The 49,801-nt window shown below is 63.1% G+C and carries 49 protein-coding genes and 1 pseudogene; 22 read left to right on the top strand and 28 right to left on the bottom strand.

All coding sequences use genetic code 11. From position 1 onward, the window contains the following. The 7 genes from NTCA1_RS22890 to NTCA1_RS22920 form a co-directional block, all read right to left on the bottom strand. On the bottom strand, nt 1–3,052 hold a 3,052-nt coding region (locus NTCA1_RS22890; RefSeq protein WP_159831974.1), incomplete at its 3' end, for an efflux RND transporter permease subunit. Further along, nucleotides 3,049–4,140 carry an efflux RND transporter periplasmic adaptor subunit gene (locus tag NTCA1_RS22895; RefSeq protein ID WP_159831975.1) on the bottom strand — a complete coding sequence of 364 codons (1,092 nt, stop codon included), beginning with the start codon at nt 4,138–4,140 and terminating at the stop codon, nt 3,049–3,051. The genes NTCA1_RS22890 and NTCA1_RS22895, both read right to left, overlap by 4 nt. A gap of 123 nt (nt 4,141–4,263) precedes the next feature. Beyond that, nucleotides 4,264–5,037, bottom strand: a complete 774-nt coding sequence (locus NTCA1_RS22900; RefSeq protein ID WP_159831976.1) for a hypothetical protein — start codon at nt 5,035–5,037, stop codon at nt 4,264–4,266. 122 nt (nt 5,038–5,159) lie between these two features. Beyond that, nucleotides 5,160–5,726: an RcnB family protein gene (locus NTCA1_RS22905; protein ID WP_159831977.1), complete on the bottom strand. Its 567-nt coding sequence runs from the start codon at nt 5,724–5,726 to the stop codon at nt 5,160–5,162. Between the two features lie 105 nt (nt 5,727–5,831). Next, on the bottom strand, nt 5,832–7,178 hold the full coding sequence (locus tag NTCA1_RS22910) for an ATP-binding protein (protein WP_159831978.1): 1,347 nt from the start codon (nt 7,176–7,178) through the stop codon (nt 5,832–5,834). A gap of 2 nt (nt 7,179–7,180) precedes the next feature. Then, nucleotides 7,181–7,903, bottom strand: a complete 723-nt coding sequence (locus tag NTCA1_RS22915; RefSeq protein WP_159831979.1) for a response regulator — start codon at nt 7,901–7,903, stop codon at nt 7,181–7,183. 119 nt (nt 7,904–8,022) lie between these two features. Next, entirely contained in the window at nt 8,023–8,280 is a 258-nt protein-coding gene (locus tag NTCA1_RS22920) for an EF-hand domain-containing protein (RefSeq protein ID WP_159831980.1), read from the bottom strand. Nucleotides 8,281–9,077: 797 nt separating this feature from the next. On the opposite strand from NTCA1_RS22920, the pseudogene NTCA1_RS22925 reads away from it, so the two are divergent. The 3 genes and pseudogenes from NTCA1_RS22925 to NTCA1_RS22935 form a co-directional block, all read left to right on the top strand. Continuing rightward, nucleotides 9,078–9,233: pseudogene (locus NTCA1_RS22925) on the top strand (Tn3 family transposase); the annotation flags it as partial. Nucleotides 9,234–9,540: 307 nt separating this feature from the next. Beyond that, nucleotides 9,541–9,750, top strand: a complete 210-nt coding sequence (locus tag NTCA1_RS22930; protein ID WP_159831981.1) for a hypothetical protein — start codon at nt 9,541–9,543, stop codon at nt 9,748–9,750. A 250-nt stretch (nt 9,751–10,000) separates the two neighbouring features. After that, nucleotides 10,001–11,125 carry a serine hydrolase gene (locus NTCA1_RS22935; protein ID WP_159831982.1) on the top strand — a complete coding sequence of 375 codons (1,125 nt, stop codon included), beginning with the start codon at nt 10,001–10,003 and terminating at the stop codon, nt 11,123–11,125. A 93-nt stretch (nt 11,126–11,218) separates the two neighbouring features. Here the strand turns inward: NTCA1_RS22935 and NTCA1_RS22940 are convergent, their stop codons facing one another. From NTCA1_RS22940 to NTCA1_RS22960, 5 genes are all read right to left on the bottom strand, one after another. Further along, nucleotides 11,219–11,578, bottom strand: a complete 360-nt coding sequence (locus tag NTCA1_RS22940; RefSeq protein ID WP_133085136.1) for a response regulator — start codon at nt 11,576–11,578, stop codon at nt 11,219–11,221. A 35-nt stretch (nt 11,579–11,613) separates the two neighbouring features. After that, on the bottom strand, nt 11,614–13,047 hold the full coding sequence (locus tag NTCA1_RS22945) for an ATPase domain-containing protein (protein ID WP_133085137.1): 1,434 nt from the start codon (nt 13,045–13,047) through the stop codon (nt 11,614–11,616). A 193-nt stretch (nt 13,048–13,240) separates the two neighbouring features. Then, on the bottom strand, nt 13,241–13,525 hold the full coding sequence (locus NTCA1_RS22950) for a hypothetical protein (RefSeq protein ID WP_133085138.1): 285 nt from the start codon (nt 13,523–13,525) through the stop codon (nt 13,241–13,243). Nucleotides 13,526–14,085: 560 nt separating this feature from the next. After that, the gene (locus NTCA1_RS22955; RefSeq protein ID WP_159831984.1) at nt 14,086–15,840 is read right to left on the bottom strand and encodes a chloride channel protein; all 1,755 of its coding nucleotides are present in this window, start codon (nt 15,838–15,840) and stop codon (nt 14,086–14,088) included. Between the two features lie 154 nt (nt 15,841–15,994). Then, entirely contained in the window at nt 15,995–16,885 is an 891-nt protein-coding gene (locus NTCA1_RS22960) for a hypothetical protein (RefSeq protein ID WP_133085139.1), read from the bottom strand. Nucleotides 16,886–16,993: 108 nt separating this feature from the next. On the opposite strand from NTCA1_RS22960, the gene NTCA1_RS22965 reads away from it, so the two are divergent. From NTCA1_RS22965 to NTCA1_RS22975, 3 genes are all read left to right on the top strand, one after another. Continuing rightward, complete coding sequence (locus tag NTCA1_RS22965; protein WP_133085140.1) at nt 16,994–18,307, top strand: SLC13 family permease; 1,314 nt, start codon at nt 16,994–16,996, stop codon at nt 18,305–18,307. A 95-nt stretch (nt 18,308–18,402) separates the two neighbouring features. Continuing rightward, nucleotides 18,403–18,576: a DUF1328 domain-containing protein gene (locus NTCA1_RS22970; protein WP_133085176.1), complete on the top strand. Its 174-nt coding sequence runs from the start codon at nt 18,403–18,405 to the stop codon at nt 18,574–18,576. Between the two features lie 11 nt (nt 18,577–18,587). After that, complete coding sequence (locus NTCA1_RS22975; protein ID WP_133085141.1) at nt 18,588–19,658, top strand: AI-2E family transporter; 1,071 nt, start codon at nt 18,588–18,590, stop codon at nt 19,656–19,658. 17 nt (nt 19,659–19,675) lie between these two features. On the opposite strand, the gene NTCA1_RS22980 is transcribed toward NTCA1_RS22975, so the two are convergent. Continuing rightward, a complete protein-coding gene (locus NTCA1_RS22980; protein ID WP_133085142.1) occupies nt 19,676–19,942 on the bottom strand; it encodes a hypothetical protein in 267 nt (88 codons plus the stop codon). A 224-nt stretch (nt 19,943–20,166) separates the two neighbouring features. Here NTCA1_RS22980 and NTCA1_RS22985 point away from each other — a divergent pair, with 224 nt between their 5' ends. The 3 genes from NTCA1_RS22985 to NTCA1_RS22995 all read left to right on the top strand — a co-directional run bounded on the left by NTCA1_RS22985 (nt 20,167) and on the right by NTCA1_RS22995 (nt 22,728). Further along, nucleotides 20,167–21,564, top strand: coding sequence for a voltage-gated chloride channel family protein (locus NTCA1_RS22985; RefSeq protein ID WP_133085143.1), 1,398 nt, complete (start codon nt 20,167–20,169; stop codon nt 21,562–21,564). Continuing rightward, complete coding sequence (locus tag NTCA1_RS22990) at nt 21,564–21,947, top strand: DUF190 domain-containing protein (RefSeq protein ID WP_133085144.1); 384 nt, start codon at nt 21,564–21,566, stop codon at nt 21,945–21,947. The genes NTCA1_RS22985 and NTCA1_RS22990 overlap by 1 nt, the downstream gene beginning before the upstream one ends. Before the next feature lie 220 nt (nt 21,948–22,167). Continuing rightward, nucleotides 22,168–22,728 carry a DUF2141 domain-containing protein gene (locus tag NTCA1_RS22995; RefSeq protein WP_133085145.1) on the top strand — a complete coding sequence of 187 codons (561 nt, stop codon included), beginning with the start codon at nt 22,168–22,170 and terminating at the stop codon, nt 22,726–22,728. A 35-nt stretch (nt 22,729–22,763) separates the two neighbouring features. Here the strand turns inward: NTCA1_RS22995 and NTCA1_RS29175 are convergent, their stop codons facing one another. From NTCA1_RS29175 to NTCA1_RS23035, 8 genes are all read right to left on the bottom strand, one after another. Beyond that, nucleotides 22,764–22,868: a DUF2474 family protein gene (locus NTCA1_RS29175; protein ID WP_133085146.1), complete on the bottom strand. Its 105-nt coding sequence runs from the start codon at nt 22,866–22,868 to the stop codon at nt 22,764–22,766. After that, nucleotides 22,868–23,866 carry a cytochrome d ubiquinol oxidase subunit II gene (cydB, locus tag NTCA1_RS23005; protein ID WP_133085147.1) on the bottom strand — a complete coding sequence of 333 codons (999 nt, stop codon included), beginning with the start codon at nt 23,864–23,866 and terminating at the stop codon, nt 22,868–22,870. Before cydB ends, NTCA1_RS29175 begins: the two co-directional genes overlap by 1 nt. A gap of 2 nt (nt 23,867–23,868) precedes the next feature. Further along, nucleotides 23,869–25,269 carry a cytochrome ubiquinol oxidase subunit I gene (locus tag NTCA1_RS23010; RefSeq protein ID WP_133085148.1) on the bottom strand — a complete coding sequence of 467 codons (1,401 nt, stop codon included), beginning with the start codon at nt 25,267–25,269 and terminating at the stop codon, nt 23,869–23,871. Between the two features lie 61 nt (nt 25,270–25,330). Continuing rightward, a complete protein-coding gene (locus tag NTCA1_RS23015; RefSeq protein WP_133085149.1) occupies nt 25,331–26,116 on the bottom strand; it encodes a sulfite exporter TauE/SafE family protein in 786 nt (261 codons plus the stop codon). Further along, on the bottom strand, nt 26,116–27,696 hold the full coding sequence (locus tag NTCA1_RS23020) for a bifunctional protein tyrosine phosphatase family protein/NAD(P)/FAD-dependent oxidoreductase (RefSeq protein ID WP_133085150.1): 1,581 nt from the start codon (nt 27,694–27,696) through the stop codon (nt 26,116–26,118). The genes NTCA1_RS23015 and NTCA1_RS23020 overlap by 1 nt, the downstream gene beginning before the upstream one ends. A gap of 28 nt (nt 27,697–27,724) precedes the next feature. Further along, on the bottom strand, nt 27,725–28,132 hold the full coding sequence (locus NTCA1_RS23025) for a DUF6691 family protein (RefSeq protein ID WP_201282576.1): 408 nt from the start codon (nt 28,130–28,132) through the stop codon (nt 27,725–27,727). Beyond that, on the bottom strand, nt 28,132–28,569 hold the full coding sequence (locus NTCA1_RS23030; protein WP_374705214.1) for a YeeE/YedE family protein: 438 nt from the start codon (nt 28,567–28,569) through the stop codon (nt 28,132–28,134). The genes NTCA1_RS23025 and NTCA1_RS23030 overlap by 1 nt, the downstream gene beginning before the upstream one ends. Continuing rightward, nucleotides 28,569–29,486, bottom strand: coding sequence for an MBL fold metallo-hydrolase (locus NTCA1_RS23035; protein WP_133085153.1), 918 nt, complete (start codon nt 29,484–29,486; stop codon nt 28,569–28,571). The genes NTCA1_RS23030 and NTCA1_RS23035 overlap by 1 nt, the downstream gene beginning before the upstream one ends. A gap of 100 nt (nt 29,487–29,586) precedes the next feature. On the opposite strand from NTCA1_RS23035, the gene NTCA1_RS23040 reads away from it, so the two are divergent. From NTCA1_RS23040 to NTCA1_RS23050, 3 genes are all read left to right on the top strand, one after another. After that, the gene (locus NTCA1_RS23040) at nt 29,587–30,210 is read left to right on the top strand and encodes a peroxiredoxin (RefSeq protein WP_133085154.1); all 624 of its coding nucleotides are present in this window, start codon (nt 29,587–29,589) and stop codon (nt 30,208–30,210) included. Beyond that, nucleotides 30,207–30,590 carry a helix-turn-helix transcriptional regulator gene (locus NTCA1_RS23045; RefSeq protein WP_133085155.1) on the top strand — a complete coding sequence of 128 codons (384 nt, stop codon included), beginning with the start codon at nt 30,207–30,209 and terminating at the stop codon, nt 30,588–30,590. The genes NTCA1_RS23040 and NTCA1_RS23045 overlap by 4 nt, the downstream gene beginning before the upstream one ends. A 339-nt stretch (nt 30,591–30,929) precedes the next feature. Then, nucleotides 30,930–31,967: a tyrosine-type recombinase/integrase gene (locus NTCA1_RS23050; RefSeq protein ID WP_133085156.1), complete on the top strand. Its 1,038-nt coding sequence runs from the start codon at nt 30,930–30,932 to the stop codon at nt 31,965–31,967. Nucleotides 31,968–32,204: 237 nt separating this feature from the next. Here the strand turns inward: NTCA1_RS23050 and NTCA1_RS23055 are convergent, their stop codons facing one another. Then, nucleotides 32,205–33,227 carry a zinc-dependent alcohol dehydrogenase family protein gene (locus NTCA1_RS23055; protein WP_133085157.1) on the bottom strand — a complete coding sequence of 341 codons (1,023 nt, stop codon included), beginning with the start codon at nt 33,225–33,227 and terminating at the stop codon, nt 32,205–32,207. 171 nt (nt 33,228–33,398) lie between these two features. Continuing rightward, a complete protein-coding gene (locus NTCA1_RS23060; RefSeq protein ID WP_159831983.1) occupies nt 33,399–33,992 on the bottom strand; it encodes a TetR/AcrR family transcriptional regulator in 594 nt (197 codons plus the stop codon). Nucleotides 33,993–34,104: 112 nt separating this feature from the next. On the opposite strand from NTCA1_RS23060, the gene NTCA1_RS23065 reads away from it, so the two are divergent. From NTCA1_RS23065 to NTCA1_RS23085, 5 genes are all read left to right on the top strand, one after another. Then, nucleotides 34,105–34,845 carry an SDR family NAD(P)-dependent oxidoreductase gene (locus NTCA1_RS23065; protein WP_133085159.1) on the top strand — a complete coding sequence of 247 codons (741 nt, stop codon included), beginning with the start codon at nt 34,105–34,107 and terminating at the stop codon, nt 34,843–34,845. Between the two features lie 14 nt (nt 34,846–34,859). Further along, on the top strand, nt 34,860–35,252 hold the full coding sequence (locus NTCA1_RS23070) for a VOC family protein (protein ID WP_133085160.1): 393 nt from the start codon (nt 34,860–34,862) through the stop codon (nt 35,250–35,252). A gap of 102 nt (nt 35,253–35,354) precedes the next feature. Beyond that, on the top strand, nt 35,355–36,095 hold the full coding sequence (locus NTCA1_RS23075; RefSeq protein ID WP_133085161.1) for an SDR family NAD(P)-dependent oxidoreductase: 741 nt from the start codon (nt 35,355–35,357) through the stop codon (nt 36,093–36,095). A gap of 162 nt (nt 36,096–36,257) precedes the next feature. Continuing rightward, a complete protein-coding gene (locus NTCA1_RS23080; RefSeq protein ID WP_133085162.1) occupies nt 36,258–36,740 on the top strand; it encodes a nuclear transport factor 2 family protein in 483 nt (160 codons plus the stop codon). A gap of 7 nt (nt 36,741–36,747) precedes the next feature. Beyond that, nucleotides 36,748–37,476: an SDR family oxidoreductase gene (locus NTCA1_RS23085; protein ID WP_133085163.1), complete on the top strand. Its 729-nt coding sequence runs from the start codon at nt 36,748–36,750 to the stop codon at nt 37,474–37,476. 215 nt (nt 37,477–37,691) lie between these two features. Here the strand turns inward: NTCA1_RS23085 and NTCA1_RS23090 are convergent, their stop codons facing one another. From NTCA1_RS23090 to NTCA1_RS23105, 4 genes are read right to left on the bottom strand one after another with little or no spacing between them, the layout of a single operon-like run. Continuing rightward, the gene (locus tag NTCA1_RS23090) at nt 37,692–38,681 is read right to left on the bottom strand and encodes a trans-acting enoyl reductase family protein (protein ID WP_133085164.1); all 990 of its coding nucleotides are present in this window, start codon (nt 38,679–38,681) and stop codon (nt 37,692–37,694) included. A gap of 23 nt (nt 38,682–38,704) precedes the next feature. Continuing rightward, nucleotides 38,705–39,061, bottom strand: coding sequence for a nuclear transport factor 2 family protein (locus NTCA1_RS23095; RefSeq protein ID WP_201282577.1), 357 nt, complete (start codon nt 39,059–39,061; stop codon nt 38,705–38,707). Further along, a complete protein-coding gene (locus NTCA1_RS23100) occupies nt 39,051–39,452 on the bottom strand; it encodes a VOC family protein (protein ID WP_133085165.1) in 402 nt (133 codons plus the stop codon). The genes NTCA1_RS23095 and NTCA1_RS23100 overlap by 11 nt, the downstream gene beginning before the upstream one ends. Nucleotides 39,453–39,462: 10 nt before the next feature. Then, nucleotides 39,463–40,206 (bottom strand): SDR family NAD(P)-dependent oxidoreductase, encoded by a 744-nt coding sequence (locus NTCA1_RS23105; RefSeq protein ID WP_133085166.1) that lies wholly within the window; start codon nt 40,204–40,206, stop codon nt 39,463–39,465. A 132-nt stretch (nt 40,207–40,338) separates the two neighbouring features. Between NTCA1_RS23105 and NTCA1_RS23110 the strand changes: the two genes are divergently transcribed. Together NTCA1_RS23110 and NTCA1_RS23115 are read left to right on the top strand one after the other, a co-directional pair. Continuing rightward, nucleotides 40,339–41,247, top strand: a complete 909-nt coding sequence (locus NTCA1_RS23110) for an AraC family transcriptional regulator (RefSeq protein ID WP_133085167.1) — start codon at nt 40,339–40,341, stop codon at nt 41,245–41,247. Further along, nucleotides 41,228–41,647, top strand: a complete 420-nt coding sequence (locus tag NTCA1_RS23115; RefSeq protein ID WP_255490579.1) for a GNAT family N-acetyltransferase — start codon at nt 41,228–41,230, stop codon at nt 41,645–41,647. The genes NTCA1_RS23110 and NTCA1_RS23115 overlap by 20 nt, the downstream gene beginning before the upstream one ends. A gap of 224 nt (nt 41,648–41,871) precedes the next feature. On the opposite strand, the gene NTCA1_RS23120 is transcribed toward NTCA1_RS23115, so the two are convergent. Then, the gene (locus tag NTCA1_RS23120) at nt 41,872–42,234 is read right to left on the bottom strand and encodes a MerR family transcriptional regulator (RefSeq protein ID WP_236549533.1); all 363 of its coding nucleotides are present in this window, start codon (nt 42,232–42,234) and stop codon (nt 41,872–41,874) included. A 295-nt stretch (nt 42,235–42,529) separates the two neighbouring features. Between NTCA1_RS23120 and NTCA1_RS23125 the strand changes: the two genes are divergently transcribed. Genes NTCA1_RS23125 through NTCA1_RS23135 form a run of 3 tightly spaced genes read left to right on the top strand, consistent with a single transcriptional unit; the run spans nt 42,530 to nt 49,778 of the window. Beyond that, nucleotides 42,530–44,365: a hypothetical protein gene (locus tag NTCA1_RS23125; RefSeq protein ID WP_236549534.1), complete on the top strand. Its 1,836-nt coding sequence runs from the start codon at nt 42,530–42,532 to the stop codon at nt 44,363–44,365. A 2-nt stretch (nt 44,366–44,367) separates the two neighbouring features. After that, nucleotides 44,368–45,909 carry a hypothetical protein gene (locus NTCA1_RS23130; protein ID WP_133085170.1) on the top strand — a complete coding sequence of 514 codons (1,542 nt, stop codon included), beginning with the start codon at nt 44,368–44,370 and terminating at the stop codon, nt 45,907–45,909. Next, nucleotides 45,906–49,778 (top strand): DNA translocase FtsK, encoded by a 3,873-nt coding sequence (locus NTCA1_RS23135; RefSeq protein ID WP_201282578.1) that lies wholly within the window; start codon nt 45,906–45,908, stop codon nt 49,776–49,778. The genes NTCA1_RS23130 and NTCA1_RS23135 overlap by 4 nt, the downstream gene beginning before the upstream one ends. Nucleotides 49,779–49,801 lie beyond the last annotated feature (23 nt).

Raw genomic sequence — 49,801 nt, forward strand, 5'->3', positions numbered from 1 at the left:
TGCCCGCGCGGTCGAACACGAGTTCGTAGAGCGCCGGGAGGAACACGAGGGTAAGGATCGTAGCGACCATCAGCCCGCCCATGATCGCCCAGGCCATAGGCCCCCAGAACGTCGAGCGGGTCAGCGGTATCATCGCGAGGATGGCGGCGAGCGCGGTGAGCATGATCGGGCGCAGGCGATGCACCGCCGCTTCGCGCACCGCCTCGCGCATGGAGAGGCCGTGGCCCGACAGCGCGTCGATCTGCGCGATCAGGATCACCGAATTGCGCAGCACCATGCCGAACAGCGCCAGCGAGCCCAGCATGGCGACGAAGCCGAACGGGATGCGGAACAGCGCCATGATCAGCGCCACGCCGATCAGCGCGAGCGGCCCGGTCGCCAGCACCACGAGCATGCGCTTGACGTTCTGGAGCTGCAGCATCAGCAGGACCACGATCACCATCATCGCGGCAGGCACTGCGGCCATCGTGGCGCGCTGGTTGATGCTGCTCTGCTCCTGCGAGCCGCCGTTTACCAGCGACGCGCCTGCGGGAAGGTCCTGGCGCAGGGCCTCGACCTGGGGTTCGAGGCGCTTGGTGAGGTCGGTGGCCTGCTCGCCCTCGACGTCGGCGGCGATGGTGATCGTCGCCTGCCGGTTGCGCCGGTAGAGCAACGCCGGCTCGCTGCTCGCGGTGACCCGGCCCAGCTGCGACAGCGCCACGGGACCGCTCTGCGTGGCGATCGGCAGGTTGGCGATCCGGCCGAGGTCGGTGCGCTCTGCGGTGTCGAGGCGCATGACGACATCGAGCGCCAGATCGCGGTCGCGGTAGGTGGTGACGCCGGCCCCGGCGATCGCTGCCTGCAGGGTCTTCTGCACCGCCTCGGTGGAAAGGCCGAGGGCACGCACCTTGTCCTGGTCGAGATCGACGCGGACCGCCTTGAGCGGCTCGCCGAGATCGCTGTTCACGTCGCGCGAATGGCTGTCCGCGCGGACAACCGCTTCCAGCTTCTCGGCGAAAGGTGTCAGCGCATCGAGATCCGGGCCGGCTAGGCGATACTGCACCGGCTGGCCGACGGAAGGTCCGTTCTCCAGCCTGCTGACGCGCCCGCGCGCCTCGGGGAATTGTGCCGCGAACAGGTCCTGCACGTGCGCGATGACGTCCTCACGGGCTTCCTCGTCCTTCGTCTGGAGGACCAGTTCGGCGAGCGTGATGTCGGGCGTCTGCACATTCAGCGGCAGGTAGAAGCGCGGCGATCCGCCGCCCACGTAGCTCGTGACCGAGATCACGCGCTCATCCTTCGCCAGCAGCTTTTCCATGCGCGCTGCGACGGCCTGGGTCTGGGCGAAGCTGGCGTTCTGGGAAAGCTGCAGGTCGACCACCAACTCGGGCCGGTCGGATGCCGGGAAGAACTGGCGCGGCACGCCGAACTGGAACAGGAACACGGAGCCCACGAACAGTGCGGCGGCCGCAGCGACGACGGTCTTGCGGCGATCGAGGCAGCGGTCGAGCGCGCGGCGGAACCAGCGGTAGAAACGGCCTTCGTACTGCTCCTCGGGCTCGCCCGCGTCGTCTCGCGCGTCGGCGCGCTGGGGCAGCAGGTGATAGGCGAGGAACGGCGTGAAGATCACCGCGACGAACCACGACAGCACCAGCGACAGTGCGATGACCTGGAACAGCGAGATAACGTACTCGCTCGCCGTCGCCTTCGACATCGCGATCGGCAGGAAGCCCGCGACGGTGATGAGCGTGCCGACCAGCATCGGGATCGCGGTGGTGGTGTAGGCGCTGATCGCGGCGCGGGTGCGGGTCCACCCGGCCTCGAGATGGGTGCTTACCGCCTCGACCACGATGATCGCATCGTCGACCAGCAGGCCCAGCGCGATGATGAGTGCACCCAGCGAAATGCGCTGCAGGTCGATGCCCATGTAGCTCATGCCCGCGAAAGTCATCGCCAGCACCAGCGGGATGCACAGTGCGACGACGATGCCGGGCCGCCAGCCGAGCGACAGGAAGTTGACGACGAGCACGATCACCACCGCCTCGAGCAGCGAGCGGGTGAACTCTCCGACGGACTCGTCCACCACTTTGGTCTGGTCCGACACGGTCTGGATTTCGACGCCGACCGGCAGTTCGTCCTGATACGAAGCCACTGTCTGCTTCAGGTTCTTGCCCAGCCGGGCGACGTTGCCGTCGTCGCGCAGGCTGATGCCCACGCCCACCGCGTCCTCGCCGCCGAACCGCATCCTGAAGGTGGCGGGGTCCTTGGTCGTGCGTTCGACTTTGGCGATGGCGTCGAGGCGCACGCTCTTGCCGTTGGCGAAGATCGGCGTCGCCGCAATCGCCTCGAGCGAGCCGTAGGCGCCGGCAACTTGCAGCCGCACGCGTTCGGCGCCAGCATCGACGGTGCCCGAGGCGGAGACGGCGTTGGTGCCGTCCAGCGCGTCGGCGATCGCCTGCGAAGAAATGCCCAGCATCGCCAGCCGCGCACTGTCGTAGGTCACGTAGACGGCCTCGTCCTGCGCACCGATCACTTCGGTCTTGGCGACGTCGGGCAGCGCCTGGATGCGGTCGCGCAGCGTTTCGGCGTAGCGCTTGAGGGTGGGATAGGCGAAGCCGGGGCCGGTGACCGCGTAGATGTTGCCGTAAGTGGTCCCGAACTCGTCGTTGAATGCAGGACCGACGACGTCGTCGGGCAGGTCGGCGCGGTGGTCCGTCACGGTCTTGCGCACGGTGTACCAGATGTCCGGCACCGCGCTGCCCTTGACCGTGGAGATCAGCGTGACGTTGAGCGTCGCCTGGCCGGGGCGGGCCTTGCTCTTGACGTAGTCGATGTCGGGGATGTTCTCGGTCAGCACCGTCTCGATCGGCTTGATGACCTGCTCGGCCATCTGGTCGGCGGTCGCGCCGGGCCAGCCGACGGTGATCATCATGGTCTTGACGGTGAACTCGGGGTCTTCCTTGCGCCCGAGCGAAAGGTACGACAGCAGCCCCGCCACCGACGCGATGGCGAGCAGGAACCCGACGAGCTGCTGGTGGCCGAGCGCCCAGCGCGAAAGGTTGAAGCCGCTCACGAGGCAGGCACCTCGGCGATGCGGACCTTTTCGCCAGGGCGCAGCAGGTGGATGCCGGCGGTGACGATCGTCTCGCCGGGACGCAGGCCGGACAGGACCGTAAGGTTGCCGCCGCTCGCTTGCCCCACCTTCACCGCCCGTGGCCGGACGGTCATCGTGCGCCGGTCGACGACCCAGGCCTGCGCCTTGTCGTGGCCTTGAGCGTCTTGGCCTTGCGCGATCGCGGTGAGGGGCACGAGGATGCCGCTTGCCGCGCTCTCGTCCTCGATGCGCAGTTCGGCGGTCTCGCCCATCCTCAGCGTCTTGCCGGGGGCGATGATGGAGAAGCGGGCAGCGAACGTGCGGGTCGCGGGATCGGCGGCGCCGGCGATGCTGCGCAGCTTCACCGCGTACTTGCGCGAGGGATCGCTCCACAGCGTGACGCTGAGCCGCTTCGCGCGCTGCACGGGGCCGAGCCCGCCCTCGGACAGCGAGACGGCGACTTCGGGTCGGGAGGGATCGGCGAAGGTCAGAACCGCCTGTCCCGCGCCCACGACCTGTCCCACCTCGCCCTCGACTTGCGTGACCACGCCCGCACGCGGTGCGGTCAGGACGGTGCGGCCGACTTGCGCGGCGGCGGTGCCGCGCTGCGCCCCTGCGGCGCGCAGCTGCGCCTGAGCCTGATCGGTGGCGGCCTTCTGCTGGTCGAACTCGGCCTGCGAAATGAACCCTTGCGCGAGCAGGTCGCGCGAGCGTGCGAGATCGGCGGCTTGCGTCGCTGCCGCCGACCGGGCCGCGCCGGTCTGCGCGGCGGCGCTGTCGAGCGCGCGGGCATAGTCGCTGCCATCGAGGCGGAACAGCACCTGACCGGCGCGCACGCTGTCGCCGGCGTTGACCGCCCGCTCGACGATCCGACCGGCCACCTGGAAGCCCAATTGGCTCTCGAAGGCGGAGCGGACTTCACCGGCATAGGTGATCGCGCTTCGGCCGGAGTTCGCGGTGAGCTGCACGACGGAGACCGCCCGCCGTTCGTCCTTGGCCGGGGGTGCCTCGTGACATGCGGAGAGAAGAAGCGCCGCCAGCGGCACAACCAGGGCAAGACGCGCCATTGTGATCCCTTGCTTGAAGCCCTGTAAAGACAGGGAAATTGCCGTAGGAGGCGGGGCAAATGGCGGGGGCGGGCAACAACGCGATGAGCGCCTGGTAACAGCTTGTAACCGCCTTGGACGCCGCTACCTTCCGGCGTGCTCGAACGGCGGCGGGACCTCGCCGGGGGCAAGCAGCCGGAACGCGAAGGGATAGTCTCGGCCGTTCCAGCGCACCGTGACGCGCACGTCCTGCCCCCCGCCGGAGCGCGGCAGGGCGGCGGTCACGATCCGGCCGCCGAAGCTGGCCTCGGGATCGACCGTCGTGGTCTGCAGGATCTGTCCGTCGATCTGCTGCATCGTGTAGTCGAGCCGCTGCTGGATCGAGCCTATCGCCATTGCGCCGCCCGCGACCGCCAGGGCCGCGCCAGCTTGACCGGCGCGGTTGTCCTCCCACACGATGGTGCGCGAGACCACGCCGTGCGGGGTCGCGACATGGCCGTGGTAGGCGTAGCGCTCGCCGCTCGACGAGGCGGAGACCGCGGCCAGCGTGCCCGCGACGAGCGCGGTGCCGATCCGGGCGCGACGGGCCTTGCTTTCGGCAGCCTCTGCCAGCCCATCGTGGCTTTGCACGGCGAGAGGCTGGTATCCGAGCGAGACGCTGACGTTCTCGACGCCGATATTGGCGGGACCGTTGCCCCGGTTGTAGACCGCCACATCGAAGACGAGCGCGCCGTTCTCGATCGGGCGCGGGGTGATCTGCACCGCGCCATCGGGGGCCTGCAGGTCGACCGTTGGCACGCCGCGCGTGAAGCGGGCGGTCTCGTGGCCTATGCTCACCGGATAGAGGCTCGGCGGCGACGCGGCGAGGGCGGGGTTTGCGGCCAGCGCGAGGATGGCCGCGGCAACGACATGCTTCATGAGATGACACCATTGTGAAGGGGGGGGTGTGCGGCGCGGCATGCCCTGGGGAAGGATGCCACGCCGCACCGGCGCGCCCGAGGCGGGGGCGGGGGGTAGAAGGCGCGCCGAAACCGAAAGATCTACCAGACGCGCGGAACGGTCCGCACGATCACGCCGGTGGTGCGCGATGCCAGCACGATGCTGCCGTTGGCGTAGATCCAGGCGTGTCCCGCAGGTGCTACGGCCAGTCCGTAGTAGCCCGGGTTGACGACGTAATAGCGCCGCAGTTCCACCGGCAGGACAGCGCCCACCACCCAGACCCGGCCATAATAGGCGCTTGCGACGGGGTAGTAGCCATAGCCGGGCGCGAAATAGTATCCGCGCCGGACACCGACATAGCCGACGAAGTCGGGATGCCCGTGCCACCAGCCGGGATTGCCCGGATACCAGCGGACCGGCGGTGCGGGTCGCACTACGGTCACCGGCGGGCGGACATATACAGGCGGCGGCGCATGGACTGGCGGATGACCGTGCCCCGGCGGCGGGGCATGGCCGTGCGGAGGCGGCGGGTTATGGCCATGCGGCGGCGGGCGATGGTCATCGGCGGTGGCGGGCGAGAGGGCAAGCATCGACACCGCTAGGACGGCGAGGCTGCCGGCCCGCAGCGCCCTGCGCTTCATGACTGTGGACCAGGACGATCTTGGCATCGGGACTTCTCCGGTTGGCTACCCGAAGAAGATTGCCGCCTTTGCGCAACAACGTGATCTGCACATGGTAACACCGTGTAACGCCCACCGCTCCCGCGGCGCCGGTCAGGCGGCGGGCAAGTCCACCGAGGCGCTGAAGCCTCCCCCGTCGCGATTGCCGAGCGTCAGCGTCCCGCCATGTTGCTGGGCCAGGGCATCGACGATCGCGAGCCCGAGCCCGGCTCCGCCGGTGTGGCGCGCACGCGAATGGTCGAGCCGGTGGAACGGGCGCGTCAGGTCCTTGAGGTCCGCTTCGGGCACGCCCGGTCCGTCGTCGTCGACACGGATCTCGATGCGGCCCTGGTGTTCGTGGACGGACAGGCGGGCCCGTTCGCCATACCGCACGGCATTGTCGACGAGGTTCGCCATGATACGCTGCATCGCCAGCGGATCGATCCGCACGACAGGGCCGGTCGGCGGCAGCGACGTCACCGTGACGTCTTCGCCCTGGGCTGCGCGCGCTTCCAGTACAGCGCTCACCATGGCGCCGATGTCGGTCGTCTCGTGGACGGGGCGCGGCGGCGTCGCGGAATCGCGCGCGAAAGTCAGGGTGTCGTCGAGCAGCGCGCTCATCTCGCCAAGGTCCGCCATCGCCAGCGCACGCTGGCGAGGGTCGCCGATGTAGTCGGCGCGAAGCTCCAACCGGGTGAGGTAGGTGCGGTAATCATGCGCGACTGCCGCGAGGAACCCCGTCCGCTCCTCCACCAGGTCGCGCAGGCGGCGGCGCATGTTGTTGAAGGCGATCGAGAGTTGCTGGATCTCGTGGGCACCGGTCACGGGAAGATCGGGGGCGGACAGGCTGGCACCGTCTTTCTCGAGCGCACGGGCAAGGCGGGAGAGCGGACGCGTGGTCAGGCCCGCGATCAGGACGACGACAAGCACGCTCGCCGCCGAGACGCCGATCAGGATGGCGTTCAGGCTCATCACGAACCCGGCGATCGCCGGGGGCGTGGTGCGCTCGATGATCAGTACGGTGCCATCGTTCAGACGCACCCGCACGCGGATCGGGCTTTCGGAGTACTGGCGACCTCGGCCCAGGTTGGTCAGTCGTGCATCGGGTGGAAAGTCGACGTGGAACGGCCGCCCCTGCAGGGCGGCGCGATAGGCGGCGCTGGGTGCCCGCAGGTCGACGTGGGCGTTGTCGTCGCGAGGCACGCTGTCACCCAGCATGACCAGCGTGGTGTTGATGCTGAGGCCGCGCAGCACTGCTTCGCGGGCAAAAGGCGGGGTCGCTTCGACGGCGATGGCGATCGCCCGTGCCTCTTCGGCCGGTACCAGCCGGAACAGCTCGGCGTCGGGCTGGTTCTGCTTGCTGGAAATCAGGGCGATGGTCAGGCCGACCACGACAAGGTGGACAACTACGATCAGGCCTACCCGCACCCGCAGGCCATCGACCGGGCGCAGCCAGCGCATCGTCAGATCTTCAGTACGCTGGGCGCGAACAGATAGCCATCGCCGCGCACGGTGCGGATCATCACGGGTTCGCGCGGATCGTCCCCCAGCTTGCGGCGCAGGCGGCTGAGCTGCACATCGATGGCCCGGTCGTAAGGCGTTGCCATGCGCCCGCGCGTCATGTCGAGCAGCAGGTCGCGGCTCAGCACGCGGCGTGGGTGCATCACGAGTGCATGGAGCAGGTCGAACTCACCCGTGCTCAGGGTGACTGGGCGGCCGTCGGGGTCGATCAGGTCGCGGGAATCGACGGCGAGCGTCCAGCCCGCGAAGCGGTAGAGTTCCGCCCCGGGGCTCTCGATCGCCTGCCCGGGCGCCTTGGTCCGGCGCAGGATCGCGCGCAGGCGCGCCAGCAGCTCGCGCGAGTTGAAGGGCTTGGGCAGATAATCGTCGGCGCCGCACTCGAGGCCGATGATCCGGTCGATGTCGTCGCCCTTGGCAGTGACGATCAGGATCGGCAACTGCGGAACCTTGACGCGCAGGGTCTGGCAGATGGAAAGCCCGCTCTCGCCCGGCAGCATAAGGTCAAGGATCAGGCAGTCGAGCGAAGGCACGTCGGCCTGACGGAAGAACGCGGCGGAATCGCCATAACCTTCCACCACGAAGCCGTTGGCCCTGAGGACTTCGGCGACCAGGTCGCGAATGGCGACGTCGTCCTCGATGATGGCGATCGTTCCTTCGGAATCCATGGGGTCCTGACCTTGTGGAATTCAGCCGTGCCGGCCTCCTATGTCCTTCATGCTAGAGCATGATCCGGTCGGTTCAACCGCATCATGCTCTGCATTTCGGTGGCTGGTTGCACGCTGGCTTATTTGCCATACTTGGCCATGGCGGCGCGCAGTTCCGCGGGGGTGACCTTGCCGTCCTTATCGGCGTCGATCATCGTGAAGCCCCGCTCGCGCCGACCGGCGGCCTTCCATTCCGCGAGGTCGAGAGCGCCGTCCGAGTTCGTGTCGACCTTCATGAAGGCGTCGCGGGCCTTGTCGGCTGCGGAGGGATCCTGGGCGTGGGCGGCGGAAAACGGCAGGCTGGCTGCCAGTATCAGCAATGTCAGTTTCAGTTTCATCGTGTCACTCCAGATGAGCCCGGAATCGAGCTGAGGATCCAATAGCGGCGCGGTTCCGTGCGCATTGGGCACGATTGTTCCTGCTTGTAACAGTTTGTGCAGCAGGGCGTCGAAAGCACGTCTCGCGATCTTTGCGAAAAATTTCGCACCAGACCGACGGAAGTTCGCTCAAGCTGTATTCAAGGAAGGCGGCCCATTGATCTGCCACCCGCTGAGTGAGGTGGTCCCGGTTTTCTGGGCAGGGTGTTATGCTACTCCCGACCTGAAGGATTGGTACGTGAATGACCACGACGAGGAAGCGCTACAGCGCGGATTTCAAGGCGAAGGTGGCGGTCGAGGCGATCCGTGGCGACCTGACGCTGGCGGAACTGGCACCAAGCATGTCGGGATGATCGACGTGCTGGTGCTGCCCGCGCTCGGTATCACTCCTTGACCCCATCCTCGAGAAGGCCACGCGAGATCGCTACCATTAAACGTTGATCCCCAGCATCGTCAATGTAGCCGGTAGCAAACCCGAGATCGCAGGATTGCAGCGTTCGCCGAGCTATCAAGGAACGAGCTGGAATCTGAACATGAGGTCACGCAAATGACCGGCAGCTTTCGGCATCATCGGCCTTTCTGGGCCCGCGAACGACTAACGTTGGTCGGTAGGCGACCTGCGTTGTAAAGATGTAGCCGGCTTGACCGGTGTCTTCTTCAGGCGTCTGCACGACGTGATAGGGGCGATTGGCGAAGTAGCGCTCACCTTCGAATGAGTCGGATCAATCCAGCAGCGACGAACTCTGCAGTCAGGCGGTTACTGGAACACCTTGCACCTTGGCGATGCCGTCGACGTCCGACGCCGGAAAGGACTCGATACGCCCGCCCACCTTCTCGCTCACATTTCGCCGCTCGGATGGGCACACACCCTGCTCACCGGCGAGTACCTTTGGCCCAAGGACGCCAGTGCTTAGGGTGTCAGTCCGCCCTCAGCCGGAACCGACCCCATGTCGGGGGCGGGGCGATGACTGCATAGAAGTCAGTCGATCGTCTTGTCGGCGACGACGCGCGCGCGTTGATCCGGGAACAGATCAGCCAGCACAGCGCCGGGTTGCACGCGGCGCTGGCGAAATCCGATCAGCAATCGGCCTTCTCGAGATGGTACGAGACGATCCGCGCAATCGAGGAATTCATCAACCTGCCGCGCCTCGGCCTGATGTCGGCTGACACCATGCGGCGGATCGCCGTCTGGCGCTTGGTAAGCGCGATCAGTGAAGGGTATTGTTTCGCAGGGGCGGGGTCGATCGCCGCTGCGAGCGTGCCAAGGAAATCGCCGATGCCCTCTGGGGTGAGACCGATGAAAACGGGGCGCTCCTGCGTATTACCTTCACCATCGGCACTACGCCCTGCACGCGCCAGGGTGTGACCGGGATCTACCGGCGGATCGCACTTACGGCCGCGCGTCCCGGGCTAGGGATTGCCGCGTTATAGAGGGTGAATTTGGCCGCCGTCCTTGTAAATATCGGCGGGCCGGTGCGCTGTGCATAGCGCCTCCACACAAAATTCATAATCGGTACTGCCAATAGGGATGCTGCGTAGAGGGGCCGCGGCAGCTTTATCGCAAACGGCTTCAACGTGTCCCGGATGGCGTCCCGTCTGTCGATTTTTTCCAAGGAATTACATGACGTTTTCGCGCCCTTCAGACAGGCCACTCAAGACACCGATTTCAGAGGGGGAATGCTTGAAGAACGGAAACCTGCCCGCTATGCGGACTGGAAAGCAGGCTCTCCTGTTGGTAGTGGGAGCCAGTTTGGTGGTGGCCCAGACGGCCTGCTCCCGGGGCGCCGCGAAAGTCGATAGGACATACGCGCAGCCGCCGCTTCTCAGTTCCGATGCATCGGCTGCGCTGGGACAACAGATCACCGCTCTGGGACAAGGCTTTGACGGTGACATCGGCATTGCGGTCGAGGACGTGCAGACGGGCGCAGTCGCCGAATTTGACGGTCGCACCTTCTTTCCGCAGCAGAGCGTGAGCAAGTTTTGGGTAGCGCTTGCTGCACTCGACGCAGCTGACCGTGGCAGAATAAAGCTGGACACGCCCGTTGTGCTGACACCATCAGACCTGACCCTCTTTCATCAGCCTATAGCGAATGAGATCCGCACCGCCGGGCGATACCGCACCACTCTTGGTGCCCTTATGAGCCGTGCACTGCAGCAGAGCGACAACACCTGTAATGACTTCATATTGCGGGCAATCGGCGGGCCCGGGTCGGTGCGAGCGTTCATTGATGCCAACAACATAGCCGGTGTTCGGTTCGGCCCGGGCGAGCGACTGATGCAGAGCCGCATCGCCGGCCTGACCTGGCACCAGGAATACTCTCTCGGCGACGCATTCTTTCGCGCCCGAGCTCAGGTTCCGCTCGCGCGGCGCCGTGCGGCGTTCGACGCCTATGTCGCCGATCCCGTCGACGGCGCGCAGCCGGTTGCCGTCGTGAACGCTCTGGCTCGCTTACAACGAGGGGAACTCATTTCAGCGTCGTCGACAGCGCGGCTACTGGGCACCATGTCCCATACAAGGACCGGACCGCAGCGACTGAAGGGAGGTCTCGCACCTGGTTGGTCGCTCGCGCACAAAACAGGTACAGGACAGGAAATCGGCGCGACGCAAACGGGCTATAATGATATCGGCATACTCACCTCTCCAGGGGGCCGGTCATACGCGGTCGCCGTCATGATCCGTCGAACTGCGGCGCCGATCTGGTCGAGGATGGTCGTCATGCAAAACGTTGTCCGGGCCGTGATCGCCTACGATGCGGCGCTACCAATGCGCCCGTCACGCGGCGTAACCGCTGCATTGAAACGTTGAGGATGAGCGCGCAGTACGCGGATTTTATGAAACGACATCAATAACCTGTTAGAATGGCCCAAGGCATGCTGGCAGCGCATGCACCGGCAAAGCCTATCCGGGAAGCAGCCGTTCAACGGCTGCAATCAGGTCGGCGTGCCGGTAGGGCTTGTCCAGAACTTCAGCGAACAGGTCTCCATGCTGCCTAGCGATGTCGCCTTGCGCTCCGCTGACCAGAATGATGGGGATGTCCGAAATCTCCTGGTCGGCCTTGATCGCCTGCGCGAGCTCAAGGCCGGTCATGATAGGCATCATGAAATCCGTAATCAGTAAAGCCGGACGGCGCGTGCGGATTCGTTCCAAAGCCTCGTGGCCGTGGGACGCCAAAGTCGTCTCGTGCCCTTCATCCTCAAGGATGTCGGCGAGCATGGCCGCCAACAGAAATTCATCATCCGCAACGACTATCAGTGCCATGATTGTGTGCCTCTGCCCAGCGCTATCATGGCGGCCTAACTGGCGGCTGTGGCGGAAGCGGCGGATCCCTTAGCGTTCACCCTCTGCCCCTCGTCAATCTTAAATCCGTCCTGGGCGAAGGCGTATTGCCGCGGCGCGAAATCGAACACGCTTTCGCGCATTTTCTGGATCGAGATGGAGCGCCGTAATTCATGGTTCTCTTCAAATTGTCGCAGGAGAACAAGGTTATCGAGCACTGCAGACACTTGCCCGAACGGGGCATGCACTTCTGGCGCGAGAATCTCCCGGGTTTCCCATGTCGCCATTGTCGTAACCCCTAGCGAACGAAGTTTGTTCGTGAGGGTTGCAAAAAATTCGAGCAATCTGTCGCGATGGACCGCAGCCCGCTCAAACCCCCCGAGGCCGTCGATGAAGAGCCGCTTCACTTGCCGCTCCTGGACCTCGTCGATCAACTCGTGCGCAAGGCGGTCGATCAATTGTTCCCCGAGTGCCCGGTTGCGTATGGTCAGACTGGAGCTGTCGGGCTCCGGCAGCGCAATACCCAGACTGGCTGCCTTGGTTCGGAGCCGCTTTTCATTTTCGAAGAAACCGAAATGAAGAGCAGGTTCATCAGCCGTCCCGCGAGCGAGGAAATGCAGACCCAGCGTCGTCTTGCCACTACCTGTCGGGCCCGCAACCAGCGTGATCGACCCCGCAGGAAGCCCTCCTTCCATCAGATCGTCGAGAAGCAGCAGGCCGGTGCTCATTCGTGCGGAGGGCAACTCACAGGCTTCCGGCGCCTCGGCAAACACCGTCTCGATCCTGGGGTAGACAGTGATTCCGCGTCGATCGATTTCAAACTTGTGCAGGCCCCCCAGGGCCTTGCTGCCGCGGGACTTGCGCACCTGCAGCTGGCGGACTGTCCTGACGCCCGCCAGCATATCGCCCATCTCGATGACGCCATCGACCATCGTGTGCTCGGGGCTGGTTTCCTCCAGACTGGCACTCGTCAGGAACAGCACCGTGCAGCCCACGAATGCGGCCTGTCCCTGCACTTCGGCCACGAACGTCTTGACGTCGAAATCGGTGTCGGCGCGGTCGCGCGCGTTCAAGAGGCCGTCGAAAACCAGCAACGTGGCTTTACGACGCTTGGTTTCCCGGCGAAGCAGCTGGACCACCGCATCGAGGCCTTCCTCGCGCATGGTCTGGAACACGCTCACGTACGATATGTCATTCCCGAGCCGCTGCGCGTTGAAGAAGTCCAGCGTCCCCAATGCCTGAAACAGCCGATCATGGCTTTCCGACAGAAGCGTGACGAACAGCACGCTGCCGCCGCCCGCCGCATGATGGAACGCGATCTGGTTAGACAGGATGGTCTTGCCGGCACCGGGACGGCCCTGGACAATGTACGACGCACCTTTGATGAGCCCCCCATCGAGGATCTGGTCAAGACCCTTGATCCCGCTCGCAATCCGCGAGAACTCCTCCACTGCCAACACTCCTGCCTGAACGCTTTAATCTGATCCGCGCACGTCATATCGCGGCGCGTACGATGGGGAAGCCCAAAAACACGGCATTCGCATCAGATTACGCAGCCGAGCTGGATGGAGGGCCCACCTTTGCAATACGCATCGCGAGGCGCATGGGCTTCCTCCCGCCTCCCGCGGTTGTTTGGCCGGGACCCTATGGGCTTTCTTCACCAGAAGCAAAACGCAGCCCCTGAGCGTCACCTACCTTCGCTTCGCCGTCGAACAATCGGTCCAGACGTGCATGGACGTCGTGACGGTACTGCTGGACGGTCATCGACCTCGGCGCATTGACCTCGAGCTCATCAGCGATAGAGGCCTTGATGCGGCCAATGGCGTCGTCTGTGAGCAGGCCAGCACCGTGCAGTTCGCGACAAAGCTGGACGACGCCGACCGCAGTGGCCTGCGCGCGCAGGCCCACGTTGGTGAGGTCATCGTGCATCTTCTCTTTTCCCGATCTTGCCTTCACGGTTAGTTCTCCCAGCTGCCGGCGGCAAACAAGCGCCCTTTATGAGGCTTGGCTACGCCTTTATCGACCAAGGTTTGACGGTTCATCCAAGCGCCTTCAGCGTCGGCCGAGGACCGACGGCCTCTCATCGATCTCTACTTCGAAGCTGGCGCGGTGCGCCAGTATGAAGCTCTGATACCTGCCATTCACACCGTCGAGCCGCATACTCAGGATATCGCGGGTCCCTAACGGAACCCGGGTTTTCGGGTTGAGATCGCTGGTTTTTAAGGGTAGGCGCTCCGCCCTGGTGTTCAAATAGCCGGCGCTCGTGCTGGCGCGGGAACTTCCAGGCACCCGCTACGCGAGCGTAGGCGGAGGTGCGAACAAAGGTCCAATCGAGCCGCGGAAGGGTGACCATGTTTCGACAAATATTCAGATACCTCCGCAAGGCATTGGCCACGCCCTGGTTCTGTAACGCCAGAAACGCGGACTGCTCATTTCATCGACGGTGCCCCGACTGCCGCCGCGAGCAAGACTCGTAATCTACCGGCCCGTCAGCTCTCTCCAAACAGAGCGCGCTGTGAGGCTTCGATCTCCTCGAAATAGCGCCGGCGTGCGTGCCGTTCCGTCACTACCCCGACGACCCGCCCGACACCGTCCACGACCGCCAGCTCGTCCGCCGCAGCAAGGTCGAACGCCTTGAGGGTCGCACGGATGTACGTTGTCGGTGTCAGCACGTTCGTGGTCAAGACTGCTAACGCGGCCACCGGGGTGTCGGGATCAAGCTGAGGGTCGTAAGCCTTTGCGGTCGCGACCACACCGGCGTAATGTCCCTGGCTATCGACCAGCACGGCTTTGGCCGTCGAACCCAGAGGAATGCTGTTTCGAAACTCCTGAACGGAAGCGTCGGCAGACACGCTCGTCCAGTCCTTGCGCATCAGACGTCCCGCCGTCAGGCTGAGCATCCATCCAATATCTCGCGGGCTACGGATTATCGAACCGCGGACGTGCAGGCGCCAGGTGGAGAAGGAATAACCGAACGTCTCGCGCGTAAAGGTGCCGGAGACAAGTGACGCGGCCAGGACGACGCCCATCAGCGCGAAATCGTGCGTCGTCTCCAGCATCAGCATCGCCAAGGTCATCGGTCCGCCAACTACCGTCACGGCAAGCGCACTCATTCCGACCAAAGCCGCATCGTTCAGATCGAGCGCAACACCAAACGGCAGCATCGCCAATCCGGTCGCATATATAAGCCCCACCAGCGATCCGAGAAAAAGCGATGCGAAGAACAGTCCGCCGCGGAATCCGAAGCTGATCGAAATCGCCGACGCCGCTATCTTCAAAACGAGGACGATGAGCAGCACATGCAAGGCAGGGGGCAGCGCGAGGTTGAGGTGCATCGCGCCGTGCCCGGACGATAGCGTCTGCGGTGAGATCATCGCCAATGGCATCAAAAGCAAACCGCCGACCACCGGCTTCCACCGCACCAATCGTTTCATGCGCTGCGCCTGCCCTTCCGCGAAGGTGACCAGGCGCATCAGTCCGATGCCGACGAGGGCGCAGATAAGGCCGAGGACGATGTAAAGAGCATAGTCGCCGACGCCTAGAACCCGGTCGGCGCTCGACGCAATCAGATAGGGCTCGATACCCAGCAATCGGGTGACGAATGCCGCACCCAGCGCCGCAGCCACGACGGGGGCGACCGATGCCGGCGTGTAGGCGCCGATGACAATCTCGAATGCGTAGAATGCGCCGGCCAATGGGGCGCCGAACGCCGCTCCCACGGCTGCGCCGGCCCCCGCACCGACCAGCGTGCGCATGTCGGCGCGGCGCAATTTGAACCATTTGCCCAGTTGAGACGCGATCCCGCCCCCCATTTGCGCATAAGCCGCTTCCAGACCCACCGACGCTCCCGCACCGTTGGATATCAACGTCTGCGCGCTGATCACAAGGTTGTCGAGAAAGGGGATACGTCCGCTATGCAGCGCATTCGCCTCGACGACGTCGATCGGTGCGCGCTGACGTTTGCGCAACAATCGGTTGAACATCACCAGGCCTAGCCCTCCCAGGGGAAGTGCGAGGAGCCGCCAGGGATGGTGAATTTCGCCAAGGGCACTCAGGCGATTGGAACTCAGCCCGTAGAAAAGGCGCTGCATCGCGTGGGCGGCGTAGCCCAGAAGATTGGTGACCGACCCGGCTGCCAAACCCGCCGCTAACGCCAGCAGGATGAAAGCGATCTCGCTTTCCCGGAGCCGCTGGCGCTGCCGGATAACGAAGGATCGCAGCGTCTGGGTCCCTAAGCGTCGCACGTCCCCGCATGCGAGGCGCCGGCCGCTACTGTCAAGAGCGAGGTGGCGGCCGGTACGCAGATACTGCAAAGTCGCCTGTTCTCACGGGGTGGTGAAGCCGGATCTGGGAGCGATGATGCAGGAAAAGACTTAGTGAGGCCCGCGAACCATCAGGTCACCTCCACTCGACCAACGGCTTGTCCCTTCCGGGCTGCTCGAACGCGACTTTATCGAACGTCACCGAAATAATGCAGCGAGGCGGAATATCCGGACTCCTCTGGAGGCAACGGACCGGCTGGCCATCGTCCAACGCGGCCAGGCGGCCGCTCAGCACCAGCGTATACCCTCTTGTCGAAGGTGCCTCATCACCCTCGAGCTTGATCGTCGAGGTATAAGGCCGGCCCCCTCGTTGGCGAGTCCGGGATGCGCCGGGTGCATAGAACATCGCGATCGCCAACTGCCGGCTAGGGACCAACCGGTCTCCGGACGCTTTTCCTTGCCCCTGTGGGCCCATGCCTGTGCCCTGCGGCGGTTCCTTGCCGATCTGCGTGCCGCAGCTCTCTGAGCTGGTCCATGGTCTGTCGATCCAGAATCCCTCTACCGCGTCATACGCCGTCGCTGCCGCCCTGTCCTGCGCCCAGTCGCCCGCTTCAAGCATTGCCGGACGAGCGGTCAGACGCAGGGCCCGGGTCTTCTCGTTGTACGTCCAACCGGCCCAGCTGTCCGTGCCATCGGTTTCAGGCCCGGCACAACCGAACGGCATCCGGATAGTGAACGAGCGGCCCACCAGGTCTCGATTGGCTAGGGGTAGCGGATTTCCGCCCGCCGCGGTGTCGGCCGCTTTCGCCGCAGTCGCCAACAGTTCTGCTCGATTTAAAGGGGGCGGCGCGATCTGCACCAACGGCGCCGGCTCGACCTCGGGAACAGGCGCGGGGGAAGGAGTAGAAGCCGGCACCGCCGCGCGCTTGTTATTTGCAGCGGTTTGAACAACCGCGGTTACCCCGGCCCCGAGGCCCAGTGCAACCACGTGGGAAAGGATGAGAAGTTTGACGCGTGGGCCGTCCATGCGTCCGGCCTAGCAGATTGTCGCTGGAAATTGACCCCCTTTTGCCACGCTTCACAGCCGGAGGCCAATTCGCCTGCGCCTGACAGCGCATTGTGCTACGCCAGGGGCATGACGCTCGATCAACTTGTCACTCTCGTCGTGCTCGTCGGCGTGATCGTCGCTCTGATCTGGGACAAGCTGCGGGCCGATGTGGTGGCGTTGACGGGGGCGGCCATCCTGTTGCTGACCGGTGCGGTCCGCCCTAGCGAAGTGCAATCCGCGTTCGGCAGTCCCGCGATCATCACGCTGGCTTGCCTGTTCGTCATCGCGCATGCGATGGAGCTCTCGGGGTTACTCGATCTTTTGATCCGCAAGGCCGTGGCGTTATGCCGCCGCATTGGCGTGGCGGGGTTATGGCTCCTGATCGCTCTTAGCGGCGGCGCATCCGGCTTCCTCAATAACACCCCGATCGTCGTTCTGACCGCGCCGGTGGTGCGCGACGTCGCCACTTCGCTCAACCTCGACCCCAAACGCTTCCTCCTGCCACTCTCCTACGTCGCAGTCCTGGGCGGCTGCTGTACGCTGATCGGGACGTCAACCAACCTCCTGGTGGATGACATGGCGCGCTCGTCAGGTCAGCCGCCGTTCTCAATTTTCGAGATCACACCTGTCGGACTGACCGTCGCGTTGGCTGGCGGCCTGTATCTCTTCCTGTTCTCGGGAAGGCTGCTTGCCCGTTCCACGAACGCACCGGCTATTGAGGCGGCATTGCCGCGCCATCTCAGCCACGTCGACATTGCGGGCGAGACGGTCGGAGATGCGCAGGATTTCGCAGTGGAGCGGCCCCTGCAGACCGGCAAGGCCATAACCGCCTCCGCCATCTTCGTCGGGGTCATCGCCTTGGCTGCGCTGAACCTCGCGCCGATCGCCGCATCGTCATTCGCTGGTGCCGTACTCCTGATCCTGCTGCGGGTCATTCGACCCGAGGAGGCATACGGCGGACTACGTCCGGATATCCTTCTTCTCGTTGTCGGTATGGTGGTTATCGGTATCGCCATGGAGCAGACCGGGCTCGCGGCATCCGCCACGGACGCGCTGATCGGCCGGATCGGCCTGTTTGGTCCTCTAGGGGCACTGATCGTCCTCTATGGAGCCACCTTGGTCCTGACGGAATTGCTGTCCAATGCCACCGTGGCGGTGCTGGTGACGCCCGTGGCGGTCGCGCTCGCGGAAAGTATGGCGGTCAGCCCGCGTCCATTCCTGGTTGCGATCATGATGGCTGGCAGCGCCGCCTTTGCGACGCCGTTTGGATACCAGACGAATGTCCTGGTCTATCAAATGGGCGGATACGCCTATCTCGACTTCACCAAGGTAGGCTTGCCGCTGAACATCATAACCTGGGCGGTGGGGGTTGCCGCAATCCACTGGTTCTTCCCGTTCTGAACCTGTCCGGGCCTGCCTGTGGAGCCAATCCGTTCCCGATGAGTTGGTTGTCAAAGGCGGCTGCGCCTTACCATCAAACCAAAAAGGACAACCTTATGCTCAAAGGCGCGGCCTTTTTCGCTGTCATAGCCCTGATCCTCGCCATTCTCGGATTTGGCGGCGTGGCAGGTTTCGCATGGGACCTGGCAAAGATCCTGTTCTGGCTGGCACTGATTATCGCGGCTGCGCTCGCGGTGCTCGGGTTTACCATTTATAAAAAAGTCAGCTGATCTGCACCCTGATGGTCGATACAAACAACGATACCGCCGCGCGTGGATCGGATGCACTTTTGCCGGCAGCGTCGCGCGTCGCGGTGATGACCGTCACAGTCATCGCAGTCCTTGCCGTGGCATGGCTATTGGTCGAGCTGTCGGGACTGCTGATGCTCGTCTTCGCATCACTCGCCCTTGCCACCGTTTTCGATGCCATGACGCGCCGCATCTGCCGATTGCTCGGCGCGCCGCGGGGATTGGCACTGGCGCTTTCAGTGCTGGCGTTCCTCGGCGTGTTCGCCGCAGCGTTTTTCCTGTTCGGCGCGCAACTGGCCCGCGAGTTCGATACCATCCGCAGCGCTCTACCTTCCGCTTTCGAGAAAATCCTCGCCTTTGTCGAACGCCTGGGGCTCGGCGAGCCGGTTCGAAAGTTGCTGGATCAGGGCGGGGGGGATGTTTCGCAGGTCGTATCGCGGGCCGGAGGCTACGTGTTAACGGCCGGAAATGTGTTGACCAACGCTGTGCTCGTCCTGGTCGGTGCCATCTTCATTGCAGGCGATCCAAGTATCTACAGACGCGGACTGCTGTTACTTATGCCGCGCCGTGCGGAGGCGCCACTGGCTGCCGCGTTGGACGACGCCGGTCGAGGCCTGCGCGGATGGATGTTTGGCCAGTTGATCTCATCGATGGTCGTGGCTGCCCTGACCTGGGGCGGCTTGGCCGCTCTGGGCGTTCCTGCCGCTGGCGGGCTTGGGGTGATCGCAGGATTGCTGGATGTCATCCCGATGGTCGGCCCCATCATTTCGGGAGTGCCCGCCGTGTTGCTCGCGTTCACGGTTTCCCCGGCTTCGGCTCTCTGGACCATAGGACTATTCCTGGCGGTGCAGCAGCTTCAGGGGAATTTCCTCCAGCCCATGATCCAGAAGCAGGCTGTCGACGTGCCTCCAGCGCTCCTCCTTTTCGCCGTAGTGGCCGCCGGCACGTTGTTCGGCTTCCTGGGCGTCCTACTGGCAGCGCCACTGACCGTGGTCTCTTTTGTGTTCGTGCAGCGAATCTACGTGCGGACCCTGCTGGGCAAGAAAATCGACGTCGCGGGCTAAAGCGCAGGAAGAAAATACTATTGCAACAATCCCTTAATCAGCTTTGCAATGAGAAATACAATACACACCATTGCGCCAAAGCATAGAATCGACGTGGCCGCATCCCCAGACTTTACCGCAATTGTGATAGCCACCAGGCCTGCCGTTACGCCAGCGGCAAGAGCGGCGAATACCATAATTTCCTTTGGAATGATCTTTCGTCCCTTCGTTTCCGGGAAGGATGTTGGCTGTCGCTCGTGGAGCTTCCTTCCGCGGTAGCAGGCGGAGCCGAATGTTGTCGTCATCGCCGGCCATCTCGCATCGACCGAGCGCGCCTTACCTAAGTCTGGTGCGAAAATCCATGCAGGCTTGCTTCTACCCGAACGGGCTATTAGGCGCGTCTTGACCCGGACCATCGCTTTCGCATAGTGCAGGCGCAGGCAATGGATTCCTGCCTGGCCTCTCGCCGAACCGCCCTCACAAGGGACGATGATTCCTACTTGGCGCCGCAAGGCAGCAAGGAGGAATAGTGCGCGCTAATTTTCGCAATCTCTATCGAACTTTGAATGTCGCAGCATTCATCCGTGACCGCCATGATCATGCGATGTCGGTGCTGCGATGGACCCTTATTCTCGTGCCTATGGCGGCGGCGGTGGGCACCTTGTGCGCGGCTTTCCTCTGGAGCTTGGACGCCGCCACGCAGGCGCGGTTCGACCATCCATGGCTGTTGTTCCTGCTCCCGGTGGGCGGTGCGGCGATCGCGCTTCTCTATCACCTTGTCGGCCGCCCGGTCGAAGCCGGCAACAACCTGATCGTCGAACAGATACATGAGCCGGGCGGGGGCGTGCCACTGCGCATGGCGCCCCTCGTATTTATCGGCACGATCGCCACACACCTGTTTGGCGGCTCGGCCGGCCGGGAGGGAACTGCGGTGCAACTCGGCGGTAGCCTTGCCAGCGCGGTTGCCGGCTTGTTCCGTCTCGATGCCTCCGGCGTTAGCATTCTGCTCATGGCAGGCGTCGCGGCGGGGTTTGGTGCCGTGTTCGGTACCCCCATCGCTGGTGCCGTGTTTGCGCTCGAGGTGCTGGCGGTTGGTAGGGTCGAATATTCCGGCCTCGTGCCCTGCCTGCTCGCCGCGGTCGTCGGGGACTGGGTTTGCCACGCCTGGGGCATCCATCACGCCGCGTACAACATTGCCAATTTGACATCGACCTCAGGGGCGCTGTTGGTCGAACCAATGCTGCTCGCAAAGGCGGCGCTCGCAGGCATCGCCTTCGGCTTGGCGGGCTTGGTCTTCGCCGAAGCCAATCACGCCTTGGGCGGCCTGCTAAAGCGGTTAATTCCTTATGGACCGCTCCGGGCAGCCGTCGGCGGAGTGGTCGTCATCGCGCTCGCCTACAGCGTTGGCACGCGCGCCTATCTGGGACTGGGCGTCTGGTCGGCGGTCCCCGGCGATCCCACGATAGCCGGCTTCTTCACCACGCCGGCGAGTCCATGGAGTTGGGCGCTCAAGCTTCTTTTCACGGTCCTCACGTTGAGTGCGGGTTACAAGGGCGGCGAGGTGACGCCGCTGTTCTTCATCGGCGCGGCGCTTGGCAACGCCCTTGCCGGCCCGCTCGATGCGCCGATCGACCTGTTCGCCGGCATTGGCTTTGTCGCGGTGTTCGCAGGCGCAGCCAATGTGCCGCTGGCCTGTACCATCATGGGCATCGAACTGTTCGGGTCAGCGTATGCCGTACCGATCGCGGTGGCGTGTTTCGTTGCCTACATCTGTTCGGGCCATAACGGCATCTACCTCTCGCAGCGAATCGCTGTGCCCAAGCGTGGCGGCGCGGGACGCCCGGGCGTCATAACGCTTCGCCATGCGCGGGCCGTCCGCCGGACTACAGACGCCCCATCCTCGATCAACACGAAGGAGCGCGATTGATGTCGGAATTGCGAAAGATCACAACAACAGAGGTCGGCATGATCCGCATCTATCTCAAGCCATCGGATAAGGTCGGCAAGCGCCCGCGTGCCTTCTGGTCCGGCAAGCCGCTTTATCGAGAGCTCGTCAGCCAAGCGAAGCGCGATCGTCTTATGAATGCCGTCGCCCACCATACCTTCTATGGCTTTAGCAACCATGGTCCCGTCATGGAGAATGGCGCAGAGCTATCCAATCCGCATCTGACAATGTGTGTCGAACTGATCGGTCGACGACGCCAACTCGAGCGTTTCTGCGAACGACATTGCGAACTGCTCGCCAACAAGGTCATAGTCTACAAGCATCTGGAGCATTGGAGCATTGGATCCCTCCCGGCTAACGCGTGAAAACTAGCGCCTGCTGATCGGGAACGAACAGCGCAACGAGGTCGCGCTCTTTCTCTAATCGGCGCGGTTCGGCAGTACCTCGGCGAGAACGCTCCTTGAGGCGATAATCTAGGAGATCGATCTGACGCTGGTGAAAGCCAATCCTGCCCCCCTTAAGCGAAAGTTCAGCCCGCTATCGGCATGATCCGACAGAGTATCGTTGACGTAGGCCTATTCGAAGATGCCAGCGCGCATTGTGGCTGAGACAGCTCTCAAGCCCGTCAGTATAACAACAAAGGAAAAGACTTTGCAGAAATGGCGTCATAGCCGGGCGACTGCTGGTGCCGTTGGTGCCGTATTTTTGGTTATCTCCGCTCAGCCAATTGAAGCTAGAGCAGGAGAAAGGATCGGTAATCACCTCGACCAATGTGATGGCCGGAAAAACGCGATTTTAGCAGTCGTTAGCGGCATCAAAGCAAGCCAGGGAACTATGCGCATCCAAAGCTATCGGGCGACAAAATCAGATTGGTTGCGAAAAGGTCAGTGGCTCAAGCGTATTGAAGTTTCAGCTCACGCACCTTCGATGAGAATTTGTATCCCGGTAGACGGGCCAGGCGATTACGCGATAGCGGTTAGGCACGATATCAATGGGAACGGCAAGACCGACATCACCAAGGATGGCGGCGGAATGTCGAAAAATCCGCCAATCACCATTTGGAACTTGGGAAAGCCAAGCTATAGAAAAGTAAGCGTCGCGGTGAGCGGATTGCGTGAAATACATATAAATATGAGGTACATGTGATGATGAGCATTACGCTGGGAGAGGTGGGGTCAGGCTTATGACAACCATCGGCGCAGGATAAGGGATAGCAACCCCAGCGCTGCAACGCTGGCCGCCCAGATCCCGAAGAACCAGCCTAATTTGGCAAGGCTCGCGCGCATCAGTGATACCCCTCACCGCTGACCTTGCCCCTGAATACCCAATAGGCCCACGCTGTATAAGCGAGGATCACTGGCACCAGCACGCCCCCGCCGACCAGCATGAACAGCTGGCTGCGATAGGGTGCCGCCGCTTCCCAGATCGTGACTCGCGCGGGGATGACATCGGGCCAGATCGAGATGCCCAGGCCGACAATGCACAGCCCGAACAGGGCCAGCGCCCAGAAGAAGGGCTGCGCATCCTTGCGGCGCGACAGGCTCCGGTAGAAAAGGGCAGTGACGATCAGTGTCGCCAGCGGCACCTGCGCCGTCGCAAGCACGCCGGGGAACGACAGCCAGCGACTTTGATAGCTGTTTTCCAGCGTCAGCGTGGCGAGGCTGACGGCGACGATCACGACCAGAAGGGCAATGCCCAGTCGCCCGGCATAAGTCACGACCTGCCGCTGCAAGCCCCCTTCGGTCTTCCAGTTCAGCCAGCACGCGCCAAGCAGTGCGTAGCCAATCATCAGGCCAAAGCCGGTGAGCAGGGAAAAAGGCGAGAGCCATTCCCACCATCCCCCGGAATAGGCCCGTCCCGAAACGCTGATGCCCTGAAGCAGCGCGCCCAGTGCAATCCCCTGCGCGAACGTCGCCACAGCCGAGCCGCCGGTGAAGGCGATGTCCCAAACGGCTCGATGTGCTGGATCGCGCCAGCGAAACTCGAACGCCACGCCGCGCAGCACCAGGCCCAGCAGCATCGCGATGAGCGGCGCATAAAGGGCCGGCAGGATGATGGCATAGGCAAGTGGGAAGGCGGCGAGCAGACCGCCGCCTCCCAGCACCAACCAGGTTTCGTTTCCGTCCCAGACCGGAGCGATGCTGTTCATCGCGGTGTCGCGATCCTTGCCCACCTTGAACAGCGGAAAGAGGATACCGATGCCAAGGTCGAACCCGTCCATTACGACATAGGCGATGATGGCGAAGCCGATGATGGCGGCCCAAACGACGGTAAGGTCGAGCATCGTCATTCTCCTCCTTCGATGGCGGGCGCAGGGGTTATGCCGGCAGTACGGATAGGCGCGCCGTCGAGCGCGCTTTCATGCGCTTGCGGCGGCTTCTTCATCAGATGCAGAAGATACCAGATGCCCATGCCAAAGACGCTGAAATAGACGATGACGAAGGCCAGCAGCGAACTGGCTACGGCGGGGGCGTCCAGCGGCGATGCACTGTGGCTGGTGCGGAGCAGGCCATAAACGGTAAAAGGCTGCCTACCCACTTCCGTCACGATCCATCCTGCCAGCACCGCCACGAAGCCGGACGGCCCCATCAGGAGCGCCGCGCGGTGCAGCCACCTCCAGTCGTGCAACCGGCCGCGCACCCGCGCCAACAGGCTCCACGCGCCAAGGCCCAGCATGGCAAAGCCCAGCCCCACCATCACGCGAAAGGCCCAGAAGACGATGCCTACAGGCGGCTCGTCCGCGTCAGGAACGCTGTCCAGACCCCGGAGCGGCGCGTTGAGTTCATGTTTGAGGATGAGAGAGGATGCCTTGGGGATGGCGATGGCACGGTCGATCCGCTTCTCCTTGCTGTTCGGGATGCCGAACAGGATCAGCGGTGCGCCGTCGGGATGACTGTCATAATGCCCTTCCATCGCCATGACCTTGGCCGGCTGATGCTCCAGCGTGTTCAGGCCGTGCATGTCGCCGGCGAATATCTGGATTGGCGCAACAATCGCGGCCATCCACATCGCCATCGAGAACATCGTGCGCGCGCCGGGATTGACGCGATCCTTCAACAGGTGCCACGCGCCGACACCGCCCACGGCGAAGGCCGTGGTGAGATAGGCGGCCAGGACGGTATGGACCAGGCGATAGGGGAAGCTTGGGTTGAAAATGATCGCTGCCCAGCTCGGCCCAGGTAGGAACTGGCCGTTCGCGCCGATCTCATAACCCGTGGGCGTCTGCATCCAGCTGTTGACCGACAGGATCCAGAAGGCGGAGATGAAAGTGCCGATCGCCACGGCGCAAGTAGCAGTAAAGTGCAGCTTGCGCCCGACCTTGTTGATGCCGAACAGCATGACGCCCAGAAACCCGGCCTCCAGGAAGAAGGCTGTCAGAACCTCATAGGCCATCAACGGGCCGATGACAGGACCGGCCATGTCCGAAAAGACCGACCAGTTGGTGCCGAACTGATAGGACATGACGATACCGGAGACGACGCCCATGGCGAACACTACGGCGAAAATCTTGAGCCAGTAGCGAAAGAGGTTGGCGTACACGCCCTTGCCTGTTTTCAGCCACAGCCCCTCCAGCACCATGAGGTAGCTGGCAAGGCCGATCGTAAAGGCCGGGAACAGGAAGTGGAAACTGACAGTAAAGGCGAATTGTGCGCGGGCCAGAAGCAAGGCGTCAACGGAAGCGAACATGGTCATGTCCTTTCACCCGCCTTTTATCAGACGGGCGTGGCAGGCGGGATAGGTCAGATGGTCATATCGGCAGGAACGCTGCGGCGCTGCGCCACAGCATGTAGAGCGCGACAACGAAGATCAGGGCGGCAAATACCAGGGTGAGGCGGCCCGTCTCGCCGCCGAGGCGTTCGGCGAGCCTCGTTCCGCCAACGCTGCCCGCGACACCGCCAGCTACGAAGACCATCGCAAGCGGCCAGTCGACGAGACCGGAAAAGGCATAGTTCGCAGCGGTCGTCAGGCCAAAAGCAGTCACGGCGACCAATGAAGTGCCGACTGCCATCAGCATGGGCATCCCCGTCGATGCGACCAGTCCCGGCACGATCAGAAACCCACCGCCGATGCCGAAAAAGCCGGAAAATGCGCCCGAACCCAGACCGTACGCAACGACCTTGGGCGCCTTCTCCCGGTTGCATTCGGCGCCGGGATTGCCGAGGTTACCCCGTCCGCGCAGCATCAGCACGCCAACCAGCAGCATGACCAGCGCGAACAGGAACAGCAGCTTGTCACCATCGACCATCTTGCCGAAGGTTGATCCTGCGAGCGCCCCGACTATCCCGGCGGCAGCGTAGATGCCGCCGCAGCGCCATTTGACGTGATGCGCGCGGGCATGGCTGACAAGTCCGGCCGCTGCGTTGGCTGCGACCGCCAGCGCGCTGGTGCCGATCGCGACATGGGCATTGGGAACACCCACCAGATAGACCATCAACGGCACGGCCAGGATCGAACCGCCACCGCCAACCAGCCCCAGCACGAAGCCGACAAGGCTCCCGGACACTGCGCCCAACGCGTAGTGCAGCGGGTCCATTATGCCTGCTCGCTCCGACCGATCGGTTCCGGCTTCACCATCCATTCACGCCCCTTGAGCATGCCGTGCCAGTAGACAGGCGGCAGGATCGTGTCCTTGAGCAGCCAGGACAAACGAGATGGACGGGTGCCGTCGATCAGCCAGTTGGGAAAGCTGGGAAGCAGCTTCCCCCCATAGCCGAACTCGGCGAGCACGATCTTGCCGGCTTCGACCGTCAGCGGACAACTGCCATAGCCGTCATAGCCCGCGACCGGCGCTTCGCCGTCAAGGGCGGCCAGCGCGTTGACAGCGACAACAGGCGCCTGCTTGCGCGCGGCGGCGGCGGTCTTGGCATTGGAGGCGGCGCAGGCATCGCCCAGCGCAAAGATATTCGGGTAGCGTGGGTGCCGAAGCGTCGTTTCATCCACCTCAACGAAGCCGGAAGCCGCCGCGAGCGGACTGGTGCGAATGAAATCAGGCGCGACCTGCGGCGGCACGACATGAATCATGTCGAACCGCTCGGCCACCCGCTTGACGCCGTCGCCGGTAGATTGCTCGAAGATGGCGGTGCGCGCCGGCCCGTCGATCTCGACCAGCTTCGACCCGAAGTTGAGATGGATGCCGTAGCGCTCGACATAGTCCATCAGGGCTGGAACATAAGCGGGTACGCCGAACAGAACGGCCCCGGCAGTATGGAACTGCACATCGCTTCGCGGCAACACCCCCGATTTCTCCCAGCGATAGCACGACAGGTACATCGCCTTTTGCGGTGCGCCCGCGCATTTGATCGGCATGACCGGTTGGGTGAAGAGCGCCCGCCCGCCTGCGAACTGCTTGACGAGGCGATTGGTATATGGGGCCAGGTCGTAGCGATAGTTCGAGGTTACGCCGTAGTGGCCAACGGCTTCCGCGACACCGGGAATAGCTTTCCAGTCAAGTTTGATACCTGGGCAGACGACGAGCACGGCATAGCCAATTCTGCGGCCATCGCTCAGCGTGACCTGCTTGTCTTCCGGGTGGAAATGCTCTGCGGCTGCCCTGATCCAGTGCGCGCCTTTGGGCATCACGGCAGCCTCATTGCGACGGGTGAAGGCGCTGTCGAAAATACCTGCGCCAACCATCGTCCAGCCAGGCTGGTAATAATGCGCCTCGGCAGGCTCGACGATGGCAAGGCGGATGTTTCGCCGTCGCCGCAGTATACTCGCCGCTGTGGCTAAACCAGCACTGCCACCCCCGATGATGAGGATGTCGAAATTGTCGGCGGCACCATCCAGAGCCCCCGCCATCCGGGCCAGTTGTTCGGCCCGAGCGCCAGACCGGCAATAGGCCAGCACTGGCCCCGGTAGCGCCCCCAGCGCCGCGCGCATGGCGTCCGCGTTCGCATCGGTGAGCGCTCCCGCGACCGCAGGCACATAGGCGAAGCCCAAGCCCGCAGAAGCGGCCGCCGCCTGAATTTCAGCGGCGTCCGGCTGATCGCCACCTTCGCCATCGGGCCGGTTGCATATGATGGCGCGAAAACCAGCAGCCGCAACTGCCGCGATATCCTGAGGCTCGAGTTGGGGCGAAACGGAAAGCCGGCATGTCAGTAGCTTGAAGTTCATGAAGCGGCTCCTTGTCGGCAGCGCCGGATTATCGGGTGAAGAGACGATGCAGGCCCATGCCCGCGAACATGGCGAGCACGAACGGAGCGACCGCCGCCGGTGACAGGCTGAGGCTGGCGATGGCCGGCCCCGGACACAGGCCGCCCAGGCCCCACCCTATGCCGAACAACACCGCGCCTACCGCCAGTCGTGCATCAATGCCGCGTGTTTCCGGGAGGCTGAATGCCGTGTCTGCCAACGGTCGCTCAAGCCGCCGCTGGATAGCCCAGGCGATTGCCATCGGCACGATCGCGCCTCCCATGACGAAGGCAAGTGTAGGATCCCACCGGCCAAACAGGTCGAGGAAGGCGCGGACGCGCGCGGGATCGGCCATTCCGGATATGGCCAGCCCGGCGCCGAACAGCGTTCCGGCCAGCAATCCCAGAATGACGCGCATCACAGCGCTCCCGCAAGGCGCATCACAGCCACAGTCGCAAAGCCGCTGCTCATAAACAGACCCGTAGCAACCATGGAGCGCCGGGAGAGGCGCGACAGACCGCAGACGCCATGCCCGCTGGTGCACCCCGATCCCAGCCGTGTTCCGAAGCCCACGATCAGCCCCGCCGCTACCAGCATCAGCGGTGCAGGATACGTGGCAGGCTTCCAGTCCATGACGCCGGCAACGATGCTCGCCCCTAGCGGCAGGCCCAGAATGAAAGCGATGGCAATGCCATGCGGCGCGCCGCTACCGGCAATGCCGGTAGCGCGCGCCGCCAGCCCGCTGACGCCGGCAATGCGACCAAGACCCAGCAGCATGATCGCGGCGGCCAGGCCGATCATAACCCCGCCGATCAGCCCCGCACCCGGTTGCGCATGGGGGAACAGGTCAGCGATCACAGCTGGTTCACCGGAATCTTGAGATAGACGACGCCATTGTCCTCGGGAGGAGGCAGGTGGCCCGCCCGCATGTTGACCTGAACGGACGGCAGAATGAGGCGCGGCATCGCCAGCGTGCGGTCTCGCCCCTCACGCATGACGACGAAATCGTCCTCGGTTACTCCGTCGTGGGCATGCACGTTGGCGCGACGCTGCTCGGCGACGGTCGTTTCCCATACATAATGGTCGCGTCCCTCCGGCAGATAATCGTGACACATGAATAGCCGCGTCTCTGGCGGCAATTCAAGGATGCGACGCAAGGACCGGAACAGCGTTCGCGCGTCTCCGCCTGGAAAATCCGCGCGGGCAGTGCCGTAGTCGGGCATGAACATGGTGTCGCCGACGAAGACCGCGTCGCCGATGACATAGGCAACACATGCCGGCGTGTGGCCCGGAACATGCAGCACGGTAACGGCGAGGTTGCCAATGGCAAACGTATCTCCATCAGCCCATAGATGGTCGAAATCGGACCCGTCACGGGCGAATTCGGCGCCTGCGTTGAAGAGCGCGCCAAATGTCTGCTGCACCTCGCAGATATGCGCGCCGATCGCGATCTTCCCACCCAGCTTCTGCTGAAGATAGGGCGCTGCCGACAGATGATCGGCATGGGCGTGGGTTTCCAGATGCCAGTCCACGGTCAGCCCGGCCTTTTCGACATAGGCGAGGACAGGATCGGCCGCTTCGAAGGCAGTCCGGCCGGATGCCGGATCGTACGTGAGGACACTGTCCAGAATGGCAGCGCGACGGGTCTCCGGGTCGTGGACCACATAGGTCACGGTGAAGGTCGGCGCATCGAAGAACGCCTTGATGACCGGCACGCCCTGCTGCGCGGAAGCGACTTGCGCGAAAGCGTGGGCAAGGGCGGGATCGGACATGCGAATCTCCATAACTTCATATTTACACACATCATGTATTTATATATTTTGCAATCGTCAAGCGCTTGCCATGTAGGCGTGCCGATTGCAGGGATGTCTGATGGAAAATGAGATGAGCAGCACAGGCAGGTCGTTGCGGATCGGCGATCTGGCGCCCGATTTTCGGGCGCGATCCACGACCGGCGATTTCCGCCTTTCAGATTTGCGGGGGCAATGGGTGATCTTCTTCTCCCATCCGGCAGACTTCACGCCGGTGTGCAGCACCGAATTTGCGGAGCTGGCCCGGCGCCAGCCAGCGTTCGACGCATTGGGATGCCGGCTCGTTGGCCTGTCGGTGGACAGTCTCTATTCCCACCTCGCCTGGGTGCGAGCACTAAGGGAACTGTTCGGGGTCGAGATCGGATTTCCTGTCATCGAGGATCCCAGCATGGTTATCGGCCGGGCATACGACATGATCGACGAGGCCGCCGCGGACAGCATGACGATGCGCACGACTTTCTTCATCGATCCGGATGGCATCGTCCGCGCGACGACCAGTTACCCGCATAATGTCGGTCGGTCCGTTGATGAAATGCTACGCCTGCTTCGCGCGCTTCAGCGCGTCGATGGCGCAGATATGCTAACACCCGAGGGGTGGGACGAGGGCAAGCCCTTGCTGTTGCCGGCGGCCGTTGGCGCCGATGACGCGCCGGACTGGTTCTGTCGCTTGGAGAGCCAGCTATGAAATCTCTGTTCGAGGATCGCGATGCGGCAGTTGCCGCTGCCGAGAAGATCAAAGTCTTCGCTCAACCGCAGCGGCTGATGATCCTCTCTTGCCTGCTACGCGGAGAACGCAACGTTGGCGAAATCGGCGAGATTACCGGCCTTTTACAGCCGGGACTCAGCCAGCAGTTGGGGGAACTCCGTCGCGCCGAACTGGTCCAGACCCGCAAAGAAGCAAAGCAGGTCTGGTACAAGCTCACGGATGAGAAAGTCGATTTGTGTGTACGCCACATCGAAGCGATCTTCGGTGGGGTCGACACCACGCTGCCATTGGTCAAGAGGGCGCCTGCAAGCCAATCGGAACGCACAAGCGCCGTTGCCCGGTTCGCGCGCATTCTTTAAGCATTGTCGCCGTCATCACGAATAGGTCAATGGGTTGCTACGGAATCGAGATCCTTACTACCCAAGTCGAAGGGACGGTTTTCGGGGTTTACCGTTCTTGGTGCCGTCGAGTGGCACTTGCGCTTCGAAAACCGATTGAACTTAATGGATGCCGTTGACCGAACCCTTCCTTTTCGGTCGGTTTCGTTCCACCCGCTTTGACGTCGATCCCTTGCTGGTCGATTTTCAAGGAAATGATCTGGCATTTAAACTACGAAAATCCGCCATTCCGTCGGCCGGTCTTTTAGGAAAACCGACAAGGAGTTTTCCGTGTCAAAGCACGAATAGAGGACAGGTAGGATGCGGGTGGACCAGAAGAGCGGGAACGGGGCAGGGCGGCCGGGAATTTCGGGCCCGACGAGCGCGCTGGTCATCCCCGGCCACCTGTCTCCGGTTTCCGCCCCCGAACTCGTCGAAGAAGTCGAGGCCGCCCGGGCCTATCGCCTGCGGTCGCGCAGCGCCAATACGCTGCGCGCCTACGCCAGCGACTGGCGCCAGTTCCAGGACTGGTGCTGGGGCAGGGGGCTCGAGCCGCTGCCCGCGCTTCCGGAAGTTGTCGCCACGTACCTGGCCTCGCTCGCCCGCGCCGGCCGCGCGGACAGCACCATTACACGCCACGTCGCCGCGATCGTCTGGCAGCATCGCCATGAGGGCCTGCCGCCGCCGACCGCACGCGACACCCACCAACTGATCGCCGATACACTGTCCGGGATCCGCCGCGAACAGCGGCTGCGGCCAACACGCAAGAAAGCGGCGATCGGCGCGAAGGATCTGGCGGGCATGATCGGCAAGTCGGACGGGTTGACCACGCGTGCCGTGCGCGATCGGGCGATCCTGGCGCTCGGGCTCGCCGCGGCGCTACGCCGCTCCGAACTGGTGGCGCTGCAGCTGGCCGACGTCCAACTGGTCGACGCCGGAGTGACGGTGCGCGTGGGCTATTCCAAGACCGATCAGGAAGGCGAGGGGGCTACCATCGCGGTGCCGACAGGAAAGACCCTGAGACCCGTCGCCCATCTCAACGCCTGGCTGGCCATTCGGGGCGGCGAGCCGGGACCGCTGTTCACGCGTATTGGGACGAAGGGGGAATACACGGCGGAGGCGATGTCCGATCGCTCGGTAGCACGCCTGGTCAAGCGCTATGCCAGACTCCAGGGGCTCGATCCTGAGGTGATAGCGGGGCATTCGTTGCGGGCAGGGTTTCTGACCGAGGCGGCGCGGAACCGGGCCTCGCTCGCCAAGATGCAGGAGGTTTCGCGGCACAAGTCGCTCAAGGTGTTGCTTGGCTATGTGCGGTCGGCGGAACGTTTCGACGATCATGCCGGCGCTGGGTTTCTTTGATTGCCGGACCTACCGGTGACAGGAACCAAAAGTTCGCGGCCGAACATCGGATTAAGCGTCGTAAGCGAAAGCCGCGTTGTGGGACAGAGCCGTCGTCCGCTAATCCCTCGCGAACGACGGCTTTCGACAGAAATTGTCATCCAACGCGCCAACATTCAGACAAGAGCCGGATCAGCGAGGCTGATCCGAGACCGTGATGGTCAGCCGAATATTGTGCGTCGGCCGCCGCTCTCCACCTTACTCGATCGTGATGACGACCTTACCGCTTAAGCGGCCATCCTCCATTCGGCGATGGGCCTCCTGTACGTTCTCAAGCTGAAAAGTGCTGTCAATTCGCGGCTTGAAGGCACCTGAAGCAACGGTAGCGCGGATGTATTCCTGCGCAGCAGCGAACCGCTCCGGAACGTCGGTCAGTTCGAAGAGGTCCACGAAGGAAAGTGAACGTCGGTCTAGTGCCACAAGGGGTACATCAACGCGAGCGGCAGTGATGTCCGGCGACGTCTGTGCCCCGTAGCTGAAGAGGCTTCCCCCCTCTGCAAGGCATGCGACGCACTGCGCCAGCAGGGAGCCGCCCACGGTATCCAGGACTACTTTCACGCCCTTGCCGTTGGTTGCGGCCATGACGATGTCGGCCAGCGCCTCCTCACCCGTGGCGATGACATGGTGCGCGCCAAGATCGAGCAGCTCCTGCTTGCGCGCATTTGTCCGCGTCGTGGCAAGAACGGTCGCCCCCATGTCACGTGCGAACTGGATGAGCGCACCGCCGACCGGCGAAGTTCCGGCGGTCACCAAGACGAAATCACCTGTGCCGACCGGAACCTTGGTGATGAGGTTATAGGCCTGAAGACCCGCCATCCAAACTGCGGATTCTTCGATCGCCGTCGTTCCAGGGATTGACTTTACTAACGCCGATGCCGGCACGTTGGCGTGCGTGGCGTAGATACCGGATCCAACGAACGGTGTCTGCACAGGGAGAATGGCGACACGGTCGCCGATGTTGTGGCCCACGACCTCAGAGCCCACCTCCATGACGGTGCCGACGCCCTCGACACCCATGACCGAAGGCAGACTGGGGGGAACGACGTAGAAGTTGCGCCGGTACAGTGCCTCGAACCGATTGACCCCGATCGCCTCGATGCTGACCCGAACCTCATCGGGTCCGGTCGGCGGCAGATCGAAGGACTCAACCGTTAGGACTTCGGGTCCGCCGATCTCGGAAAATATAACGTGCTGCATGGAATCCTCGCTGTAGCGACGCATGGTTCATTTCGAGCGGAGCCTACGCGCACGGGTGCACGTGGGCGACCTCTCCGATGACGGAAGCGCCTGTGTGTCACCTCACCGTAAGGCGAGATAGTAGCGATCGCTATAAAGACGATTACTCCACGCCACAAGATAATAGTGAACACTACAATCTTCCAATGAAAGCGGTCACACCATGGATGCAGACAGGCCAGCCTTGAACATGAAGGCGGCCTGCTCGGCAGCAGCACGCAGCCGACCGGCCTCCATGCCTGTGTAGGCTGCGGCCGAGAGCCCGCGCACCATGGTCACCACCGCGTCGGCGATGGCATCTCCGTCACGGGGCACGCGCTTCCCGATCTCCTCTCCGATCGCGGAAACCATCACGGCGCTAATCTCGGTAGCGATCGCCCGTGCTTCGGGATCGGCCGCACGCGTACCTTCTGTGACCAGGCACCCTCGCGCCGCGGCATCGCTGGAATACTGCTCAGCGGCTGAGATGAAGATCATTGTCACAGCTTCGCCGAGGTCGCGGTCCTCGAAGATTTCTGCAACCGGTAACGCATTCTCGGCTGCGTAGCGACGCAGCGCATGCTCGAAGAGCCCCGCCTTGCTGCCATAGGCCGCATAAAGGCTGGGCGGATTGATCTCGAGCGCCTGCGTCAGGTCGGCAACGCTAACGCCATCGTAGCCCTTTTGATGAAACAGGCGCTGTGCCTTCTCGACGCCGCGTTGCCGATCGAACGGTCTCCTCGGCCGCCTCTTGCGGACATTTTCGCTCACCGGGACCTCCTGAAAACTAGGGAGATAATAGTGTTCGCTATAAAAAGTTGCAATGCCCCCTTGTGCCCAGCTAATAGCGATCACTATTATCGTTGATCAGCGGGAGTTAGCGATGCCAACGGAAATGAAAATTGCCCTTGTGACGGGCGGTAGCAGCGGGATCGGCTTCGCCATCGCGCAGAATATGGCCGCTTCGGGAATGCGGGTGATCATCGCCGGCCGCCGGCAGGATGCATTGGATCGCGCGGTGGGCAAGCTGGGCGCGAACGCATCCTGTATGATCGCAGATGTCTCCAATCCCGCCAGTCTGGCGACACTCTTCTCGCAGATCCGCTCCGACTTCGGCCGTATCGACACCTTGGTCGCCAACGCTGGTGGAGGTGTCCACGCGCCCTTGGGTGAGATCACCGAAGCGGCTTACGACCAGCAGTTCGACACGAACGTGAAGGGCATCGTCTTCACCGTCCAGGGAGCTTTGCCGCTGCTGGAGCAGGGCTCGTCCATCGTAATCGTCGGCTCTACCTCCTCGATCGATCCGGGGCCGTCGATGAGCATCTACGGAGCCACCAAGGCGGCCGTGCGCAACCTGGTAAGGAGCTGGGTCAGCGATCTGAAGGGCTCCGGTATCCGCATCAACATCGTCAGCCCAGGCCCGACAAACACACAGTCGCTGCGGGACGGTTTCGGCGACCACGCAGAAGAGGGGCTCGCATTCCTGCGGGAGAAGAGCCCGATGGGCCGCATCGGCGAGCCCGAGGAGATCGCGGAGGTCGCGGCATTCCTGGCCAGCGACGCCGCCAGCTACATCAACGGTGTCGAGCTTTTCGCTGACGGCGGAGCGTCCCAGGCATGAAGGAAGATCGGGCCATGAGCGTCATCGACCACATCGAACTTCCTGTTGCCGACGCCGAGGCATCCCGGCGCTTCTACGAAGCGGCGCTTGCACCGCTCGGGCTGTCGCTGGTCGTCAGCATCGACCCGGCGCGCACCGCCCATGGGGGCGCGCGACATGGGTTCGGGCGGGATGGATATCCGAGCCTGTGGTTCCACGCGGAGACCGGCCGCCGCCTTCCCGTCCATGTCGCCTTCACCGCTCGCGACAGGAAGGCCGTCGATGCATTCCACGGGATGGCGCTCTCCCATGGCGGAAGCGACAACGGCGCGCCCGGCGTCCGCGAACGATATCACCCGAACTACTACGCCGCCTATGTGCTCGACCCCGATGGCAACAACATCGAGGCCGTCTGCCAAACCGAGTAAATCGGGTCCGCACCGCCAGGGACAAGCGAAGAGCCTCCGCACGATCTCAGGGGAAGCCCCCGGCAGAGTCGGCGCGGCTATCCATCAATTAAGGAACTCATCATGTCATTCGCCGATAAGGTTGTCGTTGTGACAGGCGGCACGTCCGGTATCGGGCTTGCTATCGCGCAGGAACTCGCGTCGCAAAAAGCCCGGGTCATCATCACCGGACGCAACCGTGAAAAGCTCGACGAGGCAATTGCGATGCTCGGAAGCGGAGCCGAAGGCGTGCAGGCCGAGGTGTCGAACCTCGCCGACCTCGACGCGCTTTATGCCCATGTGAAGCAGAGGCACGGTCGCCTCCACCTGCTTGTCGCCAATGCCGGCGCTGGCGAAATCGTGCCGCTCGATGCAGTCACCGAAGATCATTTCGACCGCGCATTCGATAGCAACGTGAAAGGCGTGACCTTCTCCGTCCAGAAGGCGCTGCCGCTTATGGGCGCAGGCGGCGCGATCGTCATCGTAGGATCGACGTCCTCGATCCAGCCAGGTCCGGGCCTCAGCGTTTACGGCGGCACCAAGGCGGCGCTGCGCGCGATGGTGCGTGGCTGGGTGACGGAGATCAAGGGATCGGGCGTTCGAATCAACATCGTAAGCCCCGGCCCGGTGGACACCGCCTCGCTGCGTTCCTTCCTTGGCGAGCAGGCCGACGAGGCGCTGGCCTACCTGGCCGATCGCAGCACGATCGGCCGTATCGGTCGCCCGGAAGAGATCGCACGCGCGGTCGCCTTCCTGGGCAGTGAGGCCGCCAGCTACATTAACGGCACCGAACTGTTCGCCGATGGGGGCGCTTCGCAAGTCTGATCGACCACCCTTGTCCTGTCCCGATCAACCGAGCTGCCGTGATCGCGCTAGCCCCCCCCGCGATCATAGCCTGCGTGCCGTCGGCCCGTCCCCCTAGGCCGGCGGCACGGATGGCATCTCACGACCATGACGCCACCTCGAAACCATCATGAAGGAAAGAGCGTGTCCACCAACGCCACACTCCCTAGCGCGATCGAAAAACTCGTGATCGAGAGTGAAATTCGCCGCCTGCTCGCAGCATATGTCCACAACCTCGACTACGGGAAGGTCGATGCAAATGCCGAGCTGCTGGCGGCTGCCAAGTTCAACATTGCCGGTACGATCGTGGAGGGACGCGACAACATCGCGCGGTTCCTGCGGAACAACCTCCAGTACCATGTCGACGACACGCCCCGGACCTGGCACTCGGTCTCGAACGTCCTCATCGACGTCACCTCCGCGACGACCGCCAGTTCAATCTGCTACTTCACCGTCCACCAGGAGTTGCCTGGCCTGTCGCTGCAGCCGATCGTGACCGGCCGCTACATCGATACCTTCGAGCATCACGACGGGGAATGGCGTTTCGCATCGCGCGAGATCGAGCCCCGCCTGTTCGGCGACATCAGCAAGCACGCTGCCGCCCCGGCCGAAGTTGGGGCGGAGTGAGGCAGCGATGACCAATAAGCGCCAGGCGCTGGTGACCGGCGCGAACAGGGGCCTCGGACTTGCCATCGCCAAGGGCCTCGCCTCGGCCGGTCTCTCGGTATGGATGGGCGCACGTGACCGTTCCCGAGGGGAAGAGGCGGCGAAGTCCCTACGCGGCGAGGGCCTCGAGGTCCGGTTCGTCGAGATCGACGTGGCCGATGGCGCGAGCGTTCGTCGCGCAGCCGAGACGCTCGGACATGAGATCGACGCCCTCCACGTCCTCGTGAACAATGCAGGCATCGTGCTCGATCTCCAGACCGCGCCAAGCGAGCTCGGCATGGATGACGTGAAGGCCACCTACGAGGTGAACGTCTTCGGCCCGATCCGGGTGACGCAGGCCTTCGCTCCTCTCCTGAAGGCCGCCGATGACGCACGGATAGTGAACATGAGCAGCGGCCTGGGTTCGTTGACCCTCATCACCGATGAGGCCTCGCTATTCTCGACGGTCAACCTTCTGGCCTACACGTCATCGAAGGTCGCGCTGAACGCCGTGACGGTCTCCTTCGCCAAGGAGTTCGAGCCGTTCGGGATAAAGGTCAATGCTGTTGAGCCAGACAACGTGCGAACCGACCTCAACGGCAACTCGGGCTTTTTGACACCGGAAGAAGGCGCCGAACCTGCGATCAGGATGGCCCTGATCGACAAGGACGGTCCGACCGGCGGCTTTTTCGGAAGTCACGGTCGCCAGCCTTGGTGAGCAACGAGTTGGCACGGAACCCCAAGCTACGATCCGCGTCGGATCTGCTGCTGATTGTACATGGCGGCGCCCGTATCGTCGATCGGGCGCGGGTCGGCGCTAGAACAGATGCTGGGTGTAGTTATGTCCATCCACGATCGGCTCTGGGCAGCGCATTGTGCCGCCCAGAGCCAAGGATTTCTCCGATCGCGAGGACAAACAACGTGTGCTGACGATCAGGCGTCGACGATCGTCGTGTCGGCGATCGTCTCGGCGAAGCCATCGCCGAACAGCCCGGCAGGAGTCTGGAAGCCCGGCTGGGCTTCTCCGTCTACCACGCGTCGCGCCGCCTCCGCCGCGGCGAGCGTCGTGAACGTGTAGCCGTTCACCGTATCGAGAATGGAGCGGACGACGGTGCCGTCCTCCCCCGTGACTTCGACCGCCGCATGGTAGCGGTTGGCTTCGCGCTGCTCGAGCGTGGGGCCATCTGGCATGGCCGCGAGATCGCCCTCCGGGAAAGCGCCTTCGGTCACGTGCACGTACGTCTCGATGTTCGGGATATCGGTTGCCCGCCAGATCGTGATCAGTTCCGGCAGGGTGACCGGGAAGGAGGTGGCCGGCCCGTTGCCGAAGTCGAACTCTCGGAGCTCGTCGCCAGAACGGTCGACGAGCTCCCCGTCCACCCTGTGGAGCGTCTCGGTCGTCACGTTCTCGTTCGCGCTGACGGCCGATCCCCGGGAAAAGCCGCCTGCCACATGGAGAGCAATGCTCAGCTTTCTGGGATTCGCTACCCGCTTGGCCGCATGCCCGGCAAGGCATCCGAGCATCGCCACGCTTCCCCCGCTCCCCGGTAGAAGCATGACGCCAGCGGCCTGTGCGTCCTGATCGTACCGCTCGGCCAGGCGATAGCTGTCCAGCTCGGCCGCGATGTCGAGGTAATGTGTGCCGGAGGCCAGGCATGCCTGCATCAGCGGCTCCGCCGTCCGCATGAATGGACCCGCGCAGTTAAGCAGCACGGCGATATCGGTGAGTGCCCTTTCTCTTGCCGGAACGTCGTCAACCGCGAACAGCCGGTAATCGGCATCCCTTTCGGCAGCCAGCGCCGCCAGCTTCTCCTCGTCCTGCGGCCTGCCCGCGAGGATCACATCGACACCGGCAGCCTTCGCGTTCGCGGCCGCCATGCGGCCGGTGTAACCGGTCGCCCCATAGATCATCAGCCTGTTCATCGTATCGGTCGCTTTCTTCTGGATTATTCAAGGTCGGCGTCGATGCAGACGATCAGCCCTGCGGGATCGGTGACGATCTCCAGCAGGCCGATCTCGTGTCCGAAATCGCCGGTGAAATCGACGCGCAGCCGCGCCCGGTGCTCGTCGATGCGCGTAAACGAAAGCAGCCGCGTGGCCGTCCGATAGCCGACGAAGAAGCGCTTGATGTAGTCACGCACGCCGGCCTGCCCGTCGAAGCGCTCCCCGGTCGAGGGATCATCGATCACGGCGTCAGCCGTGAACAACCCCAACGCCGGCTCGACGGCGAACGCGTTGGTCGCCGTAATCAGCGCGTCGGCGACCGATCGCAGGTCGCCTATAGGATCGGCGTCAGTCCTCATGTTGCCAGCTCTTGAAAACGAACTCGAGGCTGTAGCCGTCGGGATCACGAACCTGCGCCGCATAGTAACGCGGATCGTAGTGGAGCTGCGGCCCCGGCGGGTGGATCTGGCTAGCCCCTGCGGCGATCGCGGCGGCATGCGCCTCGTCCACCATCGCCTCGGAGTCGGCGACCAGGCCGACATGCACAGCGCCCGGCGCGGCGACGCCCTGCCGAAGCCAGAAGAACATGCGTCCCTTGGCGCCGAAGCCCTTCAGATCGGGATGGCCGGGCGGTCCGTCTTTTCCATCATAGTCGCCGCGTGCGGTGATCCCGAGCACGGGCAGTACCTTCTCGTAGAAGGCGATGGAGCGATCCGTGTCGCTCACGGTGAGGAAGATGTGATCTAGCATGTGCGTTTCCTCAGATGATGTAGCCGCCGGCCACCTCGATGTTCTGCGCATTGACCCAGCGGTTGTCGTCAGAGAGCAGGCTGGCGATCATACGGCCGATATCGTCGGGCTCACCGACCCGGCCCAGCGCCGTCTGACTCGCGAGCAGGGCCTCGAACTCGTCATTGAGGCCGCCACCCAGCTCGGTCTTGATCGCACCTGGTGCGATCGAATTGGCCCGGATGCGACGATCGCCGAACTCCTTGGCCATGTAACGGGTCAGCACCTCGAGGCCGCCCTTGAACGAAGCATAGGGCGCGACGCCTGCGGTCGCGACCCGGCTCGTGGCGCTTGCGACATTCACGATATGGCCCCCGTCCGCGATCAGCGGCAGCAGGGTCTGCGTCAGAAAGAACGGCCCCTTGAGGTGTACGCGGAACAGTCCGTCGAACTCCTCTTCGGTAACCGTCGCAATCGGACTGTAGAAACCATATCCTGCGTTGTTGACGAGCGCGTCAAAGTCGTGGCGATGCCAGTGCGTCTGCAGTGCGTCACGCACCTGATCGCGAAAGGCTGAGAAGCTGGCGCTGTCGGCAACGTCGAGATGCAGGGCGACGGCCTTGCCGCACTCCTCTTCGATCTCGGCGACGATGGCGTTCGCCGCATCAGGGTTGCTGTTGTAGGTGAGGATGACCCCCATGCCGCGCGCGGCGCACTGGATGGCGGTACTCGCGCCCAGGCCGCGGCTGCCTCCTGTGATAATGACGATGCTCATAGCTGCTCCTTGAAACTGCTCAGCGGACGTTCTGACCTGCCGACGCGTCGCGCGCTCACACGATCCTCCTCAATGCTTGCCTATTTCTGCTTTTGTGTTGATGCTGCACCGCTTGGATGAGACAAGGGCAGCATGGAAACACAGCTCCAGGAACTTCGCGGTCTCGCAGCCAAGGCAGAGAACAGACGGACCGACACCGGCATCCCGCGCGTCGCTATGGTCCAGGGCGAAATTCCGGAGCACCAGCTCGCCGCAGTTTACGAACCCATGGTCAATCTGATCCTGACGGGGTCAAAAACGATGACGGTCGCGGACCGAAGTTTCCGATACGACCCTGCCACGTATTTCGTCATGTCCATCGATCTGCCAGCGGTGGGTTCGGTTCACCCATCCGAAGAGGGGGAACCCTACCTCGCTGTTAGCCTTACGTTGGAACCCACGATCGTAGCTAATTTGTTGTCGGATCTGCCTAAACCTGCCGGAGGTGGGCTCTATGGGACCGGCTTCTCGGTTGCGCCGGTGACACCCGCCCTGCTCGACGCCTGGGTCAGGATGATGCGATTGATGGGGCGGCCGAACGAAATTGCGGCCTTGGCACCCGCCTACGAGCGCGAGATCCTGTTCCGCGTCCTGCAGGGGCCATTAGGTTGGATGCTGCGGGACATCGCCACACCGGACACTGCGCTTTCTCGGGTCGGCGTTGCGATCCAATGGATCAGGGAGAACTTTGCCAAGCCGCTGCGGGTCGAGGCCTTGGCCGAGATGGCAGCCCTGAGCGTCTCCGCCTTCCATCGGCACTTCAAAGCTGTCACTGCGCTCAGCCCCCTTCAATATCAGAAGCATGTCCGACTGCTGCACGCACGATCGCTGCTGCTGGCCGGCGAGGGCAACGCGACCGCTGTCGCATTCGGCGTTGGCTATGAGAGCCCCAACCAGTTCAGCCGCGAATACGCCCGCCAGTTTGGCCTCCCGCCTTCGCGTGATGCAGCCCTGTTGCGTAGAGGGTACGACAATTGTATGAGTGAAGCGTCAAGGGTGTAGCTTTCCGATAACTTGCTGCACGAACCGGTTAGCCAAGCCCGATAGTGACGGTCGTCTCATACGAAGACGGCGGCGGGTTGCCGAATTGGACGGTAGGATGGCGGGGTCGATCTTCCTCATGCGCTCGCAAGAGGCAAGGATTGGCAAGCTCCGATTGCTTTACGTCGAACCACACGCGCGAGGTGCCGGTGTGGGCGGTCAGTTGGTAGAGGCTTGCGTCGAGCGGGCCCGGACTGCCGGCTACGACCAATTGGAGTTATGGACCGACAGTCAGTTGGCTTCAGCACGTCGGCTTTACGCCCGTTCTGGTTTCACGCTGCGTGACACCAAAACCGAGCGGCATTTTGGCCAAGACATCGGAAGCGAAACTTGGGTGATGGATCTGCGGACCGGTTTGTAAAGAAGAGCGTCCGCCGTGGGGCGTCTGCCAACCGGCAGTTTTTTGCATCCGTTGTGGCCCGGCGCGATCTGAACGAATGACCGCTTACAGGCGCAAAGTCCGTCCAATGTCAGCCGCCGGGGGCGATCGCCTAATCGTAGGAACTTCCCTGCACCCCTGATCCGCATGGCAGATGTCGTTTCCCGACGCGGGCAGAAGTAAAGTTTATTATTGCTGCCAGAAGGTCAGCAGATGAAATTCTCCCAACTCGGAGCATCCTTGGGCTGGCCCTCCTCCACCCATGCGAGCTTCCTGCCAAGAAAGTCGAGGGCTGACTCGAGTTCGGAACGCCGCTCCTCGAGTTTCGCCATCTGCGCTCTCAACACTGCTGCGGTCCGTGCAGGCGAGTGCTCACCCGCACGGTACTCGGCACCCAGTGCCGCGATTTCCCGCAGCGAGTAGCCCAGCGATTGCTGCAGCCGAATCATCCGCGCCGCCGTGACATCCTGCGGGCCGAAGACCTGATAGGGGTTGGCGCCGCCCTTACCGTTCCGCCCTGGGCTCAGCAGCCCCTTGCGGACGTAGAAGCGAATTGTGTCGAGGGCCATCCAAGCCATTCAACTGGGAATTCGAGCCGCCAATGAGCGGACATTTTGCTTATGGCCGGTGCCGGGACATCCCTGCCGTTACTGAGCACCCATCTGAACGGCATTTTGAGATGCAAGGAGCCCATATGCGCCAAATGCCGTCGCCAGTTTAACCCGTCGTAAAACACCTGATTCCGTAAACCTATGACGACACACTGGAGCGGCCTTCGCGAGAATCGATCGGGAGATTAGCACTTTTCGTTGATCGTATTGGCCGATTAAGTAGAAGGTGTAAGTCGCGCAAAGGGGGGAATTTTTGTCAATTCACACGACAGCTGCGGCTTGGGTGCGCTTCCTGCGCAATTACGGCCCGATCCCGACCAACGACAATATGTACGACGAGTCGATTCAGAGGGCTTTGAAGCGGCACAAAATTGCGCCGATCACGCTCCCGGCTCCGCTCGTAACGCGGCTAGTCGAGAACTTCCAAGCCGAGGCTCCTGCGTCGCACATCATTACTGGCACGGCGGGCGACGGAAAAACTTATCACTGCCGCGAGGTATGGGTCGCCTTAGGCGGCGATCCGGCAACCTGGAACAAAGGTGCGAAGGTACAGACCCTCGCCGTCGGCAGCCGCACGCTCGTCATCGTCAAGGACATGAGCGAACTGCGCGACGAAGAAAGCGCGGAACTAATCTCCGATTTTGCGCGAGATGTCGCCAATCGGCATTCTTCGACCTTCTACCTCCTTGCCGCTAATCACGGGCAGTTGCTCGAAAAGCTGAAGTCGGCGCCCCACACGGCCGAAATCGAGCGCGTCACCACCGTCGTCGAAGAGCTTCTGGTGACGGGAATCAACCCGGACGCCGCCATTTCGGTTGATCTTGACGATCTGAGCCGATCACCCGCTGCCCAGATGATGACCACCATCATCGAAGAGGTGACAAGCCATGATGGCTGGGAGGGTTGCGGAAGCTGCGCGGCCAATATGGGCGACGCTGTATGCCCGATATATGAGAACAGGCGCCGGTTGATGGGCGAGGACGAAGGGGATGCGTTCAAGGGCCGCATCGCTGCGCTTATCGAGCTCAGCGAACGCAATGGGAGTCATTTCCCGGTTCGCCAACTCCTCGCACTGGTCGCCAACAGCATCCTGGGCCATCCCGAAGCGCGGGACGGCTTGATGAGCTGCGCCGAGGTGCCGCGCATCGTGCAGGAGGGCAGGGCCGACCTTGCAAGCATCTACCGGAATATATTTGGCGAAAATTTGCGACCCAGCAAAGCGGAAAAAACAGAGTTGTTCCGCAAGCTCAACACTTTTGGCATCGGCGCTGAAACGAGCAATCGCGTCGACAACCTCCTCGTCTACGGAGCCGACGATCCCGCCTATCGCGGAGATTATGAACGTCTGGTGCTGTCCGACCCGGTCTATGGTGCAACGCCTGCCTATTCGGCGGCGCAACGCGCCTATCTCGAAGGGGCTGAAACAACCGATCGCACGGCGTTCCTCGGAAATCTGCGATCCCAGCGACAGCGGCTGTTCTTCACTATGCCCGATGAACTTGCAGCGGACTACGACCTGTGGGATCTAACGGTCTTCCGTTATGCCGGGCTCTATCTCGAGGTTGCGCAGAAGCTGGAGGCCGGCGAGCAGGTGCCGCGCCAGGCGATCGCCCTGATCGTCCGCGGTCTGAACCGCATTTTCACCGGTATGCTGGTCCAGAACCAGGATGAACTCGTGCTCGCGACATCCGGCAGCTACTCCCAGTCCAAGCGCAGCCCCTTGCTCGACGAGCTGATATCGGTGCCCCGCCAGGGCGGCGAGGAGGTGACCGTCGTCGGCGATGGCGCGGGCGGTTTTTCCGTTTGTGTGAAGCTCGTCCGAGGGAGCGAGATCCCGCTGGTCAGCCTAGCCCTGTCGCCGACCCGCTTCGAGTTTCTCGGGCGTGTGGCCGAAGGCGCGCTGCCGAGCAGCTTTTCGCTCGAATGCCATGAGGATCTGCTGGCGTTCAAGGCCCGGCTCCTGCGAGAGACCGAGAACCGGCGTAAACTGGATGGCGACGAGATCGCCGATGGAGAATTGATGCTCCGTTTCATCGACCTTGGAAATGACGGCCGGGCGGTTGCGCGCCGTGTGATCGTGCGGGTTTAATCATGGAAATTCTTGCACGCCCAACGAGCTTCGACGATCGCACCGGTCCGGACTTCTGGATCGACGAGGCTATCTGGGGCCATCGCCTCTATGACGAACAGACCCCCTGGCTGAGCTTCCTGGAATTCATGACTGTGCTCCTTGCAGAGCACCGGGCGGGACGCACCTTGCGCGAAGAGGCGCTCAATAGCCTCTCTTATCGCCCGCAGCTCCAGTTGCGGCTGCGTAACCTGGTCTTCAATAATCCGCACATCATGACGGTAATGGCCGAAGACCGTACCGACGAGGCAGCCTGGACCATTTGGCTCGCCAAGATGGCGGATACCGCCGGAGGGCTGGAGGAGCGCGACTTTTCCTATCTTCGTGAAAGGTTCGAGAGCTTTAAGGATTTCGCGGCGGTCATTGAATTCCTACAGGGCTCGGCGATCGAGGGGTCAAGCAACAAGCGCTGGAGCTCCAAGTTCGTCTTTCCCTTCGGCCCGAACGCCTTGTACGAGGATGTCAACGTCAATCCCCGTGGCGGGGTGACCAATGACCGGCGCTTTTTCGCCCGCACTGGCGAACTCCTCTATTTGATGCTTTGCCGTAGCCGTGAGGCTGACACGCTGCGCGGGCTCTTGGTATCTCGCTTCCTTGAAAATCCGGCGCCCTACGATCGCATGGCCGCCGCATTGCAGGGAGAGGCCCAATTCTCGAAAGGCGAGCGGGGGGGCGCTTATCTCCCTTGCTCGGCCCACCCCCTTTTCGATCGTCTGGCCGAGGACTGGCTTGCCGTCTTGCAGCTCCCCATCCCGGCTTATGACGCGATCCCGCACTTGGTTACGATGACCGGCCTCAACCTCATCCTGTACCAACTGGAACGCGCGCGTGAGGTGCTCGCAAGCGAACCGGTCCGCCTCGTCTGTGAGATCGTCTCGCCCAGGAAGTCGGTCGTTCGCGATCTTTCGGCCGATTCCTACCAGCGCAACAATGGTCTTCCGCAGCAGGCGGTCGAGCGGTTCGTGCGCCGCGTCGGCGAAACGGAAGAATGGGCTGCTGCCTGCGCCTCCGACGCCCCGGTTCTCCATGCCGCCGATATCCTGAAGAAGGCCTTCGGCTGGCCCGACGGCGAGGACGACGAACAGGTGCCGGACCCGCAAGTTCTGATCGACCGGCTCGCAGACAAGGCGATCAGCCGCCACAAGCAGCATATCGGCAAGATCCACATGACCTGGGCGCGAGCGATCGGTTTGTCGTCGCGCCGATCGAGCCGGCGCGTGCGCTATGCGCCGACCGACAGGCTGCTCAAGACCCTCGTCGCCTGCTGTGTCGGCAAGAGACTCGAGTTCAGGGACTTCCTGACCCTGTTGCACGAGCGGTACGGGATCGTGATCGGCGACGGGCAGGCGCGCAATTACATCGATAGTGGCGACGCCGACCAAGAGGATTTTTCCGACAATGCCCGGCGCCTGGAGGAACGCCTGGCGAGCCTCGGCCTGCTGAAGCGCCTCTCCGACTCCTGTGCCTATGTTGAAAATCCCTTCCAGCGAGCCCAAGCCGCGTGACCCCATCTGATCTGATTGGCGCCGCCGGCGCCGCGTCCATCCGCCAGCGTCTGACCGCCCCTTCTGAGACCGAGGGGGTCGCACGCTATCTGCTCGACCGCCTGACCGGAGAGCAGGTCGCGGCGATCACGAGCGCGCTCCTGCAGGATCCGGCGACGGATGCGCTTCTCAAAATCGCGCTTCCCCGCTCGCTGGTAGGCGAGTTGGGTCTGCCCGATCATGTCGTGACCGACGAGCGGACCGTGGCGATCCGACACGCTGACTGCGACCGTCCGGCGCTGTTGATCGCCAACACTGACGACGACCAGGGTGCATCACTCGGCGACGTCATGCTGATAGGTGCAAAACAGCTTACCGAAGATCCTGAACCGTGGGTCGAGGCTGCAGCCGTTGGCCTAGGCTTGCCCGATAGCCAGATCGGCGCCTGGAAGGCGGCTCTCAAGGGTCTCAACGCCGCTGACGATTGGACGCTCCACCAGATCTCGAACTATGTCGCTCTCACACGAGAGAGGATCGCCGCGGAATCGGCGACGGTGCCCGATGCGTTGGGATGGGCGCTGCCCGCCCTGCATCTCCCACGCGACAGCGGCTATTTCCTGGGGATCCGGGACAAGGAGCTTGAGCAATCGCGGCGCTGGAAGCGGTTGATCGAGAAACTCGTATCGGACCGAAAGCCGCTACTCGCGAAGCAGAAGCCTAATAGGCAGATCATCGAGAGCGACGAGCTGCGCTCGCAGTTCGAGGCTGTGCAGGAGGATATACCAACCGAAGTGCACGGCGCGATAGAGGCCTTCATCGCCGCGACGCCGGGCTGGAACGATGCCGCCGATGCGCTCTCTCAATTTGAGTGGGAGGCGCAAAGCGTTCTTCAGCTGTTTTCGGGGATCAAGCTCAAGAAGACAACGCTGCCGCAGGAGACGCTCGCCTTCTTCGAGTTCACGCTTCCGGACCGGCTAAGCCCTTCTGACGTCGAATATCTCGAAGCACTCAAAGGTCGTTCGCTCAAGGAGACGCGTGACGACGATCGCGACTTCTTCGAGGCGCACAGGGACGATCTGGGGCAGGACAAGACGCTGCGCGTCAAATGGGAGCGCTTCATTTTCGGTCGCCCGATCGAGTGCACCGATTTCCTCGAGGGATTGCTGCGCGCTTTCGAGCGCCTGTTCGGTCAGGTCAACCTCGCGGCCGGCAAGCGTACGCTCAAGGTTCGCGCGGCGCGGCGCAGGCCGACGCAGCTCCTTGATATCAATGCGGATGTGGGGCTTGCCTTCGGTCTGCGGTATCGCGGCCTGCCGGCGCTGACCGGGGCTGCGGTCGAATGGGACGTGCCCTTCCTCTTCGAATATGAGGAACTGCTCGACCGGGCGAAGAAGCGGAAGAAATATCGGCGCAACGAGTCGACGTCGCGTGCGGCCCTTCAGATCAAGTTCGACATCGTGCTCGAATGCGGATCGGAGCGCGCCACCGTTCAGCTGATCTGGATCGCGCGGCCCGGCGCGATCGGGCTTGAACTGCCCAAGGATCTCGGCCGGCTTGTCAAGCGGCCGATGACCCGTAGCAGCGTCGCCCGGCTCCCCGTCAGTCGCAAGGGGGCCTTGCAGTCGGTCTCTCTTGCCGATGTGGGGACGCTCCAGCCCGCCTTCGGCCAGGACGCGGGTTCGCTCATTCCGCGAACGAGCGCAGGTGAAGATCTTGCCAAGGCTTTTCTCAAGGCGCTGAAGACGGCGGGGCAGGTTGGGCGCATCGATACGGCCGGACTTTCCGCGATCGAGGCGGCTTGGTCCGATTTTGCCGGAAAATATATCGAGGCGATCACCGCCCTGCAGGCATCGGGCTTTGCCTCGCCGGCGTTGCTGACCCAAGCCGAAGCGTTCGGCGTGCTGCTCCACACACTTGGGCGGCATGCTGCGGGTGACCTCAATCGCCGGGACCTATGGGAGCCGGTGCTCAGCCTTGGCGTCATTCCCGTCACGGGAAGTGCGCCCTCGGCCATCGTGGCCCCCTGGCACCCTCTGCGTATGGCTGCCGGCGCCGTTCGGATGCGCTCGCTGGCGGGGCTCGCCGACTATCTCCTATCGGACGTCGATGTGAATTTCGGCGACTCGCGCCTCTTTTTCTCGGATCTCCGCGATGAACTGGCGCATCCGCTCTATCCGGAAATCGCGGTCGGATATGACGGAGCGGAAGCCGTGCTCCTCGCGGAGACTGGCACGATCAATGATTATAGCCTGCTCGAGCGGCCGGTTCGGGATCCTTCCGAAGGGACCACCGATGTCGATCCGGCCGAAGCCTCTCGGCAAATCCGGGGGCTTCTCGAGCGGTATCTCGATTTGCAGCCCCATGAGCGCTCGAACCTGAGTATCATGCTGTTCAACTGCGATGCGGCCGGTCTGCCGCTTGCGACCGTCAACAGCCTGAGCTCGGTCCAGGACCAGGAAGAGGTCCATTGTAACGTCCTGGTTCGCCATCGTGACCGCTCGAGGCTCGCCCGAGTCTACGGCGAACTCCTCGACCGGTCTGAGGGCGATCCCGACGCGGTCGTGGTGAGCGAGACGTCGCGCAACTTCATGTCCAAGCTGCGCATCGGTGTCTTGCTAGACAGCGGCGCGACCCGCCCCGGCAGCCCGGCGCGCGAGATCGACGTTGCGTTCCTTCACGATGTCGTGTCACGGCAGGCGCGCGAACAGTGGTTCGCCGTTCCGGCCACAGAGAGCAATCCTACGCTTCTCGAACATGTGCCGGCGCGGTGGTCCTATCGCCGCGTGACGGCCGAGGATGAGCTGAAGGCGACCGTCTACCTGACCTGTCCCCGGCAGCCTGAAGCAGGCTGGGCCTATGTCGATGCCGTGGCGAATGTCATCCGCCGGCAGGCCCATGGGAGCCACGAGCATTATCTACCGGCGCGGCAGATCTCGTTCCAGGATTCCGGCCTCAAGACGATGTTCGACGAGGTGCATGAGCTTGCCGAATGGGTCGCGACCTATGACGACCTGCTCGACAAGCGCCAACTCGCCGCGCAAGGCATCAATGTCATCCGGTATCGTCGCCAGCGCACGCATGGCCGCAACATGGTGGTCTCGTCGACTTCGGAACTGCGGATCCTCAACGTCCTCGTGCGCCGCCGGCTGACCGAATTGTCGCTCGGCCTTGACGATGATCGCCTCTCGAAGCTCGCAAGGCGGCTGATCGAGGACGCCAATTCGATATCGGGAGATATCGTGCTGCGCGCGGCTAAGCGCGGCGTGTCGGCGGGCGAGCTCATTGGGCTGGTCCTTAGCCGGGCACTTGTAGCCGAGGAGCTCGGCGCGCAACCGGCCGTTGCCTGGTTCCTGCTCGACGATTATGCTGAGTGGCTGGGCCAGCGCGAAGAGGGCATTGCCGACATCCTCGCCTTGTGCCTGGTAGGGGGCGAGGGCATGGAGCCGCGCCTGCGCGCGATCGTCACAGAAGCCAAATATGTCGAACAGAGCGGCGCTGCCGAAGCGACCCGCAAGTCGAGACAACAATTGCGCCAGACAGTGGCGCGCATCGATGACGCGCTGTTTGGGGACCCGGGCCGTCTGGACCGCGATCTGTGGCTCTCGCGCATTGCCGACCTGCTGCTCGACGGCACGGCCGCGCTTGGGCAGGCCAATCTGCTTGAGCAGGTGCGCGACGGAATCCGCCGCGGCGCAGTCCCAATCGACCTACGCGGTTATTCCCATATCTTTATCACCGGTCCTGCAACCGATGGGAGTTCGCTCGGGGAGCAGGAGAGGATCGCGGATGTCCGTGGCGGTCTTCAGGAGACATTTTCGCGCGAGGGTCTTCGCCAGCTGCTCAAGGCCTATGAGGGGGCGTTTGCGGGAGGGGGCGGAATCCTACGCTAAGGATTTGGGCCAGCGATATTCCC

It is taken from the genome of Novosphingobium sp. TCA1 (genome assembly GCF_009811895.1).
In the GTDB taxonomy this organism is placed as follows: Bacteria; Pseudomonadota; Alphaproteobacteria; order Sphingomonadales; family Sphingomonadaceae; genus Novosphingobium; species Novosphingobium panipatense_A.

What these genes read in the sequence shown, in the direction of transcription:
- NTCA1_RS22950 (WP_133085138.1), bottom strand. Translation starts at nt 13,525, where the DNA reads ATGCACGATGACCTCACCAACGTGGGCCTGCGCGCGCAGGCCACTGCG.
- NTCA1_RS23020 (WP_133085150.1), bottom strand. Translation starts at nt 27,696, where the DNA reads ATGAACTTCAAGCTACTGACATGCCGGCTTTCCGTTTCGCCCCAACTC.
- NTCA1_RS23035 (WP_133085153.1), bottom strand. Translation starts at nt 29,486, where the DNA reads ATGTCCGATCCCGCCCTTGCCCACGCTTTCGCGCAAGTCGCTTCCGCG.
- NTCA1_RS22895 (WP_159831975.1), bottom strand. Translation starts at nt 4,140, where the DNA reads ATGGCGCGTCTTGCCCTGGTTGTGCCGCTGGCGGCGCTTCTTCTCTCC.
- NTCA1_RS23110 (WP_133085167.1), top strand. Translation starts at nt 40,339, where the DNA reads ATGGAAACACAGCTCCAGGAACTTCGCGGTCTCGCAGCCAAGGCAGAG.
- NTCA1_RS22990 (WP_133085144.1), top strand. Translation starts at nt 21,564, where the DNA reads ATGTCGGAATTGCGAAAGATCACAACAACAGAGGTCGGCATGATCCGC.
- NTCA1_RS23100 (WP_133085165.1), bottom strand. Translation starts at nt 39,452, where the DNA reads ATGCTAGATCACATCTTCCTCACCGTGAGCGACACGGATCGCTCCATC.
- NTCA1_RS23045 (WP_133085155.1), top strand. Translation starts at nt 30,207, where the DNA reads ATGAAATCTCTGTTCGAGGATCGCGATGCGGCAGTTGCCGCTGCCGAG.
- NTCA1_RS23025 (WP_201282576.1), bottom strand. Translation starts at nt 28,132, where the DNA reads ATGCGCGTCATTCTGGGATTGCTGGCCGGAACGCTGTTCGGCGCCGGG.
- NTCA1_RS22975 (WP_133085141.1), top strand. Translation starts at nt 18,588, where the DNA reads ATGGTCGATACAAACAACGATACCGCCGCGCGTGGATCGGATGCACTT.
- NTCA1_RS22980 (WP_133085142.1), bottom strand. Translation starts at nt 19,942, where the DNA reads ATGACGACAACATTCGGCTCCGCCTGCTACCGCGGAAGGAAGCTCCAC.
- cydB (WP_133085147.1), bottom strand. Translation starts at nt 23,866, where the DNA reads ATGCTCGACCTTACCGTCGTTTGGGCCGCCATCATCGGCTTCGCCATC.
- NTCA1_RS22970 (WP_133085176.1), top strand. Translation starts at nt 18,403, where the DNA reads ATGCTCAAAGGCGCGGCCTTTTTCGCTGTCATAGCCCTGATCCTCGCC.
- NTCA1_RS23065 (WP_133085159.1), top strand. Translation starts at nt 34,105, where the DNA reads ATGCCAACGGAAATGAAAATTGCCCTTGTGACGGGCGGTAGCAGCGGG.
- NTCA1_RS23050 (WP_133085156.1), top strand. Translation starts at nt 30,930, where the DNA reads ATGCGGGTGGACCAGAAGAGCGGGAACGGGGCAGGGCGGCCGGGAATT.
- NTCA1_RS23105 (WP_133085166.1), bottom strand. Translation starts at nt 40,206, where the DNA reads ATGAGCATCGTCATTATCACAGGAGGCAGCCGCGGCCTGGGCGCGAGT.
- NTCA1_RS22910 (WP_159831978.1), bottom strand. Translation starts at nt 7,178, where the DNA reads ATGCGCTGGCTGCGCCCGGTCGATGGCCTGCGGGTGCGGGTAGGCCTG.
- NTCA1_RS23085 (WP_133085163.1), top strand. Translation starts at nt 36,748, where the DNA reads ATGACCAATAAGCGCCAGGCGCTGGTGACCGGCGCGAACAGGGGCCTC.
- NTCA1_RS23070 (WP_133085160.1), top strand. Translation starts at nt 34,860, where the DNA reads ATGAGCGTCATCGACCACATCGAACTTCCTGTTGCCGACGCCGAGGCA.
- NTCA1_RS23090 (WP_133085164.1), bottom strand. Translation starts at nt 38,681, where the DNA reads ATGAACAGGCTGATGATCTATGGGGCGACCGGTTACACCGGCCGCATG.
- NTCA1_RS29175 (WP_133085146.1), bottom strand. Translation starts at nt 22,868, where the DNA reads ATGCGCGCGAGCCTTGCCAAATTAGGCTGGTTCTTCGGGATCTGGGCG.
- NTCA1_RS22900 (WP_159831976.1), bottom strand. Translation starts at nt 5,037, where the DNA reads ATGAAGCATGTCGTTGCCGCGGCCATCCTCGCGCTGGCCGCAAACCCC.
- NTCA1_RS23075 (WP_133085161.1), top strand. Translation starts at nt 35,355, where the DNA reads ATGTCATTCGCCGATAAGGTTGTCGTTGTGACAGGCGGCACGTCCGGT.
- NTCA1_RS23130 (WP_133085170.1), top strand. Translation starts at nt 44,368, where the DNA reads ATGGAAATTCTTGCACGCCCAACGAGCTTCGACGATCGCACCGGTCCG.
- NTCA1_RS22905 (WP_159831977.1), bottom strand. Translation starts at nt 5,726, where the DNA reads ATGCCAAGATCGTCCTGGTCCACAGTCATGAAGCGCAGGGCGCTGCGG.
- NTCA1_RS22995 (WP_133085145.1), top strand. Translation starts at nt 22,168, where the DNA reads ATGCCAGCGCGCATTGTGGCTGAGACAGCTCTCAAGCCCGTCAGTATA.
- NTCA1_RS22915 (WP_159831979.1), bottom strand. Translation starts at nt 7,903, where the DNA reads ATGGATTCCGAAGGAACGATCGCCATCATCGAGGACGACGTCGCCATT.
- NTCA1_RS22920 (WP_159831980.1), bottom strand. Translation starts at nt 8,280, where the DNA reads ATGAAACTGAAACTGACATTGCTGATACTGGCAGCCAGCCTGCCGTTT.
- NTCA1_RS22965 (WP_133085140.1), top strand. Translation starts at nt 16,994, where the DNA reads ATGACGCTCGATCAACTTGTCACTCTCGTCGTGCTCGTCGGCGTGATC.
- NTCA1_RS22940 (WP_133085136.1), bottom strand. Translation starts at nt 11,578, where the DNA reads ATGGCACTGATAGTCGTTGCGGATGATGAATTTCTGTTGGCGGCCATG.
- NTCA1_RS23120 (WP_236549533.1), bottom strand. Translation starts at nt 42,234, where the DNA reads ATGGCCCTCGACACAATTCGCTTCTACGTCCGCAAGGGGCTGCTGAGC.
- NTCA1_RS23040 (WP_133085154.1), top strand. Translation starts at nt 29,587, where the DNA reads ATGGAAAATGAGATGAGCAGCACAGGCAGGTCGTTGCGGATCGGCGAT.
- NTCA1_RS23010 (WP_133085148.1), bottom strand. Translation starts at nt 25,269, where the DNA reads ATGTTCGCTTCCGTTGACGCCTTGCTTCTGGCCCGCGCACAATTCGCC.
- NTCA1_RS23015 (WP_133085149.1), bottom strand. Translation starts at nt 26,116, where the DNA reads ATGGACCCGCTGCACTACGCGTTGGGCGCAGTGTCCGGGAGCCTTGTC.
- NTCA1_RS23095 (WP_201282577.1), bottom strand. Translation starts at nt 39,061, where the DNA reads ATGAGGACTGACGCCGATCCTATAGGCGACCTGCGATCGGTCGCCGAC.
- NTCA1_RS22960 (WP_133085139.1), bottom strand. Translation starts at nt 16,885, where the DNA reads ATGGACGGCCCACGCGTCAAACTTCTCATCCTTTCCCACGTGGTTGCA.
- NTCA1_RS23055 (WP_133085157.1), bottom strand. Translation starts at nt 33,227, where the DNA reads ATGCGTCGCTACAGCGAGGATTCCATGCAGCACGTTATATTTTCCGAG.